We start from the raw sequence: 55,602 nt of genomic DNA, 5'->3' as shown, positions 1-55,602 counted from the left end.
ATTCCTCTACAGAAGGTACCTGATATTCAAATGTGATACAGGTATTTTTTACATATGGCTCGTAAATTTTAAGCAGTGTTCCGGCATCCTCCGGTACTGCCATTCTTATGTAGATATTCTTTCTATTCATGAACTTTCTTTCCCTTCTATGATCAGATGTGGTTTGTGGTGTTTCAGATAATTTGCAAGTTCTCCGGAATCCTTCACCTGCTGTTCCAGTATAATGCCCCCAAATCCCAGATTGTCCATAACATGGAAATCACTGCCGGACACCCATTTCAAATCAGGATAGTCACAGATCCATTTCTCCAGTAGTTCATTATGATTACTTCCATTCGGTCGTTGGTTAAATTCCACTCCGTCCAGATACGCAGGATTTTGCGGTCTGCATGGTGGACGGAACGGGTGTGCCTGATACAAAAGTGCTCCATTTTCATGGCATAATTCATACAATTCCTGCTGGGTGAGAAAGCACAGATTGGGATGGGCAAACAAAAATTCTCTGTCCGCCCCATAGATAAGGAAATCCTCTGCATAAGGCTCCAGCCGGATTTCAATTCCCAGTATCACCGTTAGTCCGCACTCTCTGCCTGCTTCATATGCTGTGTCATATCCCAGAAGGTAACGCTCCATACGCTCACGGTCCGTATTTCCAAAATCTTTTAAAAGGTCATTGTCAAAATGATTCGTTATAACTATACCGTCATAATCCGTCTGGCTGTACGCCTTTACCACTTCCCTTGCCAAAATCCGGGCGCAGGGGCTTCCTTCTGCTGTGTGGGTGTGCATTTCCAGTTTCATTTATCGTTCTCCTTTTCAGTATAATATCATGATCAAAACCACGGAACATCATACTCCTTCACCTTCTCCGCATCCAGATCAACAGAATACCCTGTAGCTGTATCCGATTTTTCATGATACTTTTTATACATCACAAACAGAAGAGACTTCCCGTCATCTGAAACTCTGTCATACACTACCGTCACTTCGTATGGCCTGTCCGCCTCATTTTCGTACTCAGCAGTATCGCCTCCCAAAATAGCGTAAAAGTTTCCTTTTGCATTGTACGTTTTTTCTGATGTTGTATACTGCTCTGACAGTTTTTTCTCATACAGAAGGTCATAGGAACGCTCCATACGGTCAAAATATTTTTTATTTTCATCCTCCGTGTCTTCTGTGATCTGCTCTATCCTTTCACTCTCTTCCAGGGACTGCAGCAGTTCATTGTATGTCTGTGCCAGCGTTTTCTCTGTATTTTCGGCATCCGCATAATAATCACCGCGCTTTTCCAGATCCGAAGATTCCGATTCACCCCCGAAATACAGACTGCATATTCTTTTATTCTCTTTTACCTCAATCTGTACCTGCAGAACGCCGGTAAATTTCTTAAATATGGAATCTTCCATGGCATCGGAAATCATAGCGGCAGCTTCTTTTGACGCCTGCTTCATCTCCGATTCATTTTTCACAATAAAATGGTATCCTTCGGTCCCGTTCTCCTTTGTTTCACTCCACTCTGTCTGAAACGCCTCCGCCTCATAAGTCTTTTTAAAATAATCACACGCAATATTTTCTATAAAATCATCAGAAAGCCCGCTGCCGGAAACGGTGGGATAGCCTAAAATATGTACCGCGATCTGCGGATATTCTTCCGTCACATACGCGCCGGAATTCTCCGCAAATTTCATTCCGTATTTGTCCTCCAGAAGCCTGATATCTCTCTCCTCGTCCCATTCAAACTGCCTTCTTCCGAAGAAAGATATCTTATCCCAATAGGTATAGCCTGTTGTATAACCACCTGACTGCTCTGCCACGCAGATTATACCCAGGCCGATATCATGCTCCGAGGGCGATGTCAACAGGAAATAAACAAAGCCTCCTATAAACACAATCACTGCCAAAACAGCATAAATAACTGTCAGTACAACAGCCAGCACCTTATACTTTATTCTGGTCAGGTAATATCCGATAAGCAGGGCCGGAAAAAGGAAAACCAGCGCCCAGAACAGGGCCTGCACCCACAATCTGAACTCAACCCCAATCCCCCGCAGGATAAACCTGGCAAGTACGAATCCCAACAGACTCCCCAGATAAATGATCCAGGGAAGCGCATATTTTATCTTACGTTCCATATTGTCTCCTATCCGAAAAATACAGTTTCCAGGTTTCCGTATTCTATACCGTTTTGAATCCTGACAGCATATTCATGGCACAGGCTGTCAAAATAAGAAACCCATATTTGTCTGCCGGATTTTTCAGCAAGAACCCGAAGCAGCATTCTCAGCTTTCCTTCTGTCCTCTGCAGATCATCCCCCCGGAAATATTGTTCTGCTGCCTCTATATCCTGACTAAAGAGCCGAAGCTGTGAAAGCTGCCTGTCCGTTATCATGCAGCCAAATGCTGTGACGAGCACCAATTCACTGAGATTCCCCATATATCCAGTACTATTCCCGCTCTGAACACGCTCCAGAAGCTGCCTCACAGCCTGCTGCGGAAAGCATTCCAGAAAATCCTTCTCCACTACTATATCACATAAATACTGATAGATGACATCGATTCCGCACATTTCCCTGTGAATATTCACTGTCGGATAGTCCAGTGTGAGCAAATGGTCCTGCGGCCTGAATCTGGCATCATAGGCAATAAAAAATGCAGGCATTCCTTTGAGTATCGTCTCCCTGTAGTTGCTGCAGCCGTAATCACAGAAATCTTTAATCAGTTTATCGTAGATTTCTTTTGCCTTGCGGGTCTTTTCTACTACCCTGTCATAGCCGATTCTATATGCATCTTCCGCTTTCACTGTATGTTCGGACACTAATGTATATTCTGAGGTATCCCGGCATTCCCTCACACAATAGAGCACTGCCTCCATCAGCATCTGCGCTGTCTCATACGTCACAGAACTGCTCTCCTTGGAGGTGTATTTCTCCGCAAGCCGTGCTGTCAGCGGCAGTAATTCTTCCAATTGGTATTCCATTTGCTTTTTCCCCTTTCCCAATCACAGATAACACCCTCTTTTTACTCCCAGAAAAGCTCCCTCAGGACAGACTGATAGAGTTCGTCATCCCATCTTTTTTCCTCACTGAGTGATTCATATTCGTCGAATCCACCGCTTTCCGTAAACCCCTGATAGCCTTCTCTGACAGCCTTTGCAAAGCGTTCCAGGCACGTATCTTCCAGATAATCCAGGTCCCCGAAGCACACAGATTCAAACTGCTGCCTCATAAAATTCAAAAGCTCATCATCTGTCATTTTATCCTGAGACTCGTTCTTAAAATGATAAAAGATGTCCTGCAGTCTGGTGAGAACAGCGAGATAATTATCTTGGCTGACATATTGGGAATCGCAGAAGTTATAGACGATCTTGTCTAAAATCCCCCTGCCGAACTCAACTCTGCCGTACTTTTTCAGACTTTCATTTCGCCTTACGATCAATTCTTTTGCCTCCTGCTCCGTAAGTGTAAGCCCGAATTTTTCCGTCTTCTGATTGTACGCGTCCAGCAAAGCCAGTTCATCCTTCTGCCTCTTTTCTGTAAGCAGTTCAAAAATCTGTTTTTCCATGACTTATCTACCTGTCCTTTCCTGAAAACATTTAACCGGCGGAACTATTAAGCCGGCCAGACAGTTACCGGCCGGTTTCTATAGCTGCTCATTTATTACTACTCACTCTGTGCCCGGCAGTGCGCTTCGCGATACACAGACACAGAACATTCTGTTCCATATCTCACCGGCCGCCGCGGTCTCTGCATACTTTGGGCAAAAAACACTTGGCAGGACAGTGGATATGAATGGTAACGCTCATTATACAGTCGCAGAAAGTCCATTACAAGCCTTGAAAAAAACCCTGTTTTGTGGTAATATAATAGTGCAAAAGGAAGCAGAAAATAAAAATCTGCTTCCTTTTTTCATTTCTGTATTCTATTCTTTTGCCTTTCACGCTTCCGCCATATTGATGCGCGGTATCTTACGGGATACTGCCGGACTGATCAGCCAGGATATTTTCCAACCGGATGCTCCTGCGCATATTTTCTTCCGTAGGAGTGCAGTTCATCCATGACAATGCTGTTATTCCACTCCCTGAAACAGATGCCGTTTGGTATGGATGGATAAAATCTTCCGCCCGGGCAATAGGTATCAATCGCTCTTCTGACCTCTGCCCTGATCTCCTCCTCCGTGATATTCTCAATATCTACTTTCGGGCCGTCAATGCCTCCGACCATAGCAAGCTTTCCCTCTGTCACTCTCTGGATTTCCACAATATCATTCTGCGCGATCGTACCCTGCCAGATATCCACGCCGATTTCCACCATATCTGTGACAATGGGCTGGCAGATGCAGTCCGCATGGTGCATATAAATCATACCGCAGGCATGTATGGTATCCGCGATCTCTTTCTGCAGAGGTTTTATGATTTGGCGCCATACCCTTGGCGGAAGAAAAACATTTTGCTTGGAACCCCAGTCATCGTGATAAAAGATTATGTCAGGGTGGATCTGTTCTGCCACCATCTTGATATACTTTATTTTATAATCAGCAATCACCCGGAGCAGTGCTGCCATCTCATCCGGATACTCCAGATAATTTACCAGGGCCTCCTCCATTCCCATCAGATGGTGAGAGCGCTCAAAAAGGCCTCCGGCGCACATGAATCCCACAAATTTTTCCCTGCGGTCCACTTTAGCCGCTTCCTCTTTCACCAGCGTCCAGTCCAGATGATCCAGATCCGGTACGGTGAGCTGCTCCTCCCATTTTTCAATATCCTTAATGACAGCATTTTCACTGTTCACCCTTGGATGAGGGCCGGGGGCACCCGGCTTATAAACATAGACCGTTCCCCAGGAATCCTTGTGCTCCAGCCCATCCTGAGGGCACATGTCTCCCATGAGCACAGGGTCCGGCACAAGTACGATGGCATCCATCAAATCCCCGTAAAAATCCGGTTGTTCCCTGTTATAAATCGCCATAGCGTTTTCCCGCAGATTCATATGATCGTTTCCTCCTTTGTCTTCCGAAAACTTTTTATAGGTAACTATTCAGCCAGCTGAATCGTTACGGGTATTCGCCCATTAAAAATCGCTTCGCGATGGGGCGAATACCTGCTGCCACTACTCTTATGCACGGTCAGCGCAGTAAATGCGCAGACCTGACTGAACAGTTACTTTTATAGTTCTATTGTATAACAATCTATGTTTTCAGAAAATGTACAGACTGTATCTGTTTTTCCACTCCTTATAGGCACTCTGCCCATACTTTTTCTTGACAAATAGAGGCATAAATTATAATATTTTGACAAAGGAGTATATTCTTATGAAAATAAATCTGGATATCATCGCAGAAGAATTATCTGCCTTCTCCCCCAGGCGGGCAGGCAGGAAAAAATCAGATACTACAGCGCCAAACCTGCAGGGTGTCGGCCTGTACCATTCCCAATCCTCCCTGTCGCCGGAAATCTGTTATGCCGTGGATGCAGACAGTATTTCGGATTCTTTTAGCTGCCCTTTTGGCATCACACTGGCTGTTATGGGAAATACAGCCGGGCTTTTTCCGGATACTGCGGACGCGGATATTCTGATACTGGACCGGGGGGATGCACAGTGCACATTCAGTGACATGTTCAATGCGCTTAATTCCGTTTTCCTAAAATACCAGGCGATTGACACGCGGCTCAGTTCTGCCGTCATGAAAAACGCCCCTCTGCAGGAAATACTGAAAATCGGTGAGGCCCTCTTCGGAAACCCTCTCATTCTTTTCGATAAAAATTACTGCATTTTAGGGGAAGCGGATTCCCGCCTGGAGAAACTGGAGCTGGTGTGTGACAAATGGTCGGATTCCAAAATGCTCTCCATTGATACAGTCAATGCCATCAAGACTTCTCCGGAATACCGCAGAGCTTCTGAATCCTCTGATATTTGTTTTGTATCGGAGGAATATTTTGCATACAATACGCTTTTTGCCCCTGTGAAGGGAAGCGGCTCCCCTTTGACCCTGGCTGTTATGGAGACAAACTGCCCTCTCACCCGGGTACACCGGCAGCTTGCCCTGTACTTTTCCGGTATTCTGCGGCTTGCCCTGGGAAGAAATCATTTAAGCTCCGGACATTCTCTGCGGTTTGAGGATTTTCTGAAAGAGCTTCTGTACGACACGCAGATTGAACAGGCCGTGATAGACCGCTATCTGCTGGCTATGAATTGGAAAAACGGGGACAACTACCTGCTGGTTACCTTTCAGACTAACCGTTTCGACAAGATCAATTCTATCTACAATAACATCTGCGGAAATATTGAAAAACAGATACCTGAAAGCTTTGCCTTTTATTTTGAAGACAATCTTCTCACTGTTATCAATCTGGACCAGGCCCGCCTGACCAAGACGGATGCTGTCCATATGCTCTCTATTTTCCTGAGGGAAGGATTATTTCACGCCGGCATCAGTTATATTTTCTTTGATTTCAGCACTTTTTCCAGCTATTATAAACAGGCTCTAGGAGCTCTTGAGATGGGAGAAAAATATAGTCCTCATGAGTGGTGCTATGATTTTGAGGACTATGTGCTGCACTATTTTATGCACTACGGCACCAGCCGGATCGACGGAAGACATCTGTGCCATCCCGGTGTAGTGCAGCTTTATATATATGATTCTAAGAATAACACAAATCTTCTGGAAACATTGAGGGCTTATCTGGACTGCGGAGGAAATGCGGTTCTGACCGCGCAGAAACTCTATATCCACAGGAACACCCTGTACCAGAGACTGAAAAAAATAAACGGCATCATCCATACTAATCTGGATAATGCCAATGTCAGGCTGTTTATTATGATGTCCTATACATTTGTAGACCTGCTGGGGCTGACCCCTGTGGAATCTTAAGGCATACCCCAAAGCACATTCCGTCATTCATGCCTGCGGCAGGCACGCTTTGCGCGGCAAGGGATACTCTCCCAATCGCTTTTCAGCATGCGGTATTCCATACGTGTTTTCATTTTACCGTCATGCCATTCGTAGTCCACATGTTCTGCCTCCCTGATCATGCCGCATTTCTGCATAACACGCTCGGAGCCTCTGTTTTCCTTGAGGCATCCGGTGGTGATGCGGTATACGCCGCCCTTTGAAAAAGCAAAGTCCATAACCTTTTCCAGCGCTTCTGTCATATAACCGCAGCCCCAGAATTTCGGATATGTAAAATACCCCAGGTGCACCAGCTTTCCCACAGGTGTTGTATCCATGACCGTATATCCGATACTGCCGATCTGTTCTTTTGTATCCTTTTTCTGCATGTGCAGAAAATATCTGCACCTGTCTTTCCCCCGGATATCCTGCAGAATATCCGCAAAATACTCCTCCGATTCCTCCCTGGAATGGTGCTGGATATCCTGAAGATAATACATCACCTCATCGTCTGCCATAAGTCTGCTGTACTCTTCTGCATCATCCTTTGTATAATCCCGTAAAATGAGGCGTTCTGTTTCTAAGTATATCAATGCATATTCCTCCTATATGACCACTTCGGTGATTATCTTTCCGGCTTCGTTGATTTTTTTAATTCCGGTCTTCTTTTCCTTTGCTTTATTAAAACAGAAACTGACCAGCCATCCTTTATTTTGCTCATAGCTGTCCAGATAATCACAGAGCTGCTTTCGACCTTTTGCCTGGTATTCTTCACCATGCCATATTTTCAGTTCAATGATATATTGTTTTCCATGGTAATCTACAATGATATCTGTCCGCCGCTGGTCGCGTGTTCTGGCTTCCACATAATAATGTCCTGTACCGTTAATGATTGGTTTTAAAAATGTAAGAAACAGAAATCTGCCATCTTCCTCCAGGAATTCCCAATCTTTTTCTCCATAATAAGAAGTATAATGAGCCTGAAATCGTTCCAAAACTTTATCCATATCCAAATAGTGTCCTGAAATAAACTGGTTTCTTTCAACTGCCGCAGCATCTGCCAGCCTGCTGTTCTTTGTTTCATTGAGATAAAATAAATCATACAGATACGTTTCAAATATACGGTTTGTTATGGCTACTTTATAGTCTTCTTCTTTCAAATATCCAAACATTGTGCCTATTTGAATTGTATTATCCGCAAGCGAAAACGGGTACGATTTTCCGCCCAGAAGTATATGATAGAGCATCTCATTTAAGTCAGGATACAAGTCAAGATTTTTGTTAATATCATCAAATAGTGTACTCCGGCTCATCAGCATATATTTAACAGCAGCTCTTACTCCTTCCGGGCACCACACAGAGGCTCTGTCACCAAAATCTTTATTTTTCCAGACTGATTCATCCAGCAATTTGCAGATTTGTGATACAAGGTATGGATATCCGGACGTATAGGCATATATTTCATTACTTAATTTGTCTATATCCATTCCGTATTTATAATCTGCCTCATACTCTTCCAGCATTGTAGCTATTTCTTTCGGCGAAAAGGACATATCTACATCAAAACTTTCTGCAATATTCCATGGACTGTTATATCTATGCTCTGCATCCGGCCTGATCTTCAATTTTAAATTTTTTATATCGTAAACACCCGTAAGAATCACGTTATGAAAAAAATTCTCTTTTCCCTTTTCTCTGTCCAGGTATTTGTCTCGAAGTAAACTGAGAAAAGAAAGAAATATCTGATTGCTTGAGCTTTTGTCAACTTCGTCAATCAAAAGGATGATTTCCTTATCTGAATCCGTACATAACCTGCTTATCTTATCGCCGAGGTTCTGAAAAGTCAGCTCATCTTCTTCATAATGATTCCATTGTTCAATTACATTAGCATCTAAACTTTCATTTTCCAATTCTTTGGTGACCAGCTGCGCAAATCCTCTTACAAAATTTTCTCTGGAATCAAATAAATCATCTGCGCCTTCAAAACTGATACTGATAATCATGTACTGATCCTGCAAATATTTTTCTAACTGATACAGCGTTGTGGTTTTCCCGTATTGCCTGCCTCTGTTAATTGCAAAATAATACCCTGGTTCAATGTATTCTTCTACAATTTGTTTTACTTTTTGTGATATGTCTACCATATAATGTTTCTCTGGTATACAGATTCCGGTCACGTTATAACGCTGTAAACCTCCTGGGATGTATTATTGTTGGGGAATCATTTGCAAGATGATTTTTATGCATAAATGTGATAAAAATTTGAATTTGCAGTGCTGATTATTATCTTTATGTCTTTATTAAACGTAAATATAAAATGTTGAATAAATGGTAGGTGATCATGTCTTGATTCTAATTTAAGTGGACGTTAATTTCAAGGTACGAATTTTGTCCGGTGTATTTAGTGTTAATACTATTGTGACTGTCTTTGGTGTGAAGCTAAAGACAATACCCAAAACTGTGGTTGTATTCCTACAAGCATTTCTATCTGCTTCGGCTCGAAGCCGGAGACTTAATTGTCCAAGAGTAGAAGCAGATGTTGCATATTTCAATCCACTCCAGCGCGAAGCCGGAGACACAATCCCTTTGCCTGCAGGCTACATGCCAGCTTATTTCAATCCACTCCAGCGCGAAGCCGGAGACTTCAAGATATTCATATTCAATCAGTTGGCTTGGAATATTTCAATCCACTCCAGCGCGAAGCCGGAGACTAGAAAAATAATTAGGAGGTAAGTAGTTATGACGAATTTCAATCCACTCCAGCGCGAAGCCGGAGACCATTTTTCTCTTTAACATCAGAAGATCCTCCTGTATTTCAATCCACTCCAGCGCGAAGCCGGAGACACTATAACAAGACAAAATGGAGGACAACTTAAATATTTCAATCCACTCCAGCGCGAAGCCGGAGACAGCAATTATTACCAATTTTCATCTATATTCTACACATTTCCTTATACAAATCAACCAATATTTTATATTCTCCACCCCATTCCTCCACCAATCCCCCTATCACAATGCGCTTTTTCCAGTGCGAATCCCCTAAGAAATTAATGTCCACTTACGTTTCGCACCACCAAAGCACTATATCATTATAACACACCTAATCCAAATATTCCAGAAAAGCATCTTCGCCTCAAAAATATTTCTCATATTCCCCATCCGGGAATTTACCTTCCAGTCCCAGAACTCTGGGCCAAAGGCCTGTCTCTGCTGTTATAACGCCCATAATCATTCCCATATGCGTATGCAGATGCCTGTGCTGTGCCAGTATAAGTGTAAATCTCGTATACTTACATCCTTCCGGTTTCAAAAGCAGCATATCATCCTCCAGATTTTCCGTATAATTCTTAATTTTCTTCTCAATCTCCAGAAAATACGCCTCCAAAGTCTCACGGGAAAGCAATTTATTCATAACCACATCCAGATTATTCAAATCTTTCTCATGAAACCACGGTTTTACATACCCCGGGTCATCTGGATTTATAAACCACAAATCCAGAGAGTGCAGCATATGGTACACATGTTTCCACAAAGGCATTCCGCAGTATTCCTTTTCCCACATCGCATCCGGAATGCAGGCAATTACATTTTCCACTTCCCACAATGCCCTGTTTGTCTGTTCTTTGATAATATCTGAATATTTTTCCTGAACCATTGCTGCCAATCCCCCTTCCGCTCATTTACCTGTCCATTATACCATTTTCCTGCAGCCATGCCACAGACTCCCTGAGTGCCTGAACAGTCTTTGTCTCCAGCACACATCTGCAGTTTCTTTTGCCGGCAATCTCAAATTTCTCTTTCAGGTCAATTTCTCCTGTCCCCAAAGCCAGATGAATCTTATTTCCGGCCGCATCATGCATATGAAAATGTACCAATTTCTTCTCATGCTCCAAAATAAAGCTCTCATACTCTTTGGAATCCACATGGGAATGCCCTACATCCCAGGTCAGGAAAAACACCCTATTTTAGGTACAGCCTCCGCGCCAACTCATCATACCCCGAACTCCCATCCAGCATATTTTATATGTACTGATCCAACAAGGCTTCAATCCCGCCCGGGATGCTGTTGCCTGGGATGCTGCATTTGAGGAAGCGGCGCAGTAAATAGGCAGAATATCCCTCTCCAGAATATCATGCATCAGATGATTCACCAACACTGATGCCAGTCCACCCTTCCGATACCTTTCCTTTACATCCACGCCGATCTCCCAAACCCTTCCGGATTCTATGGAGGCCCCGGCAAGCCCTGCAATCTCTCCATGTATTTCCGCATAAAACACTATATATGTATTTGTTCTTCCCTTCTCATCAAACAACAGGGAATTGTCAAATCCCTCTGTTCCCTGAAGCTCCCCAAGATTCTCCCCTTCCAGCCCCCTGTAAGTGTACTCCGGCAGAAACTCTACTCTACTGCTATGTTTTGCAACCGGTATGTAATAGATGGACTGCCCGTAAAGCAGGGGACACTTCTGTCATCTCTATACTCCCAGCTCTTTTTTCAAATCTTCCGCATACTTTTTCTGCTGCCTCTTCAGATACATCCCCGCTGCAAACTTCATAAACGGTTTCTTCAGCTCCACATCCTCAGTAAAATCTATCTCCGTGCCATTTCTGCTTTCACGGAGCAGGCCTGTCCAGTGGCCCTTCATGTTTTCATTCTCCATGTCAAATTCATACCGGCAAAACGGTACCTTTTTTGTGATCGTAAAGGTAGTGGGAAACCCGCTCTTTGTGTACTCCACAAAGGTCTTCCCATCCCCCATCTCTTCTATCCTGTCCAAATCGCTGCGCCAGCCGTAATTCTTATTATCCGTGATCACCTTCCAGACCTGTTCCGCGCTGGCGGACAGTTGGATCTTCATATTTGCTTTCGCCATAACTGCCTCCATTTTTCCTTTTCTACCAGTCTACCCTGTACCCTCTTTCTTGTCAAACCGAAAACCCTTTCCTGCATCAAACAAAAAGAAGAAAGAGTCCGGTTTTCGGACTCCCGCTCCTGAGCGCAGCCGCCAAAAAGTTAACAGATTTTTCTAAGTATAACAAAAGAAAAAGCGCCTGCCCCCCATCTTCGGGAAGGCAGACGCCGCATTATTTCATACAATATCACATTACCAGGCCGCATACCACATACAGCACCGTGGCAATCGCCGCCGTCACCAGTGCGTAGGGAAGCTGCGTCTTCACATGCGAGAACAAGTCCGTGCCCACCGACATGGAGGACAGAATGGTGGTATCTGATATAGGAGAACAGTGGTCTCCGAAAATACCTCCTGAAACAACTGCTCCGATTGCCAGCAGAATATTGGAATCCATGGCAACTGCCATTGGAATGGCAATAGGCATCATGATGGAGAACGTTCCCCAGCTTGTACCTGTACTGAATGCCATAACTGCACCCAACAGGAAAATGATAGCAGGTCCGAAGGCTCCGCTGACTTTTCCTCCGATCAGGCTGGCAAGGAAGGTACCGGTACCCAGTGTCTTGATCACACCGCCGATGGCAAATGCCAGAACCAGCAGGATGACAAGTGTGAGCATATTGCTGACACCTTTCAGCACATAATCCCCAAACTGTTTTCCGGTCATGATCTTCTGTCTTGTGTAGAGCATACCCATAACAAGCAGTGTAATGGTAACTGCATAGAGGATGGATGTGGTTCCGTCACCCTCTGTGATATTTCCTTTTCCTGTGACCAGCAGGCCGATGAAGGTACCGCCAATCAGCACGATAAGCGGAAGCATCATGTTCCACTTGTTCTCCTTGCCCGGCTCTACCAGCTCATCAAATCCTTCACTGTCGTTTAACAGAGGAACCACTCCGTCATCGTACAGCTTGCCTGTCTTCTGCACACGCTCCTCAGCTTTCTTCATAGGGCCCCAGTCTTTTCCGCTCAGTATGTAGAACAATACCATAACGAGAGACACGATACTGTAGAACTGGAACGGAAGACTCCGGATCAGAAGATTCATAGGGTCTCCGGCGATAACGCCGGCAGTGATCTCCGCCCCGATCAGTCCCATGAGCATGGCACCCCAGGAGTTCAGCGGAATAATGGCATTGATGGGCGCTGACGTGGAGTCACAGATATAAGCCAGCTTTTCTCTGGAAACTTTATATTTGTCGATCAGCGGTCTTGTCACAACGCCGGTGAACATGATACTTAAAAGGCCGTCAATGAAAATAATGACACCGATAATATAGGCGATCATCATAGCCATCTTTTTACTTCTCACTTTATTCCCCTGCTCAGTCAGATACGTCACAAAGCCATTGACGCCGCCTGACACACGCACCAGTATTACAAATGCGCCCATCAGCGTGGTAAACAAAAACGTTTTCAGATTTCCGGTATCTGCACATACATTTAGAATCTGGTTCACCAGCTCATTTACAGCGGTGATGGGATTCCATCCGCACAGAATCAGTTCTCCGGAAAAAATACCGATCAAAAGAGCAAGCGCCACCTTACGAAACGCAATGGCAAATGCAATGGCAATGATCGGCGGAATTAATGTCAAAAATCCATAATCCATAGTATTCCCTCCTCTTTTGTGTCAATACTGGGCAAACAAAGAGCCAAACCCTCCTGTATGCAGGTAACAGACAGGCCCCTTTGCTTTCCCCTTTTCCAACCAGTCCCTCATGCCGACCAGAACTTTACTGTTGTAGATATTTTCAATGAAAATACCCTCTGCCCTGGCAAATTCAAAAATCTCCCGGGCACTTTCGCTGGTATTTACGCCCCAGCCCCGGCCCCGGAAACCGTCCTCAATACTGCAGAGTTCTTCCACGGACTTCCCTGAAGGGATTCCGGTTATAGCCTCCACTTCCCGCACAGTGTCCGCAATGTGTTTCTTCAGGTTTTCCCTGTCATCCTCCACACTCACAATCACGATCCGGAAGGGATTTCCCATAACTGCATTTCCATACACCAGCCCTGCTGCCACACCGCCGTTACCACCCGGTGCGAAGATTGTCATGCCGGTGATTCCCTGTGCCTCGCACTGTTTCATAAGCTCCGGTACGGCTGCCGTATAGCCCAAAGCGCCTCTTCCCGTGGTAGCCCCGTTTCTCACTACATAGGGATTTCTCCCCTCTCTGCGGTATTTTTCAAAAAGCTCCTCCACAAAGGCATTGCGTGCGTCAGAATCCACGTCCCCAAGAAAATGGGATCTCACCCCGAGAATCTGATTCAGCAGCAGATTTCCTTGCTTCTTCTCCGGCTCGGTGCCATTGTGGACCAGTTCACAGTCCAGTCCCACTTTCGCGCAGGCTGCAGCTGTCAGGGTACACAGGTTTGACTGGGCAGGTCCTGCAGCCAGAATCACTTTACTGCCCTCTTTTACTGCCTCTCCCAGTATGTATTCCAGGCTTCTGATCTTGTTGCCGCCGGGGCCTATGCCTGTCATATCATCACGTTTGATATAGATCTTTGGACAGCCCCACTGCTCTTCCAGCCTGTGCAGACGGTGAAGCGGCGTGGGAGCGGGCATCAGCGGTACGCGTTCTGTCTTCTCCAAAAAAGTCTCCAGCAAATGCATGCTTCCATTCCCCCCTTTCTAACGCTCGGCGATCACCTCGACTTCACAGAGCACACCCTTTGGCAGCGTCTTAACCGCAACACAGGAGCGCGCCGGATTGGTGGTAAAGTATTTTGCGTAAACTTCATTAAATGCCGCAAAATCCTTCATGTCCGCAAGAAAACAAGTCGTCTTGATTACTTTTTCAAAACTGCTTCCGCCTGCTGCAAGCACGGCACCTACATTTTCAATAGACTGCTTTGCCTGAACGGTGATCTCCGCCTCCACTACCTGGCCGGTAGCCGGGTCAATGGGTATCTGACCTGAAGTGAATAAAAGTTCATTGGTCTTCATTCCCTGTGAGTATGGGCCGATTGCGGCCGGTGCTTTTTCTGTACTGATGATTTCCATAATTTCAGTCCCCCATTCCTCTGTCGTTTTATCATATTAAAGAGTATATCACTAAACTATTTTTTAGTCAATAGTTATTTTTTCATTCTTTTACCATTTTGACTGAAATATTTTTCAGTCCAGGTTGCGTTTCCCCTGTAAAAAAGTTATAATGGGTGAAAGGAGGATTTTACCATGAATTACCTTACCCTGACAGAAACAGACAAAGCTATTTTGGAATCATATAAGACAGTCCTGGACGGACTTGCAGAATATTTAGGCGATGGATATGAACTGATTCTTCACAGTCTGGAGAATCTGGAGCACTCCGTCATCAAGATCATCAACGGCCACTATACCGGACGCGTGGAGGGCGCCCCCATCACGGACCTTGCTTTAAAAATGCTGGATAATATCCGTCAGAAAAAGGAGCCCGCGGCCCTGTGTTATTTTAATAAGAAAAACGGAAACACATTAAAATCCGCTACCATCCCTATCCTGGGGGAAAAGAAGCGCATCATCGGCCTTCTCTGCATCAATTTTCACACAGAGGTGTCCTTCGCCAGCATCCTGGCAAGCTTCACCCCTGCAAACAGCATTGTCCCCGGTGTGACAGAGACCTTCAGCGACAATGTGGACGACCTGATCACCTCTGCACTGGACGAGGCCAAAAACAAAGTATACGCCAATCCTCTGATCTCCACCACCAATAAAAATAAGGAGATCATTCATCTCCTGTACGAAAAAGGTATCTTTAATATGAAGGACGCAGTCATTAAGGCGGCGGAAAGCCTTGGCATCTCTAAAAACACCGTCTACCTTCATCTGCGGAATCTGGAAAAAGAAAACAGCAATTAAAAAGCGCCGGACAGAAATGATCTCTGTCCGGCACACTATTCTCAGGCTGCCATCTCTACAGCAGCAGATTCAGCAGCCCAATGACAAACCCGATCAATGCTCCCAGATTGATGACAGCATTCAGCTCTTTCTTCATAATAGACATGAGAATGTTCTCCACTTCCAGCACATCCATACCGTTTACCTTCTCCTCTACTACTTTGGCGATCTGGAACTGTTCCGCCAGCTCTCCTGCTTTGTCACCTACAAATTTTACATAGATGCTCTCCACCAGGCCACGGATTCTCTCCTCGCCCAGAGGGATGGATTCCACAATCTCACTGACTTTACGGCTTTCCACAGCCGCGATCTCTCCTACCACAACCGGATGGATCTTGTCATGGCCGTTCTCACGGATGTAATCCCCCACCTTTCTGCCGATGGGTTCTGCAATGGAGTTGATCAGATCATCTGTAAGGAACATGGACACCATGGAGCCCTGGAATTTCTGCTTCACTTCTTTGGCACCCTCCTCCGCAATGATGGAGCCCACATCCAGCTTATTAAGCCCCTCTGTGATGCGTTCTGTGATAAAATTTTCCAGCTTCTCCCGCATGGCCTCATAGTCGTCCTGCTCCACATAGTGCTGCAGGAATCCCTCTACTGTGTCATCGCTTTTCTGCACCTTCTGGATACCCTCGCTGATACGGCCCACAATGGTATTCTTCACACCATCGGACAGCAGCATGTCCTCCAGATCCTGCTTTGTGATCAGATGGTCGCCCACCGCGCTTCCCAGAGCCTTTGCCAGCCTGCTTTTTCCTCTCGGAATGATGCCCGGCGTAAAGGGCAGGGTCCAGTTTCCGATCTTCACCGGATACAGGGGACGAAACAACATTTTCACTGCAATATAGTTTGTACAGTAGCCGATGACCGCCCCGATGAGCGGCCCGGCAAGTAAACGTAAAAAGTTCATTTGTATCCCTTCTATTCGTTATGTTCTATCATAATTTTCAGTATCTCTTTGTCTGTCTGCTTCATGCCTTCCTTGCCTATGTATCCCACACAACTGATGGTCTCAGGCGTATCCTCCTGCAGAATACCCGTATAGGGGGCATAGACTTTGTTCTTCATTGCCAGGTTATGGGCCATAATGGCTGCATCCAGGCTGGTGGCGATCTTGGCTGCGCAGGAGATTTTCGCTCCGTCGCAGATAATACCCGGTATATTTGCCAGCGTGTTCTCCACGGTCATTTTGATCTGGTCCAGGGTTCCGCCCACCATATAGGTGAGAGCCGCACCACTGGCACAGGAGGCGGAGACCGCGCCGCAGAAGGCGGACAGCTTGCCGATATATGTCTTCTGGTATATGGTCAGAAGGTTGGAAAATACTAAGGAACGGTAAAGTGTCTCCTGGTCCACCTGCTTGATCCTGGCATAGACCACCACAGGAACAGAGGAGGCGATTCCCTGGTTGCCGGAGCCGGAATTGATGATGACCGGAAGATCGCATCCTCCCATTCTGGCCTCAGAGCCTGCCGCGGCATATGCCTTCATTTGATTTAAGGTAGTGTCAGGATAAGACTCCACCAAAAGCTTTCCAAGACCCAGGCCGTATCCGCCTTTCATTCCCTCATTGGCGATCGCCATATTGCAGGTGATCTGTCTCTCTATCAAATGCTGCACTTTGGAAAGTTCCACCGTGTCGGCAAATTCTTTGATGTTTTCCATATTCAGGATGACTTTTCTCTCGTCTGTGTCATCGTGCTCAACTAAAGCGGCACCCTCGAGCAGCTCTTTCCCGTCTTTCCGAATGCTGGTGATGTTGGTATGTCCGTCACGGATCTCCACCACGGCGCTGTGTTCTTCGGTGTAAAGCTCCAGAATAATATGGAGTACACTGGAACTGTCCAGGAATTCCACCTTACATACCCCTTTTTTCAGCATATCCTTTGCCTTCTCAATATCCTCGTCCGCAACATCCTCCAGGACTTCCATCTGTTTCTGTGCATTACCTCCCGCAATACCCAGAAGCACGCCGGCCTCAATACCTACCAGCCCCTTTGAATTCGGTATGGTGACACAGCGTACATTTTTGATGATATTGCCGCTGCACTTTGCAATAACTTTTTCGGGCATTTGGCCCAGAACTTCTCTTGCCCTGGCGCCGCCGTAGGCAAGCGCGATGGGCTCTGTACACCCCATGGCCGGAACCAGCTCGGATTCCAGGATTTTAATATAATCTTCTATTATTTCATTTGTCAGCATTTTTTTAACCTCTCCCAAATAATTTTCCGCGTAAATTCCCCCACATGCGGATCAAAAAGTAATCATATGCCTTGTCAAACAGATACAGGGCAATCTGGCCTCCCAGTACAAAGACAAGCATCAGCTTTCCGGAAACCTCACCTGCAAAGAGAAGCTTCGGAAACAGAAAAAGCGCAGGCAGGTACATGATATTGAAGATCACAACCTTTCCTGCCGCAAAAACCAGCTTAGGATTTTTCATATTCTGGTGTTTTCCCAGAAAACGCCACAGGCCCTCTATCAAAAGCACATAGACCCCCATCATGGCAAAGGTAATACAGTAGAGCTTCTGAGGCGCCAGAAGAAATCCCAGAAGCAGGGTTCCCCCGAAAAAGATGATTCCTGTCTTCAGCTCATATTCTCTCACAATGATACCCACACAGAAGGCGGCTGCCGCCAGAAAAAACAAAGTATTAAAGTCCAGAATACCGCTGAGTACGATCATAACCACTGACAAAGCCATCAGAAGGCCGGATACGGCCATTTTCTTTCCATTTACAGGCATGGACAAAGATCTCCTCCCATACACTCACACAAACTGTCGGCGCACCACAGATCACAGCAGAAGTTTCCTGTACCACAGGAGGAACCGCCGTTGTTGGCGTAAGGACTGCCGCCGCCCTGGTAGCGCTGGCTGTTCCACTGCAGACGGTTCACCAGGTTGGAATACTCCGGATTGCCCGGTTCCATGCTGGATGCCTGCCTTGCCAGATTCAGGGCATTTACATTGTTACCCATTCCCATATTGGCTACTGCACTGAGATAATACCACTGTGCACTTCTGTTCTGTATACGGGACAGCACATTAAGCGCCTGCTGGTACTGGCGGGCGTTCAGGTAATTGGCTGCTGCCTGAAGCTGTACATTGTCCTCGGAGGACGCGTAATTCTGCTGGCCGTAACCTGAACTGTAGCTGTTCCCTGCATTGCTGCCGTAGCCGCTCTGGTAGCCGCCGTCCCTCTCGCGCATGATCTGGTCGTAGGCCTCCTGTACTTCCTTGAATTTTTCCTCTGCCAGACCTGCCAGCGGATTGTCCACATAAGAATCGGGATGGTATTTTCTGCTCAGGTCCCTGTATGCTCTCTTGATTTCGTCATTGCTGGCGTTTTGTGATACGCCCAGCACTTCATAAGGATTGTTGATCATGGTTCTCTTTTATCTCCTGTCTTTCTTTTTTTAATTTATTATATTTTGACCATACTCCTGAATAGATGATATTCCGAAGCAGTTCAGACTCCTTAATACAGGGAAGCTTCTCAAAGGCACCGCTGGCCTCAGCCATCATCATGAGAAGAATATTGTATACTTCCTTCTCGTAGCCTTCCCTGTCCTCCCGATAAGATTCATAGAGGGGTTTCAGCGGATTGTAGCTGCCCTTCTCCATATCCTTTTCCAGGTCATCATAGGCATCCATAATATAAATGAATTTTCCCAGATAAAAACCGAATTTTCTCAAATACTCTTCCCAGACATCCTCCCGAATCACAAAGATCTCAGCCATCAGTTCCCCGAAACAGCCAGCCACCAGATCCAGGTCTGTCTCCTGCTTCTTCTCATACTCCGAGAGCTTACGAAGCTTCATCCTAATCGCCCTGCTCTGTCTTGGGTACTCCTGACTGATTTTTCTGGCCTGTTTCTTAAACAAATGAATGCCTGTCAGTCCTTTCATGCTCTTGTCATCCTGCCAGTCATCGGCAAAATGATAAAAAGAGAGCAGAATATTCATCCCGGCACCATACTGTGTGATCTCATTTTGGAGCATAGGAATTTTCTTCACAGGGTGCACCGGGCACCTGGAGCTGATTTCCCTGGTCTCGCTCTCATAAAGAGAAGTAAGGAGTACCACCAGAAATGTCATATCATAGGTGAGTGTCATTCTCCCCCGAAATCCGTATTTCTCATTCAAGGTCCGGCAAAGACCGCAGTAATATGCCTTGTACTGATAAAATTCTTTTACTTTCAGCTCCGGTTTATCCACCGTCACATATCCAAACATATGATTTAGCTGCCTTTCTCCTGCCGTTACTATTCACAGCCCTGCAAAAAGCGCAGTTCTGTGAACAGCAGCATCTTGCCTGCTGCAGGTTCTTACTTCTTGACATAGTCTATATTATTATACTATAAGTTTCTGCAAAATACCATCCCCACATTGACGTAACCTTATTTTTCCGATATACTGAAAAAAAACATGAAAGAAGGCATATTTTTGCAGAAAAAAACAGAGGATATGAACATCGCTCCACAGGACTTTGACGTGCGCTTTCCTGAGCGCTTTATAAAAAATACAGATTACTACAACTCTCTCATGATGATGTACCGCTGTGCCATACGGGAGATTCAGACCAAACTGGAAGTGCTGGATGATGAATTCTCCGTAAAATACAACCGAAATCCCATCTCCTCCATCAAGACCAGGATCAAAAAGCCCATGAGCATCTACAGCAAGCTGCAGAAACTGGGTTACGAATTTACGGAGACCAATATCCGGGAACAGTTAAACGATGTGGCCGGAATCCGCGTTATCTGCTCCTTTATAGACGATATCTACACAGTTGCCAATCTTCTGGCGGAACAGGACGATATCAAAATCCTCCGCATCAAGGATTACATCCTGAATCCCAAGTCCAACGGCTACAGAAGCTATCACATGATCGTGGAGATTCCCGTTTTCTTCGCTGAGGGTAAGACACCCATGCGGGCTGAGGTGCAGATCCGGACCATAGGTATGGATTTCTGGGCAAGCCTGGAACACCAGCTCCGCTACAAAAAAGAACTGGGAAGCAATAAAGACCACGAACTCATCAGTATGGAGCTTCTGGAATGCGCCCACACCATCACGGCTGTGGACAACCAGATGCAGAATATTAAAAAGATGATTGGGGAACTGAACTGACAGGTTCCTCAATCATCTTTTTCTTATTTTTGGCCGGAGACAAACTGATCAAGGAGTGTCTCGCAGGCATCATAATAGGTTGTCATCTCTTCGTCCTTCTCCATCTTAGTCCCTTCCAGGCTGCGCATGGCGACATACAGATCCTTGACAGAGGCAGGCCTGCCAATCTCTTCATAGGCGGCACAGTCTTCCACCTTGGCAAAGTCCTCCAGTTTTTCCGGGAAAACACCGGCGTCCTTGAACTTTTCAAAATTCTGCTGGCTGATAAAGAATATCATGCTGGTTCCTTCCTGCATATCCACTGTCATTTTCGTCTGGCCTGCCGCCAGCATCTGGGGATCATATCCCTGGGCATCATCCGGAGGGAGCACATAGTTCTGGATCTGTACGTGGACTTCCCCGTCTCCGTTCAAATCCTCTGCATTAGCTTCAAAATACCCCTGCAGCGCCTGGCTGTCCTCATCCGCGATCATGTAGTCCGTGACAAAGGCAATATTGTAATCATAATCCACTTTCCCAAGCATATCCTTGATAAACACAATGACCATAAAGAGCAGAAATGCTCCGATCAGTACGTGGAACTTATAATAGTACCAGAAGTTGTCAACTTTTTTTCTTGTTTCGTCTTTCATCTGTGGTTTCTTCATTGATTCACTCATCCGTCCTTTTTTTATGCTGATTTAGATTTTATCACTTCTAAATTGAGAAAGGAAGAGGTTTTTCGAGACTTTATGGAGATTTTAGAATTGTTATTGCTATTTTCACAACTTGTGATATTATGGTAAAGGATTTTTAGAAATACGATCACTGGAGATTAAAAATATGAAGAATCTGACTCAGGGGAACCCAACCAAGCTTATGCTCTCCTTTGCCCTGCCTGTGTGCCTGGGCAATCTGTTCCAGCTTTTTTACAGTCTGGCTGACACCAGAATCGTGGGAAGCACACTGGGGGAATCCTCCCTGGCCGCTGTCGGTGCCACAACAGCCATCAGCACACTGCTCATCGGCTTTCTGCAGGGCCTGACCAACGGCTTTTCCATCATTGTCTCCCAGAGCTTCGGGGCTGACAAGAAAGAGCGGCTGAGAAAAGCGGCTGCGGGAACCTTTCTACTGGGATTTCTGACCACAGTGGTACTGACTGTGGTGTCCCTTTTGGGGCTCAATGGCTTCTTGTCCCTGCTGCAGGTCCCAGACCAGCTCCTCTCAGAGGCATCCGGGTACATAAAAATCATTTTGATGGGTATGCTCATCACCATGCTCTACAACGCCCTGGCCGGGATCATGCGGGCAGTGGGGGATACCGTAGCGCCGCTTCTGTTCCTGGTCTGTGCTGCCCTTCTGAATGTGGGGCTTGACCTTTTATTTATCCTGCAGTTTCATATGGGGGTGAGAGGCGCTGCCCTGGCAACGGTCCTGGCCCAGAGCGTATCCGTTGTGCTGAGTTTTGTGTACATGTGGAGGCGCTATCCCATTTTCCGGCTGAAGCCCGGGGACTTCAGGCTGAGCCGAACCATGGTTAAAGTCCTTTACTCCTCCGGCATGTCCATGGCTCTTATGATGTCCCTGGTATTTTTCGGTACCCTGGCTCTTCAGTGTGCCATCAACACCTTCGGCACGGAGATCATTGTGGCCCATACCGCTGCCAGAAAAATCTGCGAGTTTTATTTCCTGCCCATCTCCGTCATGGGCGTGACCATGGCTACCTTCTGCGGACAGAACTTCGGCGCCGGAAAGTTTGACCGGGTGAAGATCGGTATCCGGCAGGCACTGTTCATCACATGGGGATGGACCTTTATCATCATCCTCTTAAGCTACACAGCCGCCCCCTTCCTGATCCATCTGGTCACAGGAAGCAGCAGTCCGGCGGTCATAGAGAACGCATCCAAATATCTGCGTATAAATTCTCTGCTGTACTTTGTAGCCTGCGGAATCAATATCTTAAGAAACGCCCTGCAGGCCATCGGGGACCATATCACCCCTGTCATATCCAGCTTCATTGAGCTTGCAGGCAAGGTGCTCATTGCCCTGTTTCTGACCCCCATTCTGCAGTATATGGGGATCATCATTGCAGAGCCAATCATCTGGTGCCTGATGATCCTGCCCCTGATTTTCAAATTCCGCCGTCTGTGCAGGGCACAAAATCAGAGGCAGCGCATATAATAATCATAAAGCGATTCAAGGAGTCACCATTTGGCATATAAAGTTGTAATAGACGCCGGGCATGGGGGAACGGATCCCGGCGCTGTCTATAAGGGCAGACAGGAGAAAGATGACAATCTCCGCCTGGCCCTGGCAGTAGGCCGGATTCTCTCCCAGAACGGGGTGGATGTGGTGTACACCCGCACCACCGATGTATATCAGACACCATTTGAGAAAGCCCGCATCGCAAATCAGACCGGGGCAGACTGGTTCATTTCCTTCCACCGGAACTCCAGTCCTCAGCCCAACCAGTATTCCGGCGTGGAATCCCTGGTCTATGACCTGTCGGGACGAAAGGTTGACATGGCGGAAAATATCAATGGAGCCTTGGGGGAACTTGGCTTTAAGAACCTGGGCGTAAGGGCAAGGCCCGGTCTGGTAGTCCTTCGCCGCACACAGATGCCCGCGGTACTGGTTGAAGTTGGCTTTATCAACAACGACGCGGACAACGCTTTGTTTGACGAGAAATTTGATGAGATCGCCCAGAGCATCGCCTACGCGATCCTGGGAACACTGGAGGAGGAAGAGGTGGAGAAGCCGCCTGCAGGGGAGCCCGTGCTTTACCGGGTACAGGTGGGCATGTTCCGGGAAAAACAATACGCCGATAACCTGCTCTATGAACTGCAGGACCAGGGATTTCCGGCATACATTTTAAGTGAGGACGGCTTTTATAAAGTGCAGGTTGGCGCTTATCAGTATCTGGCAAATGCCGTCAGGATGGAGCAGACCCTGCGGCGGGCAGGATACAGCACCTGGATCACTACCTGAGATAACAAAGAAAAAGATGTCTTCTGCTTTACGGCAGGAAGACATCTTTTCTGTTTTTATAGAGTGAACACGTATCCCTACATGGAATCCGCACGTCTCTCCACATTCTTTTTAAAGTTGATCACTTCATGGTCATATTCTGCGTCCATAAACTGGGAATGTATCATGAAATCCGCTGTAGCCTTGTTGATAGCCATGGGAATATCATATACCTGTGCGATACGCATAAGGGCTTTCACATCCGGATCATGGGGCTGCGCCGTCAGAGGGTCTGAGAAAAACACCACAAAATCAATAACACCTTCCACGATTTTGGCGCCGATCTGCTGGTCACCGCCCAGAGGGCCGCTGTTGTATCCCTTGATACGAAGCCCTGCTTTGTCCGCGATCAGTCTGGCTGTGGTGCCGGTTCCGTAAAGGCTGTGGTTTTTCAGTATATCATAATTCTCTTTGCACCATTCGATGAGTTTCGGTTTTTCATTGTCATGGGCGATCAGCGCAATATGTTTTTTCTTACCTATTGTAAAAGTTACAAATTCATTGTCCATGTATCTTAACTCCTTTCAGCTCACTGTTTTTTTATCATAACATATTTTACTTGTCCTCACAACGGGAAACTGCTACAATAATGGCAAAGAAGGAGAAGCATATGTACTATTTTATCATCAATCCCCGCTCCCGTTCCGGCAAAGGACAGGAGATCTGGGACCGTGTAAAAAAACGTCTGGATGAGGGAAATCTGGAATATGAGGCCTATTTTACCCAGAAGCAGGGACATGCTGCTGAGCTGGCACACCAGATCGCTGCCCTTTCCATACCCTGCACCCTGGTTGTTGTGGGCGGTGACGGCACCGTGAATGAGGTGGTGAACGGGCTTGTGAAAACCGTGTACACCCACATTACCCTGGGCTATATCCCCACCGGCTCCGGCAATGACTTTGCCAGAGGCCTTGGGCTTACCAAAGACACCGAAAAAGCCGTGGAACAGATCCTGGCCCCGGCAGACATAGAGAAGATGGACATTGGAATCGCGCAGTCGAACGGGGAGAAGCGGTATTTCCTCATCAGTGCAGGCATTGGTTTTGATGCCTCCATCTGCCACGAGGCGCTGAATTCCGGCCTCAAGGATTTTCTGAACAAATACCATCTGGGCAAGCTCACCTACGCGGCCATTGCCCTGAAACAATTATTTCTCTACCGCCCCTGCCGTGTGGATATCCGGCTGGACAGGCAGAGGATCTGCCGTTTTCCCCGCTGCTTTTTCGTGGCGGGCATGAATCTGAAATATGAGGGCGGAGGATGCAAATTCTGTCCGGACGCGGATCACGCAGACGGAAATATACATATCTGTGTAGCCGGGAAACTCTCCAAGTTAAAGATCATCACCATGCTGCCCACTGCCTTTATCGGGAAACATATATGGTTCCGCGGCATAGAAATACAAAAGGGGCATGTGGTGGAGATCATCAGCCGGCGTCCTCTCCCTGTACACTGTGACGGGGAATCCTTTGGATTCAGGGACTCTCTTTCCCTAACGACAGCCCGGGAACAGATCTCAGTCATCACCGGATAGTTGAAAGAAGGTTTAACTTATGAAATTACTGCTGATAACCGCTGCCATTGTACTGCTCGGTTTTTTACTTTACTTTTACTGTATCATGCCGCGTTTTACAAGAAAATCGCAGACGCGCGCCTTTATGCACAGGCTTTTTGCCCATCGGGGCCTGTTCGACCCCGGGGAGGGCATCCCGGAAAATTCCATGCCGGCATTTGAACGGGCAGTTCTGTGCGGATATCCCATTGAGCTGGATGTCCAGGTGACTAAGGACAACAAGATCGTAGTTTTCCATGACTACACACTGGGCCGTATGTGCGGCATTGACCTCCCGCTGGAGACAAAGACGTACGAGGAGCTGCAGAAGCTCTCCCTGCAGAATACCGGTGAGAAGATCCCGCTGTTCTCGGACGTACTGAAGCTTGTGGACGGACGGGTTCCCCTGCTGATCGAGATAAAACTTCACTCTCACCATACATATCCATGTGCGTTGGTGGATAAACTGTTACAAGGGTATCAGGGAAGCTACTGTATCGAATCCTTTAATTCCCTGGCACTTTTCTGGTACCGCCGCAACCGGCCGGATGTTGTGAGAGGACAGCTCTCCTCCAACCTGACAAGTCCGGTAGCTGAGGGCGGATATGTCTTAAGCTTTCTGGTCAAGCATCTGCTCACCAACTGCATCGGACGCCCTGACTTCATTGCCTACTGCTATAAGGACAGCCGAAACCTGAGCTTCTGTCTGAACCGCCATCTGTACAAAACACCTGTATTTGCCTGGACACTGCGCACGCCGGAAGCCTATGAAACCTGTAAAAAGCGTTTTGATTCCGTCATTTTTGACAGCTTTCTTCCGCCAAAACAGGCATGAACAGACGTTTTTTTCAGAGTGTGAATGGGATGTGAAGCTTTTCTGAATTTACTGTAAATCCCATTGTTATCTTGATTTTCCTGTGCTATAATGGGCAGGACAAAGAAAGGCTCCGGCATCGAAAAGAAGGTGATTATGTGAATCTGCTGAAAAAATACAAACACACCTGGATTATCCCGGTATACGGCATCTTTTATCTTACAGCTTTCCAGTATCTGGAACAGCGCGATGTCCGGCCTCATATCATCCATATGAAGATTGATGACTATATCCCTTTCTGTGAATATTTCATCGTCCCGTATCTGCTGTGGTTTGCCTACATCGCAGTGACCGTTTTGTACTTCTCATTATTTAATGACAGCAAGCGGGAATTTTACCAGCTTATATTTACCCTTGGAGTGGGCATGACACTGTTTCTCGTCATCTCCTACATTTACCCCAACGGACAGGACCTGCGTCCCAAGCTTACGGGTGACAGCATCTTCATAGAGCTGGTGAGGCATTTATACCGGATCGACACTCCAACCAATATACTGCCCAGCATTCATGTGTTTAATTCCGTGGCCTGCTGTACCGCAGTGTTTAAAAACGCAAAAGCAAGAAAGCATCCCGTCCTTCTGGGCGGTACCCTGCTTCTGACCATACTTATCATCATGGCTACCGTATTCCTGAAGCAGCATACACTTGTGGATGTGGTGGCGGCATTTGCGCTGAATGTCTTCTGCTACCAGATGTTCTACAAAGAACATCCGGCACGACAGAAACAGCCTGCTTTTGTAAAATAACAATTCACAATTCTGCATATAAAAAGGACGTTCCGCTTTTGGAACGTCCTTTTTATATGGCTTCCCCGGCAAATGCCGCTGCCCTTTATCCTTTAGTTAAACCCATAGAACTTCTGCACCACTTTATAGATCGCCACAGAAATATTCCTTCCGCTCCATCCAGGCAGATTTACACTTCTGCCCAGAATACCCAGGCGAAGTTTTCTGTAGATATGGATGTCTTCGTTTCTCAGGTATTTCCACAGATCCTTTTTCTTCTCCAGATTTTCCTCCGTACCGGAGCGTATCAGCATGATGGAGGATACGGCTGTGATAATGTCCAGATACCGGAGCAGATACTGGCGCAGATGTTTGTCGCTGATCCTCTTGCCGGCCACGGAATCGATCATGAGACGGTTCACCAGAAGCTGCTGGTCAATCCTGCGTATCATCACATCCTCATGTACTGACTGGTCCTCCCTGCCGATAAAATACCGGTAGAAGTTCACGTCCATATAATACATGGTCTTCACAGAGGGCAGAGGCTGGTAGACAAACAGGTTGTCTACATAAAAGGTGTGTTTCGGCAGCTCCAGGCCGCATTCCCTCAGCAGTCCGGTCCTGTAGATCACGGAATGCATCAGGATATATTTGCCCACCGGCATCTTACTGATCTCCTCCCAGGTGAAAATTTTTCCCTGGGGAAGGTATTTCTTATAGCGCATGACTTTCTTCCGTCTGGCACCCTGCTTTTCATAGACAAAATTGCTGATCATCATATCCAGGGTCTGGGGCCCTCCCACGATCTCTGAAAGCTTTGTCAGGATCGCGTCATAAGCCTCCTTGTTCACCCAGTCGTCGCTGTCCACCACTTTGAAAAAGATTCCTGTGGCGTTTTTAAGACCTGTGTTCACGGCCTCCCCGTGGCCGCCGTTCTCCTGGTGTATGGCCTTTACAATGCCGGGAAATCTGGCTGCATAATCATCTGCGATCTTCGCCGTGTCATCCACGGACCCGTCATCGACGATCAGAATCTCCACCTGATCCCCGCCCTCCAGCAGGGAATCCACGCATTTCTCCATGTATGCCTGTGAATTATAACAGGGAACTGTTACGGACAATAATTTCATTTTATTAGTCCTCCTCAATATATTTTCTATATGCGGAAAAAGCGGAGGGAATCGGGTATTTTCCCTTCGACTCTTTTTTGTCAATAAAGAGCAGATTTCCTGCCCTCTTCTCTGTGGAGGCTACTCTGACCACATATCCTTTCATATGCCACTCCACATGAGAAAAGATATGTTTCGCCTCTCCGGCATTTTTTATGTGAAGAGGCATGAGCTTTAACGCCTCAACCGCCCTGATCACTTCCTCCTCGGTCAGCCAGCCATCCATATTCGGAAATTCATACAGACCCGCCAGAAGCCCTTTGTCCGGGCGCCTGCAGACAGCGTATTCCTGCCCGTTCTGTATGAGAAGGACTGTCTTTTCCTCAATCCTGCGCTGCTTTTTCGCTGCCTTTTTCGGATACTCCAAAACCGTGCCGTGAGCTCTGGCACTGCACAGATGCTGTACCGGACAGACCTGGCATTTTGCCATACCGTTCGGTATACACACCACAGCCCCCAACTCCATCAGGCTCTGGTTAAAGGCCCCCGGCCTGTCTGCAGGCATGACTGCCTCCAGCTCCTGCTCCACCCGGCGCTTTACGGACTGCTTCAGGATATCCTCCCCGTTTTCTGTGATCCGGGAAAGGACCCGCAGTACATTGCCGTCCACGGCCGGCTTTTTCAGGCCGTAGGCAATGGAAGAAATGGCACCTGCCGTGTAACTGCCGATGCCGGGAAGCTCCAGAATCTCCTCGTAATCAGCGGGAAGCTCTCCTCCGTACTTCAAAACAATCTCTTTAGCTGCCTTCTGCATATTTTTCACACGATTATAATAGCCCAAACCCTCCCACAATTTCAAGAGTTTATTTTCCGGGCAGGCAGCCAAGTCTTCAATCTGCGGAAGAGCTGTAAGGAAACGCTCATAGTATCCCTTTACAGCCTCCACCCTAGTCTGCTGCAGCATGATCTCAGAAACCCACACATGGTAGGGAGTCGGTTCCCTGCGCCAGGGCAGGTCCCGCTTATTCTCCTCATACCAGGAGAGCAGGGGCTTTATTATCTCTTCCAGTTTCATATAAGCTGTACCTCCACCGGTTCCCCCAGAAAGATGGAATCCGGTTCCACAAAACAATCATAGGCCAGAATATGCACACCGGCCTGTTCTGCCTCCAAAAGTGCCCGGGCAAACGCCTCCTGTGTCTTTTTGTTCGGCTCGAAATATCTCACGTCCTTCATTTGGATAACAAACATAATATACGCCTCATAGCCGTCTTTTATACACTGGCACAGCTCCTTTATATGCTTGATGCCGCGCTCCGTAGGCGCGTCCGGGAAGCGGACGATTCCCTCTTCCTCCAGGGTCACGCCTTTTACTTCCATAAAAATTTTCCGCTCTCCCTGTTCTATGTACAGGTCAAAACGGGAAGTTCCGTATTTTGTCTCAGGCCGGATGTATGCGCCTTCACCAAAAAGGCCGCCATTTCGCAGCCACTCTTCCACTACCCGGTTGGGAATCTGGGAATCCATGTTGATCAGGCGGTCCCCTTTTCTCACAGCGATCAGGTCATACGCTGTTTTCCGTTCTTTTTTGTCACTTTTCTCCAAAAAAACAGAGGCACCGGGAACTAACAATTCCCGGCACCTTCCAGTGTTTTTTACGTGACAGATTTCTTCCTGCCCGTCGATCTCCACACGGGCAATAAAACGGTTGGGGCGGCTTACAAAGCGCCCTTCCCTGATATTCTTATATCTCATGCTTCTGTCAGTCCCTCATAAATCTCTTTAACGCTGTCAAAGACATAGGTTGGCTTTACATCTCCTTCTTCTATGTCCTGTGTAGTCGCTTCACCGGAAAGCACACAGATGGTATCCACTCCGGCATTTGCTCCGGTTTTGATATCTGTGTAAAGCCGGTCTCCAATGATGACAGCATCCTCTGCCTTCATTCCCAGCTTCTTTAATACACAGTTTACCATAATCGGCTCAGGTTTACCAATAAAAAATGGTTCTTTTCCTGTGGCATTTTTCAGCATTATGCTCATAGAGCCGCAGTCAGGGATATATCCAAAGCTCACCGGACATACAAAGTCCGGATTCGTAGCCAGATACACCACGTCCTTACCAAGCATGATACAGGTATTCCTGATCTTCTCCGAAGTATTTTCCGTGTCAAATCCGATGAGGACAATGGATGCTCTGTCATCCACCTCTGTAACCACCTGAATACCTGCCTCGCGCAGCTCCTTGACAAGAGAACGGGTTCCCATACAGTAGACCACCTGGCCCGGATAATTTTCATGGATGTACATGGCAGTCGCCTGGCTGGATGTGTAGAAGTTCTCGTATCCGGCCCGTATGCCCATCTTTGCCACTTTATCCACATAGTCGTTCACTGACTTGGAGGAATTGTTGGTGATAAATATGTACTGTCCGCCCCTTCGCTCAATCTCATCCAGGAAATCCAGTGTCCCCTCAAAAATCTCATCTTCATTATAGATGGTTCCGTCCATATCCAGAAGATACAGTTTCTTGTCTCTTAAGCTCTCTGCATTTTTACCGTTCTTATCTGTCAGCATTTTTTTCTCCTTGTAAAACCTGTTTATTTTGATACCGCCGGAATGTTCTTTGTGGCGATCATATCCACACCGGTACCGCACACATTTTTAAGTACCACGTCACCGATATGTACCGGGGCATTCACTGCCACGGTTTTTAAAGCTTTCGCGCAGTCATAAATCTTTCCTTTTGGAATATCGGAAGCTGTCTTGACAGACACTACGGGAAGTGTGCCTCCTGTCACACGGACAGAGGAGGTCACGATCCTTGTGGGATTGGTCACTTCTTTCGTTCCATATGCCTCGCCTTTTTTGCAGGTGTTTCCCTCCACCTTTTTCACAGCTCCGTTCTCCATGGTCACAGTGAGGCTGCATCCCAGAGGACAGTTAATACAGATCAATTCTCTTGTTTCCATCTCTATGCCTCCTCCACTTTCACAGTAATCTTATCGAAACTTTCCCGGTCTGTCAAATCCGATTTTTTCAGGACAACCTGTTCCATCTCGCCGGGTGCCAGTTTTCTCTTCTTTTTATGCCAGATCCGCCGGTCTCCCAGATACACACTCACATAACAGTCCCGGTAAACAGCGCCCACACGGAAACGCAGTGTGAGGGTATCCTCCATACAGGCAGGACGTATTGTCTGGGGCACGGTATAGCGCACACCGTCCACAGCGAAGACGGGAATCTCTTTTGTATCCTCTTTCTCCTTCTCACCCCGGATATACGCTGCCGCGCAGGCGCCTGCCCTTGCCGCCTCCTCGGACACATAGTCCACCAGGTCATGTACATGGAGTACATTGCCGCAGGCGAATACACCGGGCACATTTGTCTCCAGACTTTCATTCACCACTGGACCTGAGGTGATGCGGGACAGTTCCACACCGATTTTTCCTGACAGTTCATTTTCCGGAATCAGGCCGCAGGACAAAAGCAGAGTGTCGCAGGCGTAAAATTCCTCTGTTCCCGGAATCGGCTTTCTGTTCTCATCCACTTCTGCCAATGTGATTCCCGTCACCCTTTCTTTTCCCTGAATGTCGATCACCGTATGGCTGAGTTTTAAGGGGATGTCAAAGTCATCCAGACACTGTACGATATTTCTCTGAAGACCGCCGGAGAAGGGCATCAGCTCTGCCACCACTTTTACTTTGGCTCCCTCCAGAGTCATTCTTCTGGCCATGATCAGACCGATATCACCGGAACCCAGGATCACAACTTCCCTGCCCGGCATATATCCCTCCATGTTTACCAGTCTCTGCGCAGTTCCTGCAGTGTATATGCCTGCCGGCCGGTATCCCGGAATGTTCAGGGCACCTCTTGGCCTTTCCCTGCAGCCCATGGCTAAGATAACAGCGCGGGCCGTAAGCATCATAAGACCATCCTCCCGGTTCATAGCCATGACTGTTTTGCCGTTTTCCCCATCCCGGATATCCAGCACCATGGTGTGCAGCTTATAAGGAATCTGAAGCTCCTCCACCTGCTGAATGAAACGCCAGGCATATTCCGGCCCTGTCAGCTCCTCCTTAAAGGTATGAAGACCGAAACCATTGTGGATACACTGGTTCAATATGCCTCCCAGTTCTCTGTCACGCTCTAATATCAGGATGTTCTCCACCCCTTCTTTTTTGGCAGATACAGCGGCTGCAAGGCCTGCAGGGCCTCCGCCTATTATAATCAGATCATACTGCATGATTCTTCCTCTCTTTCCCCGTTTAGAATGTCTCTGTAATTCCCGTTTCGTCCTCTTTGATCACGCCGGTCAGAAGCTTTGAGCCTTTTCCCGCCTTGGTCAGCTCCAGTGGGTCCATGTGCAGCTCCCTTGCCAGGATCTCCATGGTTCTGGGCGCACAGAAGCCGGACTGGCATCTGCCCATTCCCGCTCTTGTCCTTCGCTTTACACCGTCTAAGGACCTGGCGCCCAGAGGCCGCCTGATGGCATTTATGATCTCGCCCTCTGTCACAGTCTCACAGCGGCAGATCACATTGCCGTAAGCCGGGTCTTTTTTGATCAGCTCTGCAATCTCCTCCGGGGATGCCTGTGCCACATTGGGGATATCCTCTCTGGTGCTGATGAAATTCTCTTTCTTTTTGGCCTGCAGACGCTCTGCCGCAAGCTCCGCCAGATATTCCCCTATGGCCGGGGCACTTGACAGACCCGGTGACTCAATGCCCGCTGCATTGAAAAATCCCTCCGCGTCCTCTGCCTCACCCAGTACGAAATCCTCGTCTTTTTCCGTGGCCCGTAGTCCTGCAAAGGAGGTGATCACCATATGCAGGGGCACATCCGCGGCACTGACACGTGCCAGGGATGCCACTTTTCCCAGTCCCCGGGCTGTTGTCTGGATTCCCTCTTTGTCCTCAATGTCATCCGCAGTAGGACCTACGAGAAGGTTGCCGTGAACTGTCGGGGTGATAAGGACACCTTTTCCCATCTTGGTGGGGAGCTGGAATACGGTATGTGACACAAAATTTCCGGCCTTTTTATCCAGCAGGCAGTATTCTCCCTTTCTTGGGGTGATGGAAAGCTTCCTCTTGCTTACCATATTGTTGAAAACATCCGCGTACACGCCTGCCGCGTTGACGACACAGGCTGTCTCATAACATTCCCGGTCAGTCTCGATCTCATAACCGCCCTTTTCAAGCTTTCTGACTGCCTTAACCTCTGTGTTCAAAAAGAAATCCACACCGTTCACACTGGCATTCTCCGCCAGGGCAATGGTCAGCTTGAACGGACATACAATACCGCCGGTGGGCGCATATAACAGGGCTTTCACATCATGGGAAATGTTCGGCTCCAATTTATGGATCTCCTCTCCCGTCACGATCCTGAGACCCTCCACGCCGTTTTCTTCTCCCCGCGTCTTTAACGCCTCCAGCTTCGGAATGTCCGTTTCATGGAAACACAGGACCAGAGAACCGTTTTTCTTATATGGAAAATCCAGTTCCTTTGACAGAGCCTCCATCATTTTACTTCCCCTTACATTCATCCTGGCCTTCATGGAACCGGGCTCAGCGTCAAAACCGGCATGCACAATGGCACTGTTGGCTTTGGAGGTTCCGCAGCACACATCCTCCTCCCGTTCCAGGACGGCTGTCTTTAAATCATATCTGGACAGTTCCCTTGCCACAGCGCTTCCCACAACACCTGCGCCGATAATCACCACATCATACTTCATCTCTTCATTCCTCCTGTTTTCCATAAAAAATAAAAAGAGACAAAACGAATACACATGCTTCTTACATGTGTCCTCCGCTTTGTCTCTGTTCTCCAGCGTTATATCTATGTTTTTACATAAACCAGACCTTCTGGTTGGTGGTGGATATGGATACGGCTCCTGCACTGAGCGCTGCCACGATATCCTCCTTATCTGCGATCAGTCCCCCTGCTATGACAGGTGTTCTGCTGTGCGTGCAGATTTTTGCAATGATCTTCGGCATAACCCCCGGCAGCACCTCGATCATATCCGGGTGCACACTCTCCGTCTGTCTTCTGATACTCTCAAAAGCAATGGAATCAATGACAAAAAAACGCATGACTGCGAACAGCCCCAGTTCCCTTGCCTGTTTGATGATTCCCGGCTTGGTGGAGATCACACCGTCGGCCTCTGTGGTATTCTTCAAAAAATCCACGGCAACCTCCCGGCTGCTCAGACCTCCGATGAGGTCAATATGTACCAGAACCGTCTTGCCGCCCTTTTTCAGACGCTCTACAATATCTCCGATATTACAGATATCCCCATAGAGCACAAAGACGATTCCAATCTCTGACTCCAGGCACTGCTTCAGTCCCTGTTCATCCTTAATGGCTGCCACCACAGGGCAGTCTTCAAATTGTTCCAGAATTTCCTGTTGTTTCATGAGACGCTCCATTTCTGTACTGTAAACTAGTAAACCATTTGATTCTAAAAAGACAAGACAATAAAGCCGTGATACGGCTTTATCCTCTTGTCTCCTGTCTCTTCTTATATCTTAGCACAATCCTCTGTGCCCTGCAAGACTTAATTTCTTCCCTATTCCCTGTAAAAACATACCACAGGACAGCCGGCTTCTATATTTTCATATATGGTTGCCGCCGCCGAGGTCGGCAGATTGATACAGCCATGGGAACCGCTGGTCCGGTAGATGGAACCGCCAAAGCTGTATCTCCAGTTGGCGTCATGCAGGCCGATACCGCCGTTAAAGGGCATCCAGTATTTTACGGGCTGCTCATACTCATAGGTGCCGTCCTCCAGTTTACGTCCCCTAAGCACCTGGTTTGTCTGTTTATACATGAGAGAATACACACCTCCCGGTGTTCTTCTGTCCCTCATGACATAAGTACCGGACACAAAGTCAGTATCCATCAAAAGCGCGCCGTCCCTGTAGAACCACAGGTGCTGGCTTGTCAGGTCAATCTCCACATAGGTGCCTCCGATATCATTATCCCCGTAGGTCACGCCTGCCTTGGAGTATACAGGCTCACGGACCGTCACCACATGGTTTGCTATATCCTCCAAAAGCTGTGCCTTTTCCTTTAACTGGTTGATCTGGAAACCGTAATTGCCGCCGGAGACCGTGATCGGTTCCCCTGTGGCAGTGCTCGTGATAGTCCTGTCTCTGCCCACTGTGTCATAATTCTCAGCCAGCCAGGCCACAAATTCCGTCACTCTGGCCTCCAGGGTTGCCGGGTCCTCCACATAATTTCCGTTCTCATCGTACGTCATCCAGTCTTTCACGGTCATGCCATCCAACACTTCCGTTTTGTCTCCGAAGGTGTAAGTAATTGTCACCGCCGCACAGGAATTCCACACATCCCTCTGATGGAGCAGCGTGGGGTCCTCCTTTGTGACAGCCGGAGCCGCATAGGCGCCTGCCTCCTCAGCGGAGACGGATTCCTGACTGCCTGCCACTGCTGTTTCCAGGGCAGAGAACATAACATCCTCCTGCACAGTGGTCCCTGCCGTCTCATCCACAATGACGAATTGATTTTCCCGGAAATCAATGTACGCATCCGTGGGAGCCTCCATACCGGCCGCCTGCATACAGTCAAAGGACTGAAGCTGCGCCCTTAAGGCCTCCTTGTCATACTGTATGTTTTCCGCGGTCTCATAGTCCGTTCCTCTGAAATATCCCTTGATCCAGGTAAATGGGTTCTGGTCATCCAAAAGCTTCTGCACACTTCCGTCACTGACATAGGCATAGCTGATATCCTGGCCTTTGATCTCTCTTGTCTGGTCATTCCTGAACTGCACCCGGATGGAATAATCCTCCACTTTTTTCCGGATCAGGTCTTCTGCCTGCTCCACGGTCATATTTTCGCAGGCTATATGGTTGATGGTCGTTCCCTTGAAGAATTTATCTTTATAATAGTAAGCACCTGCGCCATAGCCGGCTGCTGCCAGTATGATGACAGCTCCTGTGATGCCCAGTGCAATTTTTATTCCGGTCTTTTTACCCTTCTTTTTCTCAGCCCTTATCTCTTTCTTAGCTGCCTTTTTCTGCTTTTTCTCAGCTTTTTTATCCGGTTCCCGGTAAGCAGCCGCTTCCTCCTGGCTTCCTATGGTATCCTGGATGATCTTCTCCATGGCAGAGTCGATTTTCGCTTCCATCTCTGACTTAGGCTGTGTCTGCTTTTTCTCCCCTTGACGGACAGCAGCTTCTGCCTTTTTCTCTGCCTGCTGCATCTTCTTTTGCTGTGTTTTTTTCTTCATTTAATTTGCTCCCCGATATTACATTTCTGTCCGGCCTGCAGCTATTTTTACCTGATTTTCCATGCCGCAGCCGCCAGTATTCGACATAAGCGCGAATACTTGTCTATTATAACACAAAATTCTACAACCGGATAAATATAAATCAATCCTTAAAAAAATTTAAAGCTTTTGTCATACTTTCTATTTTTTTATTGTATGTGAAAATTTTTCTTCATATTCTATCCTGTCACAGAATTCTGCTGGGAATGAACCAACCATATATTAGACGCACGAAAACGACAAAAGGTGACACTCTGCATAGAAAAAATTTTTTTCCGCATACTAATTCTGCAGCGCGGTCAACATTGCTGCCTCCCAACACAAGTAAAAAAAGTGAGGAAACTGCCATGTTAAAAGAAAAACCTTACAGAAATGACTATGATGACGGAAACATTCCTGAAATCGACCTTCCCAGGGAGTCCGACGCCACTGACGTGATCCCCGACGAAGTGCCGCGCAAAGACGGCCCCGGCGGAGAAGGCTGACAGGAAGCGAGGTGACCTGAAATGATTGACAACGAAGAACTTCCCATCGGCTTCACCATGGAACTGGCCATGCACTCAGATATCCTGAACCATTTTGCCAGACTTTCCAAGTCGGAACAGAAGCCTCTGGTAGACAAGGCAAGACAGGTAAATTCCCGCCACGAGATGCGGGAATATGTGGAATCCATGTTCCGCCCCTGAGATGCGCTGCTCTCCAAGCCGGCTGTGACTCGCAGAATTACCTGCAGCGCACAGCCGGTTTTTTGGCCTTTTCCGGGTCTACATATCTGATAAATTTTTTGTTTCCCCTCATTTCCGGATGTGGTATACTAAAAGTGTTTTAAAACAAAGAAGGAGGATTGCTGTAAAGCAAAAGAAATCTTATGTACCATTTACTGAATCAATATTTAGACACCAAACAGATTGTGATGCTGGGGATCATCCTTACCTTTCTCATCACATTTTTTGCACTGAAGCACCCGTTTTCCTTTCTCCCCAGTGACCAGGGGCGTGATTTTGCCCTAAACGGCGCACTCTCAAAAGGAAAAACGAGAGGCGTTGGACTGACATTTGTCATCTGCTTTATTATCGGCACCGTACTTTTTATGCCTCTTGGCAAAGAGTACATTGTCTATGCCATACTGCTTTTTTGCATTATGCTCAGCGGTTATCTGGATGATGCCGCGGAGACACCATGGAACGAATACAAAAAGGGGCTGATCGACCTCATCATATCAGCCGTAGCGGTCTTCACTTTCCTGAATTTCAACAGCACCACCATCTCCCTTGGCTTCACCGAGCTGGAAATCCCCAAAGCTGTCTATGCCATACTGGGCATTATCCTCTTCTGGGTTTCCATCAATGTGACAAACTGTACCGATGGTGTGGACGGGCTGTGCGCCAGCCTCTGTGTTATTGTCATGCTGTCCTTTGGCCTGATTTTCAAAGAAACTCTGGGTACTTATGTGATCGCCAACTTCCTTTTTGCCGCAGTTCTGCTGGCATACCTGTACTTTAATTCCTCGCCCAGCAGCATGCTCATGGGAGATGCCGGTTCCAGGGCCCTTGGTTTTTATATTGCAGTGATCGCCATCAAATCCCAGCACCCGGTTATTTACCTTCTGCTGGCAGGCGTACTGATCATTGACGGCGGCCTGGGTCTTGTAAAAGTATTTCTGAAGAGATTTCTGAAAATCTCTATCCTGAAAAATACAAGAACTCCCATTCATGACCACGTAAGGAAAAAATGCGGCTGGTCAGATACACAAGTAGTGGTCCGCTTCCTGATCATCCAGGTAATACTGGCTGCAGCCGCTTATATGCTGGTAAGATAGCAAAAAAGAGAAACACACTGTAAAAGCTGTGTTTCTCTTTTTTCTCTCCCCCCATTTTGCTGCCTCTCCTCATATATGAAGTATAATATCCTGTACCTCACAATTGAGGATGTCACACAGTGTATCAATCGTCTTTGTGGTTATGGCCTCACCTTTTTTAATTCTGTGTAAGGTATTCGCTGATACATCATGGTGATGGATTAGTTGATACTCTGTGAAGTTTCTTCTGAACAGTGTCTCATAAAATGGTTTGTAGCTTATCATAATCCCTTCTCCTATCCAGTGCATTTATTGAATAGTATCATACTCAATCTCTTGACTATACTCAAAATATTGAGTATATTTAAAACAAAAGAATGGAATGGGGGAATATTTTATGACAAATCATGAGGAGCCAAAGTATTCATCAGAATACGACAAAAAACAATTTATCGAAATCTGTGACAGGTACGAAGATAAGATACTGGAAAACATCATTAAAAAAGCAAAAGAGATGGGGCTTTTCGACGATTAGCCCTGCCCCGGCCGAAAAGGGCCGGGGATTTTTTTCTCAATTCAGAATGCCGCTTGTACTCTTTCCTCACTTTATGTATAATAAATGGGGAATCTGGAAACCCTGAATGCGGCTCGATAAACCGCAAATAAAAATAAAGGAACTTTTGTATATGAATATAAGAAGACTTTTCGCTGTATGGAGCGCCAAGCTCATAAAGACAGCCTGCCAGATCACCGGCAGGCAGGGTGTGACACTGGCCGGTAAGATAGCGCTGTCCATCTATCCCCCGATTTTAAAAGAACTGGCGTCTGAGGTCAAAAAAGACATTTTCGTTGTCTGCGGCACCAACGGCAAAACTACCACCAACAACCTTTTAGCCTCTGTTCTGGAAGCAAATAACTGCAGCGTTGTCTGCAACCGCACCGGCTCCAACATGCTGAACGGAGTCGTCTCCGCCTTTGTCCTGAATGCCCGGGCAAACGGACATCTGCGGGCGGATTACGCCTGTATTGAGATTGACGAGGCATCCACAGTCCGTGTATTTCCTCATTTCAAACCTGACTATATGGTACTCACCAATCTGTTCCGTGACCAGCTTGACCGGTACGGGGAGATTGACACTACCATGAATCTCCTGTCCCGGGCCATGAAGATGGCGCCGGACATGAAACTTCTGGTCAATGCGGATGACTCCTTATCCACCTTCCTTGCCATGGACAATGACAATGCGTACACCACCTACGGCATCAGTGAGCAGGTATATCAGGAACAGGACTCCAGGGAGATCCGGGAAGGCCGTTTCTGCAAACGCTGTGGGGAAAAGATGGAATACAACTTCTATCACTACAGCCAGCTTGGAGATTATCACTGCCCCAAATGCGGTTTTGCCCGCCCTGTGCCCCAGTTTGACGGCAGCCATATTGATATGTCAGACGGTCTGTCCTTTGATGTGGGTGATTTTCATGTAAAAGCAAATTACCGCGGTTTCTACAATATTTATAATATATTGGCCGTTTACGGAGCCGCCTCCCTGGCGGGTATCCCTCTTGACAGCTTCAACCGGATTCTGGGGGACTACACGCCCCAGTTCGGAAGAAACGAACTCTTTGAGATTGATGGCACCAGGGTCATGCTCAACCTGGCTAAAAACCCGGCAGGATTTAACCAGAATATCGGCGCGGTCATGACAGACACGGCTCCAAAAGATATCATCATCCTGATCAATGACAACAGTCAGGACGGCACAGATGTATCCTGGCTCTGGGATGTGGATTTTGACAGGCTGAAGGACGCCAATGCCGCCTCTATTACCGTAAGCGGCATCCGCTGCCAGGATATGCGCCTGCGTCTGAAATACGTGGACATCCCGTCCACTCTGGAACCGGATATTGAAAAGGCCATCCTCTCAAAACTCAAAAACGGAACTAAAAACCTGTACCTGCTTGTAAACTATACCGGCCTTTATACCACTCACAACATACTGAAGAAAATGGAGGGCAGAAAATCATGAAAATCACAATCGGACATTTATATCCGGACCTCCTGAATCTGTACGGGGACAGGGGAAATATCCAGTGCATGATGAAACGCTGCCAGTGGAGAGGCATCGAGGCAGAAACTGTGGAATTCCAGCTTGAGGACAACATTGATTTTTCCACCCTTGATATTGTGCTTCTGGGCGGCGGCTCCGACAGGGAGCAGATGCTGGTCTGCGACAGACTCCGCAGCATACAAAAAGATTTCAAAGACTATGTGGAGGACAACGGCGTAGTGATCGCTGTCTGCGGCGGCTATCAGCTTCTGGGCCATTATTACGACACGGATGACGGGCGCATTGAGGGTCTTTCCCTTGTTGACCTGTATACAGAGCAGGGCAGCCCCCGTCTGATTGACAATATCGTCCTGGAAAACCATAAATTCAGCCTTCCCATCGTCGGCTTTGAAAATCACGGAGGCCGCACCTATATCGGAGATAATGAGCCTTTCGGAAAAGTCCTCTACGGAAACGGCAATAACGGGGAAGACAAATCCGAGGGCGTGCTCTATAAAAATGTAGTGGGCACCTATCTCCACGGCCCCCTCCTTCCCAAAAACCCGCATATCTGCGATTACCTCATTGCAAACGCTCTGGAGCGCAAATACGGAAAGGCAGAACTTGCCCCTCTCGACGACAGCCAGGAGATTGAGGCCAACCGGTATATTTATGATCGCTTTGTAACAAAACAATAGAAATATGCCCGGCTGATTTACTATTGTTATATATTAAAGGGGAAAACTTATGGGATACCGAATTGCACTGCTGCTGAAACAGCACTATTACCAGCATTATAATGATCATCTCCCTGGAATCAGCGAAGATGTCTCCGTAGAATACTTCACTTATGATACTCTGGACGAGCTTAAAAATATTTATCTGAAAATCAAAGATGATTTTGAAGGATTTCTTGTCAGCGGTATTGCCCCCATGAAAGCCATATATTCCCTTGGCGAGCAGGCAGCCGACGCTGTGGTGGATTATTTCCACATCAGTGTGGAGAACACCTACCATATTCTGCTCCAGCAGATTGTGCTGGATGAACACCTGAAACTCTCCAGAATCGGTATGGATTTTATTCAGGACGGCCATACCCTGAAAGAGCTTCTTGTCAGCAACCGGTTCGCCCAGCGCATCCGTGAGTTCGAGGAGGAGTGGAGAGACTTCTCTTCCTCTGTGGATCTGGATGAACGGGAGGCTGCGCTCTCCGTAAAGTACAGGGAGCTGGCAGCCCAGAACAAACTGGATATGATCATCACTTATTTCTACAGCGTGATTGAAAATATGCGGGATACATCCATTCCCTGTATTTATGTCTATCCTGATGAAAACATGATCAGTGATATTGTAAAAAGCATGAAAAAAAGCATATCCATAAAAAATATGAAGAGCCATCTGCCTGCTGTCATACATATTAATATGGAAAATATGCCGGTTCAGGATGAGGTGTCATACGAAAAGACACGGCTGGAGATCAATAAGATGATCATGGAGCTGAACCAAAAATACCTGAACCGCCTTGTGATAAAAAACACATTCCGGGATTTTGAACTGTATGGAGATTACAGCATCATAAAAGAGATCACAGGGGATTTTAAGAAATGCCAGATACTGGAACAGCTTCACAGCCTGCTCTCTTTTAAAGGTTCTGTAGGATATGGCATTGGCCACACCTTTTATCAGGCCAGGATAAATGCCGTTGATGCCAGTCATTATTCCAGAAACGGCAGTCTCCGGGAAGACGGCAGTTATCTGATAGATGAAAATGATCAGCTCACGGTCCTGCAGATTGGTCTGGTTCCTGCTGGAATGAAGGTTTCCGGCGATTATATCAATGATATCGCAGATAAGGTAAGTCTCTCCTCAGAAACTATTGTGCGTATCATCCGCGTCATGAAACAAGAGGGTACCAACAAACTTACCTCCCAGGAACTGATGCACCATCTGAATATCTCTTCCAGAGCTGCCAACAAATTCCTGGCTGCGCTGCAGAAGGACGGATATGCGGAGGTTGTGGGTATGAGGCGTTCCGGCAATAAGGGGCGGCCCATCAACATTTACCAGATCAATCTGAAATACTGACCTGACAGCACATTCCTTTCATGAAACATGAGAGCAGCCATTCCGGTATCCCCGTATGGCTGCTCTCATATTTTCCTGTATTTTTTATAAATCCGGTTTTATCTCCTCCGGGATCGGACAATGATATCCTCCTCTTACTGCTGCGTCAAATTCTTTTTTCGCATCCTCAGCGATTTTCGGATTTCGGAAGACATCTATAGCAGCCATTCCCATGACCTTTGCTGCTGTCAACATTCCTTTTTTTCCTATGGAGGAACCTGACTGGCTGACCTCCTGCCAGGAATGCCCCGGTGTTCCAAAGGCTTTACAGGCAGTCAGAATCTGACCTGTGGGTGCCTGATAACTCACATCCCCTACATCTGTGCTCCCGGGCATTGTACTTTTCAGCGGATTTACAGGCAGTACTATATCTGCCAACACCTTGCCTTCCATTGCCGCTGCCGCATTTTCTCCATGCTGATTCTCCACCGCTGCTGCGGCCTCCTGTATCATCTGTTCTGAAAAAGTATCCCGTATTTTTTCGGCCAGCTCATGATCCGCATGGTCAAATGCCGGAGCACCGGCTTCCTGAAAGTTCTCCATCAGAACTTTTCCCAGTACCTTGTTGGGTATGTAATCGCTGAATCCATCTCCCCGCACCATTTCATAGGAAGTACCTGTCATGATTGCTGCTCCCCGCGCTACTTCACAGATTCTCTCAAATATTTCAAACGCCTGGTTCAGCCGCGGTGCCCTTGCCTCATAGTAGACAGCTGCCGTTTCCTGTACAACATTCGCTGCATTTCCCCCTGCGTTTGTGATCGCATAGTGGATTCTGGCCTCGGGGATCACATGCTCTCTTAAGAAATTACACCCTACATTCATAAGCTCCACCGCATCCAGAGCACTTCTGCCAAGATGAGGAGAGGCGGAGGCATGAGATGCCTTGCCGTGGAAAATAAAAGTGGCGCAGATATCTGCCAGGGAACTGGATGCGAAAAGCCCGTTCACATCCCAGGGATGCCAGCAGAACACAGCATCAAGCCCTTTAAAACATCCCTCCCGTGCCATAAATGTCTTGCCGGAGCCTTTTTCCTCCCCGGGACAGCCAAAATAAATGATAGTGCCCGGTGTCCCGCTCCGGTCCAGATATTCCCTGACAGCCACAGCCGCTGCAAGAGAGCCGGTTCCCAGCAGATTATGCCCGCATCCGTGGCCGCAGTCCGTATCTTCTCTTTTTTCCTGCACATCTGTTCCCGGCTTCTGACTCAGCCCCGGAAGTGCATCAAACTCTCCCAAAATGGCAATTACAGGTCCTCCGCTGCCAAAAGTGCCCTTAAAAGCAGTTGGGATTCCCGCAAGCCCAGTTTCCACCTGAAATCCTTCTCTCTCCAATGTCTCTTGAAGCAGCTTTGCCGACCGGTGTTCCTTAAATCCCAGTTCCGCGTATTCCCATATTTTTTGGCTGATCCGGGAGTAAATTTCTTCTCTCTTTTCAATATTTCTGCATAATCTTTCTTTTTCCTGTATCATATCCAATTCTTCTCCTTTTTATATACCTGCCATTACAGCTCCCATAATCAGGATAACCTCCAGTGCAAACCACATGAGAAACAGCTTCCAAATAAATTTATACCATTTATTCATCCCGATTCCCATGACACCGCACATCATCGCGCATCCGGTAGGCCAGAACATTTTTGAAAAGCCGTCGCCGAACTGGTAAGCTATGATGGCGATCTCACGATTCAGCCCCACAACATCAGCCAGAGGCGCCATGATCGGCACAGTCACAACCGCCTGCCCGCTTCCTGACGGTATGAAGAAATTGATCAGATTCTGTGCCAGCAGCATGGCAAATGCTGAAAACCCTGATGGAAATCCTTTCACGATATTTGACAGATATAAAACAGCCGTATCGATAATGTTACCGGAACTCATCACAACTTCAATGGAGCGTGCAAATCCGATCATAAGAACTGTAAATACCATGGACTTGGAAGACTCCACAAAGGAATCCGCGATTTTGCTGGGCCCCATACCGTTGATCAGGCCGGTTATGATCATACCGATAAAGAATACGGCTGCAAGCTGCTGCAGATAAAACCCAAACTTTGCCACACCTATGGCAATGGTCATGATAATGATTCCGAATCCCAGCAAAGTGATCTTCTGTCTTCCTGTAAAGGGCATCTGCATAACCTCATCACGGCTTGCCGTGACGGTAGGTTCCGGTACACCATAGAGATAGCTCTTTGTTGGGTCTTTTTTTATTTTCTTTGCATATTGCATTATGTAGAGGATCGTCACAGCCACGAAACAGACAAATGCCACGATGCGGAATGTGGTGATCTTCGTCCCAACACTGGGTATGCCTGCAATACTGCTGCCCAGGCCAACCGTAAAGGGATTTAAGATTGCAGCAGCAAACCCGACACCTGTACCCAGAATGACAATGGAGGAACCCACGATCCTGTCATATCCCAGTGTAATTGCAATGGCCACAAAGGCAGGAATCAGCCCCCATGCCTCCTCATTCATTCCGAATGTGGTGCCTCCCAGGGCAAAAAGTGTGAAAAATATGGGAATCAGAAAATAATCCTTGTCTTTAATTTTTCTAAGTATGGATCCCACCAGGGCATTCAGGGTCCCTGTGCTCATCAGAAGCGTTACATAGCCGCATGCGAAAAGCAGGAAAAATATAATATCCGCTGCATTTACAAACCCCTGAAAAATACTCATGCAGAAAGCCCAAGGGCCGATTGGGTTAGCATCCACCCCGTGATAACTCCCCGGCACCACCAGTTCTCTTCCAAGTGCCGGATCCACAGCCCGGTCAAACTGCCCTGCAGGCAGTACCCAGGTTAAAATGGCACTGATGAGAACCATGGTCATCATGATCACATAGGCATGCGGCATAGAAAATTTGAATTTCCTCTCTTTTTTCATAAAAATCCTCCTTGTTTTCACTTTCGCACTGTAAACTACCAGTTATTTTAAGCACGCTTACAGAACCGTTCTTTTATAGTAGGATACCACTCTATCCGAATAAAGTCAATTGGCAGTAATTGCAGATAAAATTTACTGATTTTCGGAAATAATACACAAAAAAGTGTTCCGTTTATGGCGATTACCTATACCCCCTATGACAAAACATTTCAGAATATTAAGGATAAAATAGTGGAAATTCCCTATTTTAAATGTTATACTGTTAAATGAATTTATTTTATGTATGAGGAGGATTACAGAATGGCGAGAGGACGCAAAAAAGAGACAAGGACACTGGACGAACAACTGCAGGCAGTTATCGGGGAAATCGCCACATATGAAGAAAAATTAAAAGAATTGCGCCGCAGGAAAAAAGAAATCGAACAGAAAATCACGGAAGACAAAAAAGAGGCTTTATATAAAGCAGTAATGGAATCAGGTAAATCACTTGATGAAGTTCTCGCTAGTTTAACAAACGAGTAAAAACATAAGTGAGCCCTCCGGCCCGTTTCTCTCAAACGGCCGGAGGGCTCACTTATATCTGTGATTCTTATTCTTCTGTTTCTCTTTCAAAAATTATCTGATAGCAATTGCCGCCGTAAACGCTCACTTTTGGTTCCAATATCTGTTTTAAGCGCCAGCCATCGGCTGCTTCCCGGACGATCGCCTCCCTGCAGGCTTCAAAGGGAACCGGCGGCATCTCACCGCGTACGGTTTTTGCCTTTTCCTTCTTAACCGGCACAAGGGGAATCTCAATAAATTTGTATTCATACTTTTTCATAAACTGTCTCCTTTTTTTGTCAGCACAGGATATACCCGCAATATCCTTTCTCTGTTTTTATGTATCTCACATTGACCTTCTTTCCTACCTTATAGGTTCTGTCTGTGATTCGCACATGTAATCTCAAAACTATTATACCTTTTTTATCCCTCGGAAACAATCGGTAAAACAAGATTTCCAAAACACAAGCATGCCATTACGCTCCGTATCCATTAACATTTCCGCAATACACAGATGCTGCCGTACCCAAACTGCCATATGATGCCGAACCGGGGATAGAAACCCTCCTGATCATGCCGAACTTAGCTGTGACTGTCCTGCTTGCAAATACCATATGTAAGATCAAAAAAATAACAGAAGAATTCGTTGACCTTTTAGGTAAATAAATTTATAATAGATATTGATCTGATAGGTAAACAACAGGAAGGAGTTTATCATGCCCGCAAAACTATTAAACATGGAGCCTCAAAGAAGAGATGCTGTGTTAAATGCCGCGCTAAAAGAATTTTCATCGCAGGGCTATGACAAGGCATCCACAAATATCATTGCAAAAGAAGCCGGTATATCCAAAGCACTCATGTTTCACTATGTGAACAGCAAACAGGAACTCTATCTTATTGTACATGATTATTTTTCCAATCTGATAAAAAAAGAGTATTGGGAACAGATGAATTTTGATGAAAAGGATATCTTTGCCAGACTGCAGCAGTCCTATCTCCTGCAGCTTAAATTATCCGAAAAGTATCCCTGGATTTTAGAGTTTAGCAAGCTCTCACACACAGAGAATTCCGACACTGCCAGGCCGGCCGACTGCTATCCGAAATTATTTGACAATATAGATGAAACAAAATTCAGAAAAGGATTAGATATTGAAACCTGCAAGCAGTTTATCTTCTGGTCCAATGTCGGCTTTACGAATGAGATACTGAAAGAGATCCGAAGCATGGAAGTGGCTCATATAGACAGTGACGCTTTCATACGCAGACTGAATCATTACTTTGCAGAACTGCGCAAGATATTTTATACATCGGAAACTGTTTAATATGCTGCCTAAAACTCTGCAATCTAATGTGAGGTGCAAAATGAGTGATGTGAATACGCCTGTCATTGTTGATTTTCCCCTGAGGGGTGAGTGGATGTCTCCCAATACCCCCGGAACCCGGGTCCCCAGCCACGGCACAAACCGTTTCGGCACGCGATATGCCTATGATTTTTTACAGGTGGACTGGACACGCAGAGGCCATCCGAATTATCGGGTGCACTGGCTTTCCTACCTGCTCTTCGGCGTCTCCCTGAGCAAATGCTATTGCTGGGGAAAAGACATCTATGCCCCCTGCAGCGGTACTGTAGTTGATGCAAAAGATTTTTATAAAGAAAGAAGACGTGCATTTTTTCTTTCTGATATTTTTATTGCTTTAAAAAGTGCACATTTTTTTCGCCCCCGGAGAGACAGCATACAGTCTGTCACAGGCAACTATATTATTATAAAATATGATGACCACATCTATGCCGCGTTTGCACATCTAAAATACGGCTCTGTCAAGGTCCGAATAGGACAGAAGGTAAAAAAGGGAGACCTTTTAGGCTGCATAGGACATTCCGGCAATTCCTTTTTTCCTCATCTGCATTTTCAGCTCATGGACAGTGATGATATGTGTTCTGCCAAGGGGATTCCCTGCGCGTTTGCCAATTACGAAGTATTTAAAAACGGCGAATGGGAAACAATAACCAACGGTATTCCGACCGACAAGGACAGAATTCGATTTTGAGCATCTGTGCCTTTCGGCTTCCGAAGAAACTTATCTGTACTCTGGTCCATCTTGCCTCTTTTATCAAACTTTTCCCATCTATCACATACATTCTCTGCCAAATCTTTTAAATAAGCGACGGCCTGTTCTGCCGCTAATGCATCATTCATAATATTTCCATCCTTTTTTACAGCAGCTGCTGCCATACTCGGCATACTTTCAATAAGAATGTGCCGTAAGCTGCATTTTTATGTAAAGGAACCTTGACAAAACCCATAGAGTAGAATATACTAAAATTGTAAAGGAACCTTGTCATAACATCAGATTGGATCACACGAAGGATATAAGAAAACCTTGAAGAGAGGAGGTATTATGTGGAAAACAGAGTTGAAGAATTAAGAAAAAAAGCTGGCATGAACCAGGATGATTTCGCAAAAGCAATTAGAGTTTCAAGACAAACGATCAGTTCAATCGAAACAGGGAAGTATAATCCTTCATTGGAACTGGCCTTTACAATTGCAGATTTCTTTGACACAAGCATAGAAAAAATTTTTATTCATGAAAGGGGTCGTCAAAATGAAAAAAAGTAATTTAATCACAGGAATCGTGTATTTATTGGCAGGAATCGTTTTTCTGGGCACCGCATTATTGACTGATACAAAATTAGATGGTTTATTTTTCGGTTTTGCAGGCGCCGGTATCATCCCCGGAATCATGATGATATTTAAATATTGCTATTGGTCCTCTCCGAAAAATAAAGAGCGTTATGCTGAAAAACTGGAAAATGAAAAAATCGAATTACACGATGAATTAAAAGAAAAGTTGAGAGACAAGTCCGGAAGATATGCATATACGGCAGGACTTTTTGTGATTGCGGTCTCCATGATGCTCTTTGCAGTCTTAAATTCTCTGGAAATCGTACAAACAGGTAATATTATCGTTTTAGTCCTGGGCGGATATTTAGTCTTTCAGATTGTGATTGGTATTGTGATATTTAATCACTTAATGAAAAAGTATTAAATATATGTTCCTGCTCATTTAAATCAGTGCCCTCAAAGTTAAAGAAAAACATTCACGCAAATCCACCTTTGGCGATAGGATTTTTGCCTGGCTGCTAAGCGGATTCTTACGGTCAGCGCATTTCTGCGCTGACCTACTGGATTTCATAACACAACCAGAAAAACAGCTTACAGGATTAACCTATTTTAATCGTTATTTTTCTATTCTGCTTCAGTTGGAACATCTACTATAAATGTTCCAATTACAGTTTCTCCATCCTCTTCATAAAGAGGAACTTCATATGCAGTCGGCGTATATTCCAACGCTTCTTCTAATGTCTGTGGGACTGCATTGATATCAGCTTCTTTTACATATCCCTCTGTTCCATCCACACCTATTGCACTCACTAAATCTGGCTGTATCCCGTATAAAAGCAATTCATATTCTGAACCATATATTTCACCATTTTCATTTCTGATAATTTCAACCTCGGAATCCGAAAAAGTCTGCGCTGGGCTATTTATCAAAGTATGTGCGCTATAACTACCAGTTGAAGGATTATATATGTAGGATGTTCCTCCAGCTTTGTAATTACCTCTTGTACTATTTGTTGGTGTAGATGCAATAATACTTTGTGCGCCACCACCATTGTAGATTACACCAGTGGATTTAACCAAACTACCATTTAAATATAATCTCGCTAATGATCCCATACGGCCGCCAGCTACACCTTTACTTGCCATTGTTGTAGCATTCGCCCACATAGCACTACCATTTCCATGCGTAGATGTTTTTCCTTTATAGGTAACTCCTTCAACACTTGGGAATATAAGCCAGCTTGATTCCGTATACGCTTGTACTACTACAGATGAACTTAAGATGAGTACACATAATAAAACAGCGAATAATTTTTTCTTATTTTTTTTCATTTAATTCTCCTTCCAGACTATCTTTTTGCATTGGGAACCAGTATAAACTTTCCAATTACTGTTTTACCATCCTGTAAGTAAAGAGGCACTGAATATGCTTTTGTAGATTTATTTAATGCTTCTGCCTCTTCTGGTGATTCGGCTACTTTGCCAGCTGATTCGCTTAATTTCACATATCCTTGAATATTATCTTCACCTATTGCTAACATTAAATCTGGTGGAAACATATTTTCTATTGCTGGTCCATAAGTCTCACCGTTTTCATTCTCTGGATATCCATTAAGCACAACCTCCTCTTCAGTCGGTACTATCAATTCATTATTAGTTGTTCGATAGCAATATATTACTACTATAATAAGAATAAAAATAATCAACAAAAAAACTAGTATTCGTTTATTTTTTATTAATTTAGGCAAACTTTCACTCCTCCCTATTAAATCAAATTTTTAGACTTACCTCCCCATCGGAATCACCTCTTTCCTTCATTTGGAAACTATATATACAGGTAATCCAATTATTCACATTATTGTTTTTGAATATTTTCTTGTTCAACTAAGGATTGCTCTATTTCCATTCTTTTATCCGCCCACTTTTCCTCCAACTCTCCCAAATAAATTTGATTTTCTGTAAATTCTTTGATGTATTCTTGTTTTAAACTTTCCATATATTTTTCAATAGTCATACTCTTTCATGTTACTTCTCTCATAGCATCTTCATAATTCTGTGCACCGCCATAAGATTCATAGAGTGCATCAACTTCTCCATCTTTCTTCATCTGCTCGTAAGTTTCAATATTGAAGGCTATTGCTTTATCCAACTCCTTGTCAGAAGCCAAATAACCAGCTTCTTTAGCAACATAGTATAATGTTTTGAATTTACATATAAATTTAAAAGCATCATCTTCGGGGTTATCAGAATTTGCTAATTTAAAAACTTCTGTCTGCCATTCAATGTCATGTAATATTCCTAATATCAACATATTCATTTCACCAAGCTGAGTCTCAGAGTTCGATTTCCTCCCCATTGGAATCACTCTTTCTTACTTCAGTATCATGTTAATATTTTGTTCTTATTTTTGACCTTTTGTTTTATAGATTATTAAAGTACGAGTCAATGTATAAAACCCCCAGAAGATAGATGCAATTAAAAAATAAGCTGTATTAAGCACAGGTATCGTCCTAGAGAAGAATGAAGCAGCATCTTCATTAATCACTTTTCCCAAATTATCACGCAACAGACTAATTGGATAATAAATTTGATTATATGATTTCAAATCAATCAAAATCAATAACACGCAAATAGTCACAATTTGAATCGCAATATTTTTCAAATTTTCTCATTTAATTCATCTCCAATTAGCCTGAATGCTTTTGATTTAGTGGCTTAATATTCGCAGCGAACATCTGTTCCGTACCCGGTATTACATTGCATATCCAAGTACAAAATCAATCCTACAAACGACCCATATCCGGCTCCGTAATAAGTAAATGCATTAATGGTAGGATATGTAATCCTGTAATTCCCACTGGTAGAACCATAATCTACTTGTCTCCAATTAGAGAAATCACTTCTCCTACTAACCCATTGTCCACTAACCCCGTACAATTCATTTAGTGGACCAAAATTATCTATCCATATCAAAGTTCCGTAGGCAGTAATTCCATCTTGCGTTACATTATCCTTATTATGCACTTGCTCAGATGCTACTGCAGTTAATGCATATAGATGACTACTATCTTCATTGGCAGAACGCGTGACTGTTCCTCAATCCCTTATTGTCGGCCTTTACCTCCAAGACAGTTTCTTTTCCATTAACATCTATCGACGTCGCAATGCAGTTATCTAGTATCTCTTGTGTAATAGGCACATCTGAGATTCCAGCCTCTGCTCTTTCAAGTTCAACAGTGTCATCCAGTGTATTTACCAAAGACATACACTGTTGTCGAAAAGCAAATTCGCTTGCGGCTTGAGCGACTTCTGTATCGCTTGCTGCACCCACAGGCATAACAGATGAAACACATAATAGCCCTACAATTATCAAAGAAATTATTCATTTTTTCATATACTTCTCCTCCCAAAACAGTTAATAACCACCACTCATTAATCTGTACCACATCTTTCCATTGGAATCACCTGCTTTCAATTTTATGATACATCTCAAAACGCATTAATCTCTTTTAATACTACTCTCTTTTAATACTACTCTTTTTTAATACTATTATTATTTTTATATGTATATATTACCATATATTCTATATATTTACAAATATTTTCTGTAAATATTGTATGTATCCTGTAAGCAAGAGCCGATGCAGCTATTCTTTTAACTACATCACTTTATTAATCCCTTCATTTATTTGAATTTATAATACACAGGAGAACACCTATCTGGATGAAAGATATCTTGACATTCTTCAGTCCAAAGGGCCCAAAAGCCGCAGGGTTTATATCTCCAGAGAACTTGCAGAATATCAGATGGGTTATGATAACCGTATTGAGAGTCTGTTTCCGAAGCGTAAGAGTTTCTTTCCCAACAAAGCTGACTGTCCCTACAGCCCAGCCATGCCGGAGAAAAATTTCCTGCGTTTCTGGTATGCGGCTTTTCCTGAAAAGAAGTATTCGGGCGTAAGCATCCGCGCATATGACTTCCGGCACCATTTTGTCTATGCAAATATGAACCGCTGGTTGCGGTAGGGTAAAGATGTAGATGTCATGTTCCCACACCTGATGCGGTATATAGGGTATTCCGATGTCAAGAATACCCTGTACTACTTTCATCTGATAGCAGATGTTTACGGCACTCTCATTGACAAATCAAGCCACTCGGAGGAGTTGATACCGGAGGTGGATAATGAGGAGACATAAGAAATCAAAAGCACAAGACAGTGCATTTTTCTGGTCCCCCCTGCGTTTTTTAGAACACGAACTGCCAGCAATTAGGAAGAAAAGTCAGAATACGGTTGCTTCCTACCGGACTTCGCTTAACATCTGTATTGATTATCTTGAGGACATGAAAGGCCTCCGACGTGAGCGCATATGTTTCCAGGACTTGAATAAGGAAAACCTGAAAGATTATCTTGTATGGATGGGACAGATCAGAGAATGGAGCCCAAAGACCTGCAATCTCCGGCCAACAGTAATCAGCCCCTTGTTGTCCTACGCTTCAGAAGAATGCATGGACATTACCCCGGGGTTCGTGTCAAGCAAAACAATATCCACCTGGTGAGATTGAATACTTTGAGGACCAATAGATGGCGGCACTTCTTCAGGCACCAGGCAAGGAAAAGCGGTTAGAACGCTGAAACAAGATGATGCTCATCCTAGGATATGATGCCGCCACGCGAGTTGGAGAACTGATAAGTCTGAAAGTGGAAGATCTGCATCTTGATGCAGAAACACCTTTGCTACTGCCATTTTATACACATTCTTTTTCTTTTTATTGTGTGTATAAATAAAAGGAATAGTTTCAAATACAAAAAAAGACCGACTGGTAAAATAACCAAGTCGGCCTTTTTAACTATGGTATTAGTATAGTGAACCATCCACGCTGCAAGACAAACTAACAGACTTATCAATTGTTTCTAAAATAGTGTTTCCATAAAAATGTGTACCTGTAGCTCTTGCTGTTGCTATATTTCCACTGCGGCTGGAAGAACGATCTGTGATCTTCCAAAAACTGGTATATGAGTCAGCATCCACATAAGCACTTGTACACCTCACACTATTACCTGTGTATGCAAAACTTCCTGTAACTTTCACATACCATAAAGCCGTTCCATTACTGTAATATGTTGACGTTTTTGAACCTGATTTAGTCCCGCTACCATACAGAGCAATTGGTGATTCTGCTAAAACAGTCTCTATATAATCACCATTTTCAAGATATTCTCGTTCAACACTAATAATGTTTTCTTGTATATCTGTTGGAGCTGCTGAAACCAACACCACTTGTAAACATAACATCAACATAACCAATAAGAGCCCAACTAATCTTTTAATTTTTTTCATAGTTATCCCCCTCCTCAATAATAATTACTTCTTTATCAATAATAGTATTTTTACACTCAATATATAACCTATAATAAAATAATCCCCAGACAAAACAACAGCAAAGAACTACTACACTTAAACCTAACACCACCCATTTTCTTAAATGTTTTTTATTTATGCTTGATATTAAATAATCTGGGGTTTGTCCGGCAATATATTCACAAAAAACTTCCTCTGGTCGTCCAAACACTTCAACCAATTCTTCGTATGTACATCCCGGATTTTCTTTTACATATTCTGTTAAATTGAATTTTAGATTTGTTAAAAACCTCCCATTCATATAATTTACGTTTAAGAATAATTCTCTCAAAATCTTATAATACTTTTTCGCACAATTATTTCTCATATAGACCAATTCCATACTATACAACATCCTCCTGCGATACCTCATGGGGAACGTAATCCAATACCATATGGACAGCTTTTTCAAATTCATCATAACCTTCAAGCATATATCCTAACACTTCTCTTCCGGCATCTTCTATGTGATAATATATACGAGGAGGCGTATCGCCAACGGCCCGCTTATAATCTGTTATGTACCCTTTGCTCACTAATCTATCAAGTGATGTATACATAGAACCATTTGTTACCTCAATTACACCATTTGTTACCTTTTTTAAAATCTGTGAGATTTGATACCCATAACAATCTCCTTCAGCAAGAATTCTTAAATACAAAAAATCCATTATTCCCTTTTTAAATCCATCACAATATCTCACATTTTCACCTCTTTCTATATACTATGTTAAAATGAATAGTCGTAAATGTCAATAGTAGTTTTTATTTATATTAAAAGCAACAATATTATCTAGTTAAAACTAATATTAATTAGATATTTTGAACACTTTCATCAAACAATTAACCATCAGAAACACCGGTCAAATAACTTCTGCATTAAGGACTGTAATTATGCAGTCTTTTTTTAATATTCATAATCATATGGATTACGCCAACGTCTACCATAGTTTGGAATCGCCACCCTAGTTTCAGATTCGCTCTTATACAGCCTTGTTGTTCTTAACCTGATACCCTCTTTTCCAGCTCCATACTTTAAGACGCAAAATTTACCTTGCACGGTTTCTATTATACCCTGTACAGGAATGCAATAGCCTTGCAGAAACCAGCACTCTTCACCTACGTATATTTATAGCCATTATAATGTTCTGTCGAAACGATCCTATCTATATACACGTCTATGTGTCCTTCGGCAAGCCTTAATCTAACACGCAAGGGTTTTTATTTCACCTCGGCAGTTAAACGTGGCTATGACGCATACAGAATTATTAGAAACCGGATATGAAGCTCTGGGTGTCTCGAACACTGGTCCATCACACAAATATGCTATGCAATAAAAAATAAGCAGTAATATAAAAATAAGACATATCTTACTCTTATATCACTGCTTACCAAAGGATTTAAACGGTCATGTTGACTCATATCAACATACAGCCATTTCCTCCTTTACTTATAAAGTTTTCTTAACAGGGGATGAGGGATTCGAACCCCCATCGACGGTTTTGGAGACCGGTGCTCTACCATTGAACTAATCCCCTATATCCTATCTATTATTATACATAAAATAGATTTTCTTTCAAGACTTTTTTACAAAAAAATCAATTTTCTGAAATGTACCTTCAAAACCGCATATACAAAACTCAAAAACCTTTTTTCAACTCCGCCGTTTGCATTTTCATGCTCAGGTCAAGCCCTCGACCGATTAGTAGCAGTCAGCTCCATACATTGCTGCACTTCCACCTCTGCCCTATCTACCTCGTCGTCTTCAAGGGGTCTTACTTCTTTAAAGAATGGGA

At 45.5% G+C, this 55,602-nt stretch carries 64 protein-coding genes, 1 tRNA gene, 1 rRNA gene and 1 CRISPR repeat array (1 of these 67 only partly in view); of the genes, 22 read left to right on the top strand and 44 right to left on the bottom strand.

The genetic code is table 11. The features are described from left to right. From WMO65_RS22735 to WMO65_RS22710, 6 genes are all read right to left on the bottom strand, one after another. A protein-coding gene (locus tag WMO65_RS22735) for a GNAT family N-acetyltransferase (protein ID WP_033143920.1) crosses the window boundary here: on the bottom strand, positions 1-130 show its start. It extends 425 nt beyond the left edge of the window; 130 of the gene's 555 nt are visible here — the first part of the coding sequence; the start codon lies at positions 128-130; its stop codon lies off the left edge, out of view. Further along, complete coding sequence (locus WMO65_RS22730) at positions 127-801, bottom strand: PHP domain-containing protein (protein ID WP_148393594.1); 675 nt, start codon at positions 799-801, stop codon at positions 127-129. The genes WMO65_RS22735 and WMO65_RS22730 overlap by 4 nt, the downstream gene beginning before the upstream one ends. 32 nt (positions 802-833) lie before the next feature. Further along, positions 834-2,132 (bottom strand): hypothetical protein, encoded by a 1,299-nt coding sequence (locus WMO65_RS22725; RefSeq protein WP_148393593.1) that lies wholly within the window; start codon positions 2,130-2,132, stop codon positions 834-836. Positions 2,133-2,140: 8 nt separating this feature from the next. Beyond that, positions 2,141-2,977, bottom strand: coding sequence for a DUF6179 domain-containing protein (locus WMO65_RS22720; RefSeq protein ID WP_148393592.1), 837 nt, complete (start codon positions 2,975-2,977; stop codon positions 2,141-2,143). 41 nt (positions 2,978-3,018) lie between these two features. Next, positions 3,019-3,561, bottom strand: coding sequence for a DUF6323 family protein (locus WMO65_RS22715; RefSeq protein ID WP_148393591.1), 543 nt, complete (start codon positions 3,559-3,561; stop codon positions 3,019-3,021). Positions 3,562-3,986: 425 nt separating this feature from the next. Further along, a complete protein-coding gene (locus WMO65_RS22710) occupies positions 3,987-4,985 on the bottom strand; it encodes a uroporphyrinogen decarboxylase family protein (protein ID WP_148393590.1) in 999 nt (332 codons plus the stop codon). Positions 4,986-5,307: 322 nt separating this feature from the next. On the opposite strand from WMO65_RS22710, the gene WMO65_RS22705 reads away from it, so the two are divergent. Next, positions 5,308-6,867 carry a PucR family transcriptional regulator gene (locus tag WMO65_RS22705; protein WP_148393589.1) on the top strand — a complete coding sequence of 520 codons (1,560 nt, stop codon included), beginning with the start codon at positions 5,308-5,310 and terminating at the stop codon, positions 6,865-6,867. A gap of 23 nt (positions 6,868-6,890) precedes the next feature. On the opposite strand, the gene WMO65_RS22700 is transcribed toward WMO65_RS22705, so the two are convergent. The 9 genes from WMO65_RS22700 to WMO65_RS22665 form a co-directional block, all read right to left on the bottom strand. Then, the gene (locus tag WMO65_RS22700) at positions 6,891-7,478 is read right to left on the bottom strand and encodes a GNAT family N-acetyltransferase (protein ID WP_148393588.1); all 588 of its coding nucleotides are present in this window, start codon (positions 7,476-7,478) and stop codon (positions 6,891-6,893) included. Between the two features lie 12 nt (positions 7,479-7,490). Continuing rightward, a complete protein-coding gene (locus WMO65_RS22695; protein ID WP_148393587.1) occupies positions 7,491-9,029 on the bottom strand; it encodes an AAA-like domain-containing protein in 1,539 nt (512 codons plus the stop codon). Between the two features lie 336 nt (positions 9,030-9,365). Next, positions 9,366-9,795: a CRISPR direct-repeat array (repeat unit 32 nt; unit sequence ATTTCAATCCACTCCAGCGCGAAGCCGGAGAC). Positions 9,796-10,018: 223 nt separating this feature from the next. Next, positions 10,019-10,540 carry a hypothetical protein gene (locus WMO65_RS22690; RefSeq protein WP_148393586.1) on the bottom strand — a complete coding sequence of 174 codons (522 nt, stop codon included), beginning with the start codon at positions 10,538-10,540 and terminating at the stop codon, positions 10,019-10,021. Between the two features lie 25 nt (positions 10,541-10,565). Continuing rightward, positions 10,566-10,844 carry a hypothetical protein gene (locus WMO65_RS22685; protein WP_256157844.1) on the bottom strand — a complete coding sequence of 93 codons (279 nt, stop codon included), beginning with the start codon at positions 10,842-10,844 and terminating at the stop codon, positions 10,566-10,568. Positions 10,845-10,850: 6 nt separating this feature from the next. After that, a complete protein-coding gene (locus WMO65_RS26600; RefSeq protein ID WP_353964004.1) occupies positions 10,851-11,165 on the bottom strand; it encodes a GNAT family N-acetyltransferase in 315 nt (104 codons plus the stop codon). Positions 11,166-11,363: 198 nt separating this feature from the next. After that, the gene (locus WMO65_RS22680) at positions 11,364-11,762 is read right to left on the bottom strand and encodes an SRPBCC family protein (protein ID WP_033143911.1); all 399 of its coding nucleotides are present in this window, start codon (positions 11,760-11,762) and stop codon (positions 11,364-11,366) included. Between the two features lie 226 nt (positions 11,763-11,988). Next, on the bottom strand, positions 11,989-13,419 hold the full coding sequence (locus tag WMO65_RS22675; protein ID WP_103732901.1) for a Na+/H+ antiporter NhaC family protein: 1,431 nt from the start codon (positions 13,417-13,419) through the stop codon (positions 11,989-11,991). 21 nt (positions 13,420-13,440) lie between these two features. Beyond that, complete coding sequence (locus tag WMO65_RS22670; protein ID WP_187370680.1) at positions 13,441-14,406, bottom strand: 1-aminocyclopropane-1-carboxylate deaminase/D-cysteine desulfhydrase; 966 nt, start codon at positions 14,404-14,406, stop codon at positions 13,441-13,443. 39 nt (positions 14,407-14,445) lie between these two features. Continuing rightward, positions 14,446-14,817, bottom strand: coding sequence for a RidA family protein (locus WMO65_RS22665; protein WP_148393583.1), 372 nt, complete (start codon positions 14,815-14,817; stop codon positions 14,446-14,448). A 174-nt stretch (positions 14,818-14,991) separates the two neighbouring features. On the opposite strand from WMO65_RS22665, the gene WMO65_RS22660 reads away from it, so the two are divergent. Further along, complete coding sequence (locus WMO65_RS22660; RefSeq protein ID WP_033143908.1) at positions 14,992-15,654, top strand: helix-turn-helix transcriptional regulator; 663 nt, start codon at positions 14,992-14,994, stop codon at positions 15,652-15,654. 55 nt (positions 15,655-15,709) lie between these two features. On the opposite strand, the gene WMO65_RS22655 is transcribed toward WMO65_RS22660, so the two are convergent. Genes WMO65_RS22655 through WMO65_RS22635 form a run of 5 tightly spaced genes read right to left on the bottom strand, consistent with a single transcriptional unit; the run spans position 15,710 to position 19,936 of the window. After that, complete coding sequence (locus tag WMO65_RS22655) at positions 15,710-16,609, bottom strand: DUF445 domain-containing protein (RefSeq protein WP_033143907.1); 900 nt, start codon at positions 16,607-16,609, stop codon at positions 15,710-15,712. An 11-nt stretch (positions 16,610-16,620) separates the two neighbouring features. After that, complete coding sequence (locus tag WMO65_RS22650) at positions 16,621-17,901, bottom strand: L-cysteine desulfidase family protein (protein WP_033143906.1); 1,281 nt, start codon at positions 17,899-17,901, stop codon at positions 16,621-16,623. Between the two features lie 4 nt (positions 17,902-17,905). After that, on the bottom strand, positions 17,906-18,445 hold the full coding sequence (locus WMO65_RS22645; protein ID WP_148393582.1) for a hypothetical protein: 540 nt from the start codon (positions 18,443-18,445) through the stop codon (positions 17,906-17,908). Next, the gene (locus WMO65_RS22640) at positions 18,436-19,086 is read right to left on the bottom strand and encodes a J domain-containing protein (RefSeq protein WP_148393581.1); all 651 of its coding nucleotides are present in this window, start codon (positions 19,084-19,086) and stop codon (positions 18,436-18,438) included. Before WMO65_RS22640 ends, WMO65_RS22645 begins: the two co-directional genes overlap by 10 nt. Then, a complete protein-coding gene (locus tag WMO65_RS22635; protein WP_148393580.1) occupies positions 19,067-19,936 on the bottom strand; it encodes a DUF5685 family protein in 870 nt (289 codons plus the stop codon). Before WMO65_RS22635 ends, WMO65_RS22640 begins: the two co-directional genes overlap by 20 nt. Before the next feature lie 231 nt (positions 19,937-20,167). On the opposite strand from WMO65_RS22635, the gene WMO65_RS22630 reads away from it, so the two are divergent. Beyond that, positions 20,168-20,833, top strand: a complete 666-nt coding sequence (locus tag WMO65_RS22630; protein ID WP_033141350.1) for a GTP pyrophosphokinase — start codon at positions 20,168-20,170, stop codon at positions 20,831-20,833. 23 nt (positions 20,834-20,856) lie between these two features. Here WMO65_RS22630 and WMO65_RS22625 read toward each other — a convergent pair whose 3' ends face one another. Then, positions 20,857-21,480 carry a hypothetical protein gene (locus tag WMO65_RS22625; RefSeq protein ID WP_033141328.1) on the bottom strand — a complete coding sequence of 208 codons (624 nt, stop codon included), beginning with the start codon at positions 21,478-21,480 and terminating at the stop codon, positions 20,857-20,859. 175 nt (positions 21,481-21,655) lie between these two features. On the opposite strand from WMO65_RS22625, the gene WMO65_RS22620 reads away from it, so the two are divergent. After that, a complete protein-coding gene (locus WMO65_RS22620; protein ID WP_103731568.1) occupies positions 21,656-22,993 on the top strand; it encodes an MATE family efflux transporter in 1,338 nt (445 codons plus the stop codon). 30 nt (positions 22,994-23,023) lie between these two features. Next, entirely contained in the window at positions 23,024-23,800 is a 777-nt protein-coding gene (locus WMO65_RS22615; RefSeq protein ID WP_033141330.1) for an N-acetylmuramoyl-L-alanine amidase, read from the top strand. Between the two features lie 77 nt (positions 23,801-23,877). On the opposite strand, the gene WMO65_RS22610 is transcribed toward WMO65_RS22615, so the two are convergent. Further along, positions 23,878-24,348 carry a methylglyoxal synthase gene (locus WMO65_RS22610; protein WP_033141331.1) on the bottom strand — a complete coding sequence of 157 codons (471 nt, stop codon included), beginning with the start codon at positions 24,346-24,348 and terminating at the stop codon, positions 23,878-23,880. 101 nt (positions 24,349-24,449) lie between these two features. Between WMO65_RS22610 and WMO65_RS22605 the strand changes: the two genes are divergently transcribed. The 3 genes from WMO65_RS22605 (at position 24,450) to WMO65_RS22595 (ending at position 27,011) form a co-directional block, all read left to right on the top strand. Continuing rightward, positions 24,450-25,373, top strand: a complete 924-nt coding sequence (locus WMO65_RS22605) for a diacylglycerol/lipid kinase family protein (RefSeq protein WP_148393579.1) — start codon at positions 24,450-24,452, stop codon at positions 25,371-25,373. Between the two features lie 19 nt (positions 25,374-25,392). Then, entirely contained in the window at positions 25,393-26,226 is an 834-nt protein-coding gene (locus WMO65_RS22600; RefSeq protein WP_033141333.1) for a glycerophosphodiester phosphodiesterase family protein, read from the top strand. 137 nt (positions 26,227-26,363) lie between these two features. Continuing rightward, complete coding sequence (locus tag WMO65_RS22595; RefSeq protein ID WP_033141334.1) at positions 26,364-27,011, top strand: phosphatase PAP2 family protein; 648 nt, start codon at positions 26,364-26,366, stop codon at positions 27,009-27,011. A 92-nt stretch (positions 27,012-27,103) separates the two neighbouring features. On the opposite strand, the gene WMO65_RS22590 is transcribed toward WMO65_RS22595, so the two are convergent. From WMO65_RS22590 to WMO65_RS22550, 9 genes are all read right to left on the bottom strand, one after another. Continuing rightward, positions 27,104-28,120 carry a glycosyltransferase family 2 protein gene (locus WMO65_RS22590; protein WP_033141335.1) on the bottom strand — a complete coding sequence of 339 codons (1,017 nt, stop codon included), beginning with the start codon at positions 28,118-28,120 and terminating at the stop codon, positions 27,104-27,106. Between the two features lie 4 nt (positions 28,121-28,124). Beyond that, positions 28,125-29,174 (bottom strand): A/G-specific adenine glycosylase, encoded by a 1,050-nt coding sequence (mutY, locus tag WMO65_RS22585; RefSeq protein WP_148393578.1) that lies wholly within the window; start codon positions 29,172-29,174, stop codon positions 28,125-28,127. Then, positions 29,171-29,854 (bottom strand): DNA/RNA nuclease SfsA, encoded by a 684-nt coding sequence (sfsA, locus tag WMO65_RS22580; RefSeq protein ID WP_033141337.1) that lies wholly within the window; start codon positions 29,852-29,854, stop codon positions 29,171-29,173. The genes mutY and sfsA overlap by 4 nt, the downstream gene beginning before the upstream one ends. After that, the gene (locus WMO65_RS22575; RefSeq protein ID WP_181014425.1) at positions 29,851-30,675 is read right to left on the bottom strand and encodes an HAD-IIA family hydrolase; all 825 of its coding nucleotides are present in this window, start codon (positions 30,673-30,675) and stop codon (positions 29,851-29,853) included. Before WMO65_RS22575 ends, sfsA begins: the two co-directional genes overlap by 4 nt. A gap of 23 nt (positions 30,676-30,698) precedes the next feature. After that, the gene (locus WMO65_RS22570) at positions 30,699-31,070 is read right to left on the bottom strand and encodes a DUF1667 domain-containing protein (protein ID WP_033141338.1); all 372 of its coding nucleotides are present in this window, start codon (positions 31,068-31,070) and stop codon (positions 30,699-30,701) included. Between the two features lie 2 nt (positions 31,071-31,072). Next, a complete protein-coding gene (locus WMO65_RS22565) occupies positions 31,073-32,344 on the bottom strand; it encodes an NAD(P)/FAD-dependent oxidoreductase (RefSeq protein ID WP_207727911.1) in 1,272 nt (423 codons plus the stop codon). Positions 32,345-32,366: 22 nt separating this feature from the next. Then, positions 32,367-33,830, bottom strand: coding sequence for an NAD(P)/FAD-dependent oxidoreductase (locus WMO65_RS22560; protein WP_052099439.1), 1,464 nt, complete (start codon positions 33,828-33,830; stop codon positions 32,367-32,369). Positions 33,831-33,942: 112 nt separating this feature from the next. Beyond that, positions 33,943-34,512: a glycerol-3-phosphate responsive antiterminator gene (locus WMO65_RS22555; protein WP_081960317.1), complete on the bottom strand. Its 570-nt coding sequence runs from the start codon at positions 34,510-34,512 to the stop codon at positions 33,943-33,945. Between the two features lie 152 nt (positions 34,513-34,664). Beyond that, a complete protein-coding gene (locus WMO65_RS22550; protein ID WP_033141342.1) occupies positions 34,665-36,344 on the bottom strand; it encodes a L,D-transpeptidase family protein in 1,680 nt (559 codons plus the stop codon). Positions 36,345-36,730: 386 nt separating this feature from the next. Here WMO65_RS22550 and WMO65_RS22545 point away from each other — a divergent pair, with 386 nt between their 5' ends. The 3 genes from WMO65_RS22545 to WMO65_RS22535 all read left to right on the top strand — a co-directional run bounded on the left by WMO65_RS22545 (position 36,731) and on the right by WMO65_RS22535 (position 38,202). Next, positions 36,731-36,868 (top strand): hypothetical protein, encoded by a 138-nt coding sequence (locus WMO65_RS22545; protein ID WP_181014426.1) that lies wholly within the window; start codon positions 36,731-36,733, stop codon positions 36,866-36,868. A gap of 21 nt (positions 36,869-36,889) precedes the next feature. Continuing rightward, entirely contained in the window at positions 36,890-37,069 is a 180-nt protein-coding gene (locus WMO65_RS22540; RefSeq protein WP_033141343.1) for an HMG-box domain-containing protein, read from the top strand. Between the two features lie 182 nt (positions 37,070-37,251). After that, positions 37,252-38,202, top strand: a complete 951-nt coding sequence (locus WMO65_RS22535) for a phospho-N-acetylmuramoyl-pentapeptide-transferase (protein ID WP_033141344.1) — start codon at positions 37,252-37,254, stop codon at positions 38,200-38,202. Positions 38,203-38,271: 69 nt separating this feature from the next. On the opposite strand, the gene WMO65_RS22530 is transcribed toward WMO65_RS22535, so the two are convergent. Further along, on the bottom strand, positions 38,272-38,466 hold the full coding sequence (locus WMO65_RS22530; protein WP_349064678.1) for a helix-turn-helix domain-containing protein: 195 nt from the start codon (positions 38,464-38,466) through the stop codon (positions 38,272-38,274). 112 nt (positions 38,467-38,578) lie between these two features. Here WMO65_RS22530 and WMO65_RS22525 point away from each other — a divergent pair, with 112 nt between their 5' ends. The 4 genes from WMO65_RS22525 to WMO65_RS22510 all read left to right on the top strand — a co-directional run bounded on the left by WMO65_RS22525 (position 38,579) and on the right by WMO65_RS22510 (position 42,314). Beyond that, positions 38,579-38,716 carry a hypothetical protein gene (locus WMO65_RS22525; RefSeq protein WP_156120846.1) on the top strand — a complete coding sequence of 46 codons (138 nt, stop codon included), beginning with the start codon at positions 38,579-38,581 and terminating at the stop codon, positions 38,714-38,716. A gap of 151 nt (positions 38,717-38,867) precedes the next feature. Then, positions 38,868-40,208: a MurT ligase domain-containing protein gene (locus WMO65_RS22520; RefSeq protein WP_148393577.1), complete on the top strand. Its 1,341-nt coding sequence runs from the start codon at positions 38,868-38,870 to the stop codon at positions 40,206-40,208. Beyond that, positions 40,205-40,927, top strand: a complete 723-nt coding sequence (locus WMO65_RS22515) for a type 1 glutamine amidotransferase (RefSeq protein WP_148393576.1) — start codon at positions 40,205-40,207, stop codon at positions 40,925-40,927. The genes WMO65_RS22520 and WMO65_RS22515 overlap by 4 nt, the downstream gene beginning before the upstream one ends. A gap of 49 nt (positions 40,928-40,976) precedes the next feature. Then, positions 40,977-42,314 (top strand): helix-turn-helix domain-containing protein, encoded by a 1,338-nt coding sequence (locus tag WMO65_RS22510; protein WP_148393575.1) that lies wholly within the window; start codon positions 40,977-40,979, stop codon positions 42,312-42,314. An 84-nt stretch (positions 42,315-42,398) separates the two neighbouring features. Here the strand turns inward: WMO65_RS22510 and WMO65_RS22505 are convergent, their stop codons facing one another. Together WMO65_RS22505 and WMO65_RS22500 are read right to left on the bottom strand one after the other, a co-directional pair. Then, positions 42,399-43,826, bottom strand: a complete 1,428-nt coding sequence (locus tag WMO65_RS22505; protein ID WP_148393574.1) for a M20 family metallopeptidase — start codon at positions 43,824-43,826, stop codon at positions 42,399-42,401. Positions 43,827-43,844: 18 nt separating this feature from the next. Beyond that, positions 43,845-45,242, bottom strand: a complete 1,398-nt coding sequence (locus tag WMO65_RS22500; RefSeq protein WP_148393573.1) for a YfcC family protein — start codon at positions 45,240-45,242, stop codon at positions 43,845-43,847. Between the two features lie 300 nt (positions 45,243-45,542). On the opposite strand from WMO65_RS22500, the gene WMO65_RS22495 reads away from it, so the two are divergent. Next, positions 45,543-45,764, top strand: coding sequence for a hypothetical protein (locus tag WMO65_RS22495; protein WP_033144071.1), 222 nt, complete (start codon positions 45,543-45,545; stop codon positions 45,762-45,764). Positions 45,765-45,831: 67 nt separating this feature from the next. Here WMO65_RS22495 and WMO65_RS22490 read toward each other — a convergent pair whose 3' ends face one another. Then, the gene (locus WMO65_RS22490; RefSeq protein WP_033144072.1) at positions 45,832-46,062 is read right to left on the bottom strand and encodes a DUF4177 domain-containing protein; all 231 of its coding nucleotides are present in this window, start codon (positions 46,060-46,062) and stop codon (positions 45,832-45,834) included. 436 nt (positions 46,063-46,498) lie between these two features. On the opposite strand from WMO65_RS22490, the gene WMO65_RS22485 reads away from it, so the two are divergent. The 4 genes from WMO65_RS22485 (at position 46,499) to WMO65_RS22470 (ending at position 48,830) form a co-directional block, all read left to right on the top strand. Next, positions 46,499-47,104 carry a TetR/AcrR family transcriptional regulator gene (locus WMO65_RS22485; protein ID WP_199687331.1) on the top strand — a complete coding sequence of 202 codons (606 nt, stop codon included), beginning with the start codon at positions 46,499-46,501 and terminating at the stop codon, positions 47,102-47,104. A gap of 40 nt (positions 47,105-47,144) precedes the next feature. Further along, positions 47,145-47,831 (top strand): peptidoglycan DD-metalloendopeptidase family protein, encoded by a 687-nt coding sequence (locus tag WMO65_RS22480; protein WP_187370679.1) that lies wholly within the window; start codon positions 47,145-47,147, stop codon positions 47,829-47,831. Positions 47,832-48,184: 353 nt separating this feature from the next. Further along, positions 48,185-48,400, top strand: a complete 216-nt coding sequence (locus WMO65_RS22475) for a helix-turn-helix transcriptional regulator (RefSeq protein WP_148393572.1) — start codon at positions 48,185-48,187, stop codon at positions 48,398-48,400. Further along, on the top strand, positions 48,387-48,830 hold the full coding sequence (locus WMO65_RS22470) for a hypothetical protein (protein WP_148393571.1): 444 nt from the start codon (positions 48,387-48,389) through the stop codon (positions 48,828-48,830). Before WMO65_RS22475 ends, WMO65_RS22470 begins: the two co-directional genes overlap by 14 nt. Before the next feature lie 200 nt (positions 48,831-49,030). On the opposite strand, the gene WMO65_RS22465 is transcribed toward WMO65_RS22470, so the two are convergent. The 4 genes from WMO65_RS22465 to WMO65_RS22450 all read right to left on the bottom strand — a co-directional run bounded on the left by WMO65_RS22465 (position 49,031) and on the right by WMO65_RS22450 (position 50,762). Then, a complete protein-coding gene (locus WMO65_RS22465; protein WP_052099759.1) occupies positions 49,031-49,738 on the bottom strand; it encodes a hypothetical protein in 708 nt (235 codons plus the stop codon). A gap of 17 nt (positions 49,739-49,755) precedes the next feature. Continuing rightward, a complete protein-coding gene (locus tag WMO65_RS22460) occupies positions 49,756-50,154 on the bottom strand; it encodes a hypothetical protein (protein ID WP_052099760.1) in 399 nt (132 codons plus the stop codon). Positions 50,155-50,261: 107 nt separating this feature from the next. Beyond that, positions 50,262-50,420 (bottom strand): hypothetical protein, encoded by a 159-nt coding sequence (locus tag WMO65_RS22455; RefSeq protein ID WP_158587353.1) that lies wholly within the window; start codon positions 50,418-50,420, stop codon positions 50,262-50,264. A 6-nt stretch (positions 50,421-50,426) separates the two neighbouring features. Further along, positions 50,427-50,762 carry a hypothetical protein gene (locus WMO65_RS22450; RefSeq protein ID WP_033144075.1) on the bottom strand — a complete coding sequence of 112 codons (336 nt, stop codon included), beginning with the start codon at positions 50,760-50,762 and terminating at the stop codon, positions 50,427-50,429. Positions 50,763-52,450: 1,688 nt separating this feature from the next. On the opposite strand from WMO65_RS22450, the gene WMO65_RS22445 reads away from it, so the two are divergent. Together WMO65_RS22445 and WMO65_RS22440 are read left to right on the top strand one after the other, a co-directional pair. Continuing rightward, positions 52,451-52,603 carry a hypothetical protein gene (locus tag WMO65_RS22445; RefSeq protein WP_156120917.1) on the top strand — a complete coding sequence of 51 codons (153 nt, stop codon included), beginning with the start codon at positions 52,451-52,453 and terminating at the stop codon, positions 52,601-52,603. Then, positions 52,590-52,964, top strand: coding sequence for a site-specific integrase (locus WMO65_RS22440; RefSeq protein WP_243128856.1), 375 nt, complete (start codon positions 52,590-52,592; stop codon positions 52,962-52,964). Before WMO65_RS22445 ends, WMO65_RS22440 begins: the two co-directional genes overlap by 14 nt. A 299-nt stretch (positions 52,965-53,263) precedes the next feature. On the opposite strand, the gene WMO65_RS22435 is transcribed toward WMO65_RS22440, so the two are convergent. From WMO65_RS22435 to WMO65_RS22415, 5 genes are all read right to left on the bottom strand, one after another. Next, on the bottom strand, positions 53,264-53,746 hold the full coding sequence (locus WMO65_RS22435) for a hypothetical protein (RefSeq protein ID WP_033144079.1): 483 nt from the start codon (positions 53,744-53,746) through the stop codon (positions 53,264-53,266). After that, entirely contained in the window at positions 53,733-54,149 is a 417-nt protein-coding gene (locus tag WMO65_RS22430; RefSeq protein ID WP_033144080.1) for a hypothetical protein, read from the bottom strand. The genes WMO65_RS22435 and WMO65_RS22430 overlap by 14 nt, the downstream gene beginning before the upstream one ends. A gap of 1 nt (position 54,150) precedes the next feature. Next, positions 54,151-54,510: a PadR family transcriptional regulator gene (locus WMO65_RS22425; protein WP_052099762.1), complete on the bottom strand. Its 360-nt coding sequence runs from the start codon at positions 54,508-54,510 to the stop codon at positions 54,151-54,153. Positions 54,511-55,273: 763 nt separating this feature from the next. Beyond that, positions 55,274-55,344, bottom strand: a tRNA-Trp gene (locus tag WMO65_RS22420). Positions 55,345-55,488: 144 nt separating this feature from the next. After that, positions 55,489-55,602 (bottom strand): 23S ribosomal RNA (locus tag WMO65_RS22415); the annotation flags it as partial.

Origin of the sequence: Blautia caccae (assembly GCF_040095955.1) — a bacterium.
Lineage (GTDB): Bacteria > Bacillota > Clostridia > Lachnospirales > Lachnospiraceae > Blautia > Blautia celeris.
This window is presented reverse-complemented; position numbering and strand designations above follow the sequence as displayed.

Coding starts and splice junctions, on each gene's coding strand:
- WMO65_RS22455 (WP_158587353.1), bottom strand. CDS start 50,420: ATGACTATTGAAAAATATATGGAAAGTTTAAAACAAGAATACATCAAA.
- WMO65_RS22695 (WP_148393587.1), bottom strand. CDS start 9,029: ATGGTAGACATATCACAAAAAGTAAAACAAATTGTAGAAGAATACATT.
- WMO65_RS22505 (WP_148393574.1), bottom strand. CDS start 43,826: ATGATACAGGAAAAAGAAAGATTATGCAGAAATATTGAAAAGAGAGAA.
- WMO65_RS22720 (WP_148393592.1), bottom strand. CDS start 2,977: ATGGAATACCAATTGGAAGAATTACTGCCGCTGACAGCACGGCTTGCG.
- sfsA (WP_033141337.1), bottom strand. CDS start 29,854: ATGAGATATAAGAATATCAGGGAAGGGCGCTTTGTAAGCCGCCCCAAC.
- WMO65_RS22450 (WP_033144075.1), bottom strand. CDS start 50,762: ATGGGGAGGAAATCGAACTCTGAGACTCAGCTTGGTGAAATGAATATG.
- WMO65_RS22495 (WP_033144071.1), top strand. CDS start 45,543: ATGGCGAGAGGACGCAAAAAAGAGACAAGGACACTGGACGAACAACTG.
- WMO65_RS22555 (WP_081960317.1), bottom strand. CDS start 34,512: ATGAAACAACAGGAAATTCTGGAACAATTTGAAGACTGCCCTGTGGTG.
- WMO65_RS22725 (WP_148393593.1), bottom strand. CDS start 2,132: ATGGAACGTAAGATAAAATATGCGCTTCCCTGGATCATTTATCTGGGG.
- WMO65_RS22715 (WP_148393591.1), bottom strand. CDS start 3,561: ATGGAAAAACAGATTTTTGAACTGCTTACAGAAAAGAGGCAGAAGGAT.
- WMO65_RS22640 (WP_148393581.1), bottom strand. CDS start 19,086: ATGATCAACAATCCTTATGAAGTGCTGGGCGTATCACAAAACGCCAGC.
- WMO65_RS22665 (WP_148393583.1), bottom strand. CDS start 14,817: ATGGAAATCATCAGTACAGAAAAAGCACCGGCCGCAATCGGCCCATAC.
- WMO65_RS22710 (WP_148393590.1), bottom strand. CDS start 4,985: ATGAATCTGCGGGAAAACGCTATGGCGATTTATAACAGGGAACAACCG.
- WMO65_RS22535 (WP_033141344.1), top strand. CDS start 37,252: ATGTACCATTTACTGAATCAATATTTAGACACCAAACAGATTGTGATG.
- WMO65_RS22625 (WP_033141328.1), bottom strand. CDS start 21,480: ATGAAGAAACCACAGATGAAAGACGAAACAAGAAAAAAAGTTGACAAC.
- WMO65_RS22660 (WP_033143908.1), top strand. CDS start 14,992: ATGAATTACCTTACCCTGACAGAAACAGACAAAGCTATTTTGGAATCA.
- WMO65_RS22545 (WP_181014426.1), top strand. CDS start 36,731: ATGTTAAAAGAAAAACCTTACAGAAATGACTATGATGACGGAAACATT.
- WMO65_RS22560 (WP_052099439.1), bottom strand. CDS start 33,830: ATGAAGTATGATGTGGTGATTATCGGCGCAGGTGTTGTGGGAAGCGCT.
- WMO65_RS22470 (WP_148393571.1), top strand. CDS start 48,387: ATGAAAAAAAGTAATTTAATCACAGGAATCGTGTATTTATTGGCAGGA.
- WMO65_RS22520 (WP_148393577.1), top strand. CDS start 38,868: ATGAATATAAGAAGACTTTTCGCTGTATGGAGCGCCAAGCTCATAAAG.
- WMO65_RS22465 (WP_052099759.1), bottom strand. CDS start 49,738: ATGAAAAAAAATAAGAAAAAATTATTCGCTGTTTTATTATGTGTACTC.
- WMO65_RS22620 (WP_103731568.1), top strand. CDS start 21,656: ATGAAGAATCTGACTCAGGGGAACCCAACCAAGCTTATGCTCTCCTTT.
- WMO65_RS22650 (WP_033143906.1), bottom strand. CDS start 17,901: ATGCTGACAAATGAAATAATAGAAGATTATATTAAAATCCTGGAATCC.
- WMO65_RS22630 (WP_033141350.1), top strand. CDS start 20,168: ATGAACATCGCTCCACAGGACTTTGACGTGCGCTTTCCTGAGCGCTTT.
- WMO65_RS22515 (WP_148393576.1), top strand. CDS start 40,205: ATGAAAATCACAATCGGACATTTATATCCGGACCTCCTGAATCTGTAC.
- WMO65_RS22430 (WP_033144080.1), bottom strand. CDS start 54,149: ATGGAATTGGTCTATATGAGAAATAATTGTGCGAAAAAGTATTATAAG.
- WMO65_RS22490 (WP_033144072.1), bottom strand. CDS start 46,062: ATGAAAAAGTATGAATACAAATTTATTGAGATTCCCCTTGTGCCGGTT.
- WMO65_RS22565 (WP_207727911.1), bottom strand. CDS start 32,344: ATGCAGTATGATCTGATTATAATAGGCGGAGGCCCTGCAGGCCTTGCA.
- WMO65_RS22530 (WP_349064678.1), bottom strand. CDS start 38,466: ATGATAAGCTACAAACCATTTTATGAGACACTGTTCAGAAGAAACTTC.
- WMO65_RS22705 (WP_148393589.1), top strand. CDS start 5,308: ATGAAAATAAATCTGGATATCATCGCAGAAGAATTATCTGCCTTCTCC.
- mutY (WP_148393578.1), bottom strand. CDS start 29,174: ATGAAACTGGAAGAGATAATAAAGCCCCTGCTCTCCTGGTATGAGGAG.
- WMO65_RS22540 (WP_033141343.1), top strand. CDS start 36,890: ATGATTGACAACGAAGAACTTCCCATCGGCTTCACCATGGAACTGGCC.
- WMO65_RS22510 (WP_148393575.1), top strand. CDS start 40,977: ATGGGATACCGAATTGCACTGCTGCTGAAACAGCACTATTACCAGCAT.
- WMO65_RS22440 (WP_243128856.1), top strand. CDS start 52,590: ATGAGGAGACATAAGAAATCAAAAGCACAAGACAGTGCATTTTTCTGG.
- WMO65_RS22590 (WP_033141335.1), bottom strand. CDS start 28,120: ATGAAATTATTGTCCGTAACAGTTCCCTGTTATAATTCACAGGCATAC.
- WMO65_RS22525 (WP_156120846.1), top strand. CDS start 38,579: ATGACAAATCATGAGGAGCCAAAGTATTCATCAGAATACGACAAAAAA.
- WMO65_RS22600 (WP_033141333.1), top strand. CDS start 25,393: ATGAAATTACTGCTGATAACCGCTGCCATTGTACTGCTCGGTTTTTTA.
- WMO65_RS22680 (WP_033143911.1), bottom strand. CDS start 11,762: ATGGCGAAAGCAAATATGAAGATCCAACTGTCCGCCAGCGCGGAACAG.
- WMO65_RS22485 (WP_199687331.1), top strand. CDS start 46,499: ATGCCCGCAAAACTATTAAACATGGAGCCTCAAAGAAGAGATGCTGTG.
- WMO65_RS22690 (WP_148393586.1), bottom strand. CDS start 10,540: ATGGTTCAGGAAAAATATTCAGATATTATCAAAGAACAGACAAACAGG.
- WMO65_RS22550 (WP_033141342.1), bottom strand. CDS start 36,344: ATGAAGAAAAAAACACAGCAAAAGAAGATGCAGCAGGCAGAGAAAAAG.
- WMO65_RS22500 (WP_148393573.1), bottom strand. CDS start 45,242: ATGAAAAAAGAGAGGAAATTCAAATTTTCTATGCCGCATGCCTATGTG.
- WMO65_RS22655 (WP_033143907.1), bottom strand. CDS start 16,609: ATGAACTTTTTACGTTTACTTGCCGGGCCGCTCATCGGGGCGGTCATC.
- WMO65_RS22480 (WP_187370679.1), top strand. CDS start 47,145: ATGAGTGATGTGAATACGCCTGTCATTGTTGATTTTCCCCTGAGGGGT.
- WMO65_RS22435 (WP_033144079.1), bottom strand. CDS start 53,746: ATGAAAAAAATTAAAAGATTAGTTGGGCTCTTATTGGTTATGTTGATG.
- WMO65_RS22445 (WP_156120917.1), top strand. CDS start 52,451: ATGTTCCCACACCTGATGCGGTATATAGGGTATTCCGATGTCAAGAAT.
- WMO65_RS22675 (WP_103732901.1), bottom strand. CDS start 13,419: ATGGATTATGGATTTTTGACATTAATTCCGCCGATCATTGCCATTGCA.
- WMO65_RS22605 (WP_148393579.1), top strand. CDS start 24,450: ATGTACTATTTTATCATCAATCCCCGCTCCCGTTCCGGCAAAGGACAG.
- WMO65_RS22610 (WP_033141331.1), bottom strand. CDS start 24,348: ATGGACAATGAATTTGTAACTTTTACAATAGGTAAGAAAAAACATATT.
- WMO65_RS22730 (WP_148393594.1), bottom strand. CDS start 801: ATGAAACTGGAAATGCACACCCACACAGCAGAAGGAAGCCCCTGCGCC.
- WMO65_RS22570 (WP_033141338.1), bottom strand. CDS start 31,070: ATGGAAACAAGAGAATTGATCTGTATTAACTGTCCTCTGGGATGCAGC.
- WMO65_RS22635 (WP_148393580.1), bottom strand. CDS start 19,936: ATGTTTGGATATGTGACGGTGGATAAACCGGAGCTGAAAGTAAAAGAA.
- WMO65_RS22645 (WP_148393582.1), bottom strand. CDS start 18,445: ATGCCTGTAAATGGAAAGAAAATGGCCGTATCCGGCCTTCTGATGGCT.
- WMO65_RS22575 (WP_181014425.1), bottom strand. CDS start 30,675: ATGCTGACAGATAAGAACGGTAAAAATGCAGAGAGCTTAAGAGACAAG.